The organism is Sphingomonas sp. GM_Shp_2 (assembly GCF_026540875.1).
In the GTDB taxonomy this organism is placed as follows: domain Bacteria; phylum Pseudomonadota; class Alphaproteobacteria; order Sphingomonadales; family Sphingomonadaceae; genus Sphingomonas; species Sphingomonas carotinifaciens.
In genome coordinates this window covers 1-55228 of sequence record NZ_JALNUQ010000019.1, presented here as the reverse complement: position 1 = coordinate 55228, position 55228 = coordinate 1, and the positions used below count along the sequence as shown (strand labels likewise).

Genomic DNA, 55228 nt, shown 5'->3' with positions numbered 1-55228 from the left:
GGCCTGCAATTCGGCGGACCCTATGTCGGGCTGTTCGGGTGCAAGGACAAATATGTCCGCCAGATGCCCGGGCGGCTGTGCGGCGAGACGGTGGATGCGGACGGCAAGCGCGGCTTCGTGCTGACGCTGTCCACGCGCGAGCAGCATATCCGCCGGGAAAAGGCGACGTCGAACATCTGCACCAACTCGGGGCTATGCGCGCTCGCCTTCTCGATCCACATGACGCTGCTGGGCGAGAAGGGGCTGCGCGATCTGGCCGGCCTCAACCATGCGCTGGCGGTGCAGGCGGCGGAGCGGCTGGCGCAGGTGCCGGGCGTGTCGCTCGTCAACGATGCGTTCTTCAACGAATTCACCGTGACGCTGCCGGTCGAGGCGCGCCCCGTGGTTCGCACGCTGGCGGAGCGCGGCGTGCTGGCCGGCGTGTCGCTCGGCCGGCTGTATCCGGGCGAAGACGCGCTTGCGAACGGCCTGGTGATCGCGGCCACCGAGACGACGACCGCAGAGGATATCGAAACCCTGGCCACCGCGCTGCAGGAGGTGCTGGCATGACGATCAACCAGAGCGGCTGGAAGCCCAGCGCACCCGAGGCCAAGGACGGCGGCGCGCCTGCCACCTTCACCGGCAACAAGGCACTGATGCTCGAAGAGGCGCTGATCTTCGAGATCGGGTCCACCGACACGACGGGCGTCGATATCGTGCCCGCGCCCAAGGCGGCGAGCCGCCTCGGCGGCCTGACGCGCGACGCCGCGATCGGCCTGCCCGGCCTGTCCGAGCCGGAGACGGTGCGCCATTATACGCGCCTGTCGCGCCAGAACTACGCGATCGATCTCGGCCTGTTCCCGCTGGGATCGTGCACGATGAAGCACAATCCGCGGCTGAACGAGAAGATGGCACGCCTGCCCGGCTTCTCCGACGTGCACCCGCTGGCACCGGTCGACACGGTGCAGGGCGCGCTGGAGGTGATCCATCAGCTCGCCCACTGGCTGGTGACGCTGACCGGCATGACCTCGGTCGCGATGAGCCCCAAGGCGGGCGCGCATGGCGAACTGTGCGGCATATTGGCGATCAAGGCGGCGCTGGAGAAGCGGGGCGAGGGGCATCGCAAGGTCATCCTGGTTCCCGAATCGGCGCACGGCACCAATCCGGCGACCGCGGCGTTCGCGGGCTTCAAGGTCGAGGACATCCCCGCCACCGCCGATGGCCGGGTCGACAGCGAGGCGCTCAAGGCTCGCCTGGGCCCCGACGTGGCGGGCGTGATGATCACCAACCCGAACACCTGCGGCCTGTTCGAGCGCGACCTGAAGGACATTTCCGACGCGGTCCATGCCGCGGGCGGCTATGTCTATTGCGACGGCGCGAACTTCAACGCGATCGTCGGGCGCGTGCGCCCGGGCGACCTCGGCGTCGATGCGATGCACATCAACCTGCACAAGACCTTTTCCACCCCGCATGGCGGCGGCGGTCCGGGTTCGGGGCCGGTGGTGTTCTCCGAAGCGCTGACCCCGTTCGCGCCGCTGCCCTTTGTCGAGAAGACCGGCGAAGGCTTCCGCCTGGTCGAGGAGGAGACGGCGGACGAGCATCATGCCGACAGCTTTGGCCGCATGGTCGCCTTCCACGGCCAGATGGGCATGTTCACCCGCGCGCTGACCTATATCCTCAGCCACGGCGCGGACGGTTTGCGCCAGGTCGCCGAGGACGCGGTGCTGAACGCCAATTACGTGCTGCGCAGCCTGGAGAACACGCTGGACGCGCCCTTCGCGAACAGCGGCCCGTGCATGCATGAGGCGATCTTCTCCGACGAAGGGCTGGCGGACGGCTTCTCGACGATCGACATCGCCAAGGCGCTGATCGACGAGGGTTTCCACCCGATGACCATGTACTTCCCGCTGGTGGTGCACGGCGCGATGCTGGTGGAGCCGACCGAAACCGAGTCGAAGGCCGCGCTCGACCAGTTCATCGGCGCGCTGCGCTCGGTGGCGGAACGGGCCAAGGCGGGCGATGCCTCGCTGAAGACCGCGCCGCACTTCGCGCCGCGTGCCCGGCTCGACGAGACGCAGGCCGCGCGCAAGCCGGTGCTGGTCTGGAAGGAAACGCTCGCCAAGGCCGCGGAATGAGCAGGGCGGCGGGGTAGGTCAGCCTATCTCGCCGCTTTCGGCTGCGAGAGTGGTGCGGCGCCGCCGCACCGCCTCCCGCCAGACGATCACCAGACCGCTGGCGATGATGATCGGTGCGCCGATCCAGGTCGTCTCGGCCGGCAGCGTGCCGAAGATGGCCCAACCGAACAGCGTGGCCCATAACAGGCTGGAATAATCCATCGGCACCACCAGCGACACGGCACCGCGCCGCAGGCTGGACGTCATCGCGATCTGCGCGGTTCCACCCGCGATCCCGATCAGCGCCAGCCAGCCCCAGGTTTCGGCCGGATGCGGCTTCGCCGACAGGGCATAGACCACGCCCAGCGGTATCAGCGACAGCGTGGAGAACCAGAAGACGGTGGTCAACGCGGCCTCCGTCCGGCCGATCTGGCGCAGCAGGATCATGATGATCCCGGTCAGGAACGCCGCCACCATGCCGCATGTCAGCCCCCAGACCGGCAGGTCGCCGCCCCCCGGCTGGGTCACGATGATGACGCCGACGAACCCGGCAAGTACCGCCCCCCAGCGCCATATGCCGGTCGGCTCGCGCAGGATCAGTGCGCCGAAGATCGTCGCCCAGATCGGCACGCTGAAGCCGATGATCGTCGCCTCCGCCAGCGGCAGCGCCAGGATCGCGGCAAAGGTGAACGCCATCGATATCACGCCGACCACGGCGCGGCTGACATGCGCGCCGAGCCGCTGCGTTGCGACACTGGCCAGCCCCGGCCCGCTCGCGACGACGATTGCGACCAGCATCGCGGCGCCCGCCTGACGGAAAAACAGGATCTCGCCCAGTCCGGCGCCGCTGCGCTCTGCCAGCTTGATGCCAGCGTTCATCACCGCAAAACACAGGACGGAGAGCAGGCGCAGGCCGATGGCCGATGCAAGCGTGTCGGAAGAAGGGGTTACGCGATCCGCGGATGCGCCGGGCTTGGAGGCAATCACGGCCACGGCCTTAGCTGCAACGCAACAATCATCCCACCCCGTATCGATCCCGATCGGGATGGCGCGCGATCGCCTATGGCCTAACCGCCCGGCTTCGCGCTATCGGCACCCCCATGAAACACGCGCTTTCCGTCACCCGCGAGCAGGATTTCGCCGCCTGGTATCAATCCGTCATCACCGAGGCCGACATGGCCGAGGATTCAGGCGTGCGCGGCTGCATGGTCATCCGGCCCTGGGGCTATGGCATCTGGGAGCGGATCCAGCGCCTGCTGGACGACCGGATCAAGGCGACGGGGCACGAGAATTGCTATTTCCCGCTCTTCATCCCGCTCTCCTATTTCGAAAAGGAGGCCGAGCATGTCGAGGGTTTCGCCAAGGAGATGGCGGTCGTCACGCACCACCGCCTGATCCCGGACGGCAAGGGCGGGTTGATGCCCGATCCGGAGGCGAAGCTGGAGGAGCCGCTGGTCGTGCGCCCCACCTCCGAAACGGTGATCGGCACCGCCTTTTCGCGCTGGGTGCAGTCGTGGCGCGACCTGCCCGTGCTCATCAACCAGTGGGCGAACGTCGTGCGCTGGGAAATGCGCACCCGCATGTTCCTGCGCACCGCCGAATTCCTGTGGCAGGAGGGGCATACCGCCCACGCCTCCGCCGAGGAGGCCAAGGGCGAGACGCTGAAGATGCTGGAGGTCTACCGCTCCTTCGCGGAAGATTGCCTGGGCGTCCATGTCATCGCCGGCGAGAAGCCGGAGAATGAACGCTTCCCCGGTGCGGTCGAGACCTGGTCGATCGAGGCGATGATGCAGGACGGCAAGGCGCTGCAGGCGGGCACCAGCCACTTCCTGGGCACCAACTTCGCGCACGCGCAGAACATCCGTTTCCAGAATGCCGAAGGGCAGCTGGAACTGGCGAACACGACGAGCTGGGGCGTGTCGACGCGGATGATCGGTGCGGTCATCATGGTGCACGGTGACGACGACGGATTGCGCGTGCCGCCGATGATCGCGCCGTGGCAGGTCGTGATCGTCCCGATGCTGCGCGACCAGCCCGAGGATGCCGCGATCGTCGATTATGCCCGTGAATTGCAGGCGCAACTGGTGAAGCAGTCCGCGCTGGGCGAGCCGATCCGCGCGATGGTCGATGCACGGCCTGCCAAGGCAGCGACCAAGCGCTGGGGCTGGGTAAAGAAGGGCGCGCCGATCGTCATCGAGATCGGTGGCCGCGACGTGGCCGGCGGCAACGTCTCGGTCATCCGCCGCGATCGCCTGTACCGCGAGGATGGCAAGCTCGACTCGCAGGTCGTCGCGCGCGACGCCTTTGTCGGCGATGCCGCGGCGATGCTGGAGGATATCCAGGCGACGCTGCATGCCCAGTCGGTCGAGAAGCTGCGCGCGAATATCGTCCCTGTCGACGACTGGGCCGGGGTCGAGGCGCATTTCGCCGAGGCGGCGAAGAACCCCGGCTGGGTCGACGTACGCTGGTCCAAGCCGACCGGCGCCGCGCTCGATAGCGTGGTGGAGCGGCTGAAAGCGCTGAAGCTGACGATCCGCAATGCGCCCGCCGGTCAGACGGGATGCGATGACGGCCCCTGCATCTTCACCGGCGCGCCTGCGGTGGAGCGCATCCTGATCGGCCGCGCTTACTGATCGGCAAACCGGTCCCGGCGAAAGTCGGGCCTGATTGCTCTCACCCTTCGCCGCCTTCGGCGTCTTTCCCTCTCCCGGTGGGAGCATCGGGTGAACAGTGCCCCGCACTGTTCAGGTCATGCCGGGGGCATAACCGACCCGATGCTGGAGGGAGCGGCACAGCCGCGGAAGGGTGAGGGCGACCGCGCTTGATTATCGGAAAACGCCTTGTCCTCGGGGCCTTCGCTGGCGCGGCTATTCCGCGATCGCGGACATCAGCAACACCGTCATGATCGTGCCGATCATGCCCGACAGGGCCGCCCACAGCGCGGCCCTTCGCCGCCGCAATGCGCCGCGAAAACCTTCCAGTCGCTGCGCGTCGAGATAATACAGGCCGGGTTTGGCCTCCACCACGGCGCCGAAACGCACCATGCGCCGCAGCATCCGCGCATCCGCCCCGCCATCCAGCGCGACCGCCCGCGCCGGCAGCGTCGCGCCGGCCCCGACCAGCGCCTGCACGATCCTGCGTCTCGAATGTTTCGCCTTGCTCATCACGCCCCCGATGCCCCGGCCTGCCGATAGCATCGCCGGGGCAAAGAGGCTATTAACGCCGGCGCCCGTTGTGCCGGATATTGCCGGGGCGTCCACGCCGCTTCAGCACGCGGGGATGGCCGCGCCCGCGCCTGCCGTCGCGTTCCGGTGGCGCGCCGCCCCCGCCGCCTTCGGGCAGTTCGAAGCGCAGCGCACCGGATACCGGATTGGCCTCCGCCAGTCGCAGCGACAGGCGCTGGCCCAGCGTATATTGGTCGCCGCTATCCTCTCCGGTCAGCGTCCGGGCCGACTCGTCATAGCGGAAATACTCGCCACCCAGGTCGCGGACCGCCAGCAGGCCATCGCCGCCAATGCCCTCGACCGTGGCGAACAGGCCGTAATTCTGCACGCCCGTTACCCGCACCTCGACGATGCTGCCGATATGCTCGGACAGATAGGCCGCGACATAGCGGTCGATCGTCTCGCGCTCGGCCTCCATCGCGCGGCGCTCCAGCCGGCTGATCCCCTCGCCGATGCGGTCCATCTCGGCCGGATCGGGCTTCACGCCGCCGGGACCGAGCGCATAGGCGGCGACCAGCGCGCGGTGGACGACCAGATCGGCATAGCGCCGGATCGGCGAGGTGAAATGCGCATAGCTGCCCAGCGACAGGCCGAAATGGCCGTGATTGGCCGGCGCATAATAGGCCTGGGTCTGGGTACGCAGCACCTGTTCCATCACCTGCGGGCGGAAATCGGCATCGCCGACACGCTCCAGCACCCGGTTGAACGTCGCCGGGCGGATCACCTGGCCAAGGGTGAAGGCGACGTCGAAGGTTTCCAGATAATCCTTCAGCGCCGCCAGCTTCTCGCGCGAGGGCGGTTCGTGGACCCGGTACATGACGGGCGCCTTGCGCGCTTCCAGTGCCTTGGCGGCCGCGACATTGGCGGCGATCATGTAATCCTCGATCAGGCGATGCGCATCCAGCCGCTCGCGCGGCGCGACCGACAGGATGCGGCCCTTCTCGTCCAGCACCACGCGGCGTTCCGGCAGATCGAGGTCCAGCGGCTCGCGTGCATCGCGCGCCTTGGCGAGTGCTGCCCAGCAATCCCATAGCGGGCGCAGCGCCGTCTCGGTCAATGCATGCGGCACCGTGCCGTCGATCGCCGCCTGCGCATCCTCATAGGCGATGTTGGCGGCGATGCGGACAACGGCACGGCTGAAGCGCCAGCCCTTCAACGTGCCGTCCCGGCCGACCTGAAGGTGGCAGGCGAGCGCGGCCCGATCTTCGCCTTCCTTCAGCGAACACACCTCGGCGGACAGGATTTCGGGCAGCATCGGCACGACGCGATCGGGGAAATAGACCGAGTTGCCGCGGCGCCGGGCGTCCTGATCCAGCGCGGAGCCGGGGCGTACATAGAAGCTGACATCCGCAATCGCGACCACCGCCTTCCACCCGCCGGGATTGGCGGGATCGTCATCGGGGGCGGCCCATACCGCATCGTCATGGTCGCGCGCATCCGCCGGGTCGATCGCGACGATGGGCAGCGCACGCAGATCCTCGCGGTCGTCGCCCAGCGGCTGTGCGGCGACACGTGTCGCTTCCTCCAGCGTCTCGGGCTTGAACTGGTCGGGGATCTCGTGGCGGTGGATCGCGATCAGCGAGAAGCTGCGCGGGGCGAAGGGATCGCCCAGCCGCTCGGTCACGCGCACCGTGACGCGCGGCGGCCGCCCGGCCTTTTCGGCCAGCACCAGGTCGCCGGGACCCGCATCGCCCGCGTCGGCGACGAGGAACTCGCGCCGCTCCTTCTTCTCGACGCCGGTCAGCCACAGCCGCCCGCCTTCCTCGCGCAGCACGCCCAGCACCTGCTCCGACGCACGCGGCAGCGTCTTCATCGGATGCGCGGTCCATCCCCGCTCGTCCTGCTCGGTCCGCGCCAGCACCCGATCGCCGATCCCCAGGCTGCCACGCTTGCGCTCGCGCACCCTCAGGCGCGGCGGCGCTGCGTCCTCGGCCTCCCAACGCTCCGGAACGGCCCAGATAGTGCCGGCATCGTCGACATCGGCGACGCGCAGCACCGTAACGCGGGGCAGTCCGCCCATGCGGTGGAAGGCGCGGCCGGGGGCGCTGTCGATCAGCCCCTCGTCCCCCATGTCCTTGAGCAGCGCCTTCAGCGCGATCTTGTCCTGCGCGACGAGGCCAAAGGCGCGCGCGATCTCCCGCTTGCCGGCGGGCTGGTCCGATGTCTCGATAAAGGCGAGGATCTGTTCGCGGGTGGGCAGGCCCTGTTTCGGCTTCTTCATCGTAACGAGATAGGGGGGCGGGGGGCTTACGTCACCCCATGCCCAGATCGGCCGGGCCGAAAGCGTCGGGCAGCAGCTCGGACAGGCGGTAGCTGCGGATCGCATCGCCCTCGGCCGATCCGCAATGGACGGGCAGGTCGACGCCGCCCAGTTGCGCGGCTTCGTTCAGGACCTGGCGGCAGCGGCCACAGGGGCTGACCGGGGTGGTGCCGGTCGCGCGGCCCGTCCCGTCCATCGCCCCCCCGATCACCCCGACGGCGACCACCTCCCGGATACGGCCCGCCGCACTGGCGGTAGCGACGGCCACCGTCTCGGCGCAGAGCGACAGGCCGTAGCTGGCATTCTCGACATTGGCACCGGTGACGATGCTGCCGTCCTTCATCAGCAAGGCGGCACCCACCGCGAAGCGCGAATAGGGTGCATGCGCGTGGACAGCGGCGGCGCGGGCGGCGGCGATCAGCGTTTTGGCTTGGGTCATGGGGCGACGACGTTCCAGTTCACGGGGCCTTCCACGCCGTCGATGCGGCGGAAGTCGGTGGCACGCCACATCCGCCAGGGGCGGGCGGCATAGTCGGGTTCCAGCATGTTGCCCATCGCCCAGATCGGACGCGGCAGCGCACCGGACAGTTGGTAATCCGCGTCCACGGCCTTCGACACGCGCAGCAGCACCGGCTTGGCGAGATGCGTCTCGACCCGCTGGATGAAGTGCTGCAGATCCTCCACCAGTTCGGCGCGTTCGGGCCGTGCGGTGCAATCGTCATGATAGCTGATGTCGATCGCGGCGGGCAGCGCATCCCCGGCGCGGGGCACGAAGGTGTTGAAGGCGTTGGCCTGTGCCAGTGCATCCTGGCATAGCGAGAAGAGGTGCACCGCCCCGCGCCGCATGCCGGCATCGGGCAGTGCGGCCCAGTTCGCCTCGAACGCCGCATCACGGCGATCCGCGCCCGAGGTCGCGACCAGATAGGCGAAGTCCGCGCCGTTCGCGCGCAGCGTCTTCCACTCCACCGGCGGCGGGTTTTCGGGCAAATCAATGCCTTGCAGTGGATATCGTTCGGTCGGGGGATGCCAGCCGGTAGCATAGCTCCAGCCGCCGACCCCGAGCCCGCCGAGTGCCGCCAGCGCAGCCCCGAATCGCAGGAGAAGACGCATCAGCCGCGGATATGCAGGACGCAGAGCAGAGTAAACAGGCGACGCGCGGTATCGAAATCGACCTCGATCTTGCCGGCCAGCCGTTCCTTCAGCATCTCCGCCGCATCGTTGTGCAAGCCGCGCCTCGCCATGTCGATCGTCTCGATCTGCTGCGCACTCGCCTGCCGGATCGCCTGGAAATAGCTGTCGCAGATCGCGAAATAGTCGCGGATCGGGCGGCGGAAGCGGCCAAGGGCGAGGACGAGGGTTTCGATATGCGTGCCGTCCTCGCGGTGCATATGGATGCCCAAGCGGCCTTCCTCGGATTCCAGTTTGATCCGGTAGGGGCCGGCATAGCCGTCCGCCTGTGGCCGCTGCGGCGCGAAGTAATTGGTCTCGATCAGGTCGAAGATCGCGATCCGCCGCTCCTGCTCGATGTCGGCCGAGCGCCAGCCCAGGCTGTGCTCGTCCAGATCGACGCTGATGATCCGCGGGTCCGCCATCATGGATTGTTGCGATAGACACGATCCAGACCGCCTGCAATCGCGGCCATTCGCCGCAATCTCGCTTGAGTGGCGCGGGCTGCCGGGTCTAACGGGCGGATATGGCCACCCTTGCATTCCCGACCCCTGCCGCCGCTGCCGAACCGCAGCAGCTCCCCCGCAACGTCGAGGCCGAGGCCGCGATGCTCGGCGCGATGATGATCGACAACCGGCTGGCGGACGACCTGGTCGACCGGCTGGAGCCCATCCACTTCTTCGAGCCGGTCCACGGCCGCATCTTTGCGGCGATCAAGACGCTGCGCAGCAACGACATGCTGGCGACCCCCGTCACGCTGCGCCCGATGTTCGACGCCGATGAGGGCATGAAGGAACTGGGCGGCCCGGCCTATCTGGCCAGCCTCACCGGATCGGGCGCCGGCCTGATCGGGGCGCGGCAGTTCGCTACACAGATCTATGATCTGGCGATGCTGCGTTCGCTGGTGCAGGTGGGCCGCACGCTGGTCGACCGGGCGATGGACACGTCGGAGGAGGTGAACCCGCGCGCGCAGATCGAGTTGGCGGAGAACGAGCTGTACAAGGTGGCGGCCGACGGGGGGGCCGAGGGAGCGACCAAGACGTTCGCGCAGGCGACGACGATCGCGGTGAAGATGGCGGAACGTGCGCTGAATTCCGGCGGGCACGTCTCGGGCATCACCACGGGCCTCGACTCGGTCAACGCCAAGATCGGCGGCATGCATCATTCGGATCTGATGATCCTTGCCGGCCGCCCGGGCATGGGCAAGACCTCGCTGGCGACCAACATCGCGTTCAACGCCGCGCGCCGCTGGATGCGCGACATGCAGGACGGCATCCCGCCGGCCGAATCGGTGGGCGCCAAGGTCGCCTTCTTCAGCCTGGAAATGTCGGCCGACCAGCTGGCGACGCGTATCCTGGCCGAACAGTCCGGGATCAGTTCCGAGTCGCTGCGCATGGGCAAGATCAGCCGCAGCGAGTTCGCGCAGCTGGCGGCCGCCGCGGCGGAACTGGAGCAGTTGCCGCTGTTCATCGACGATACCGGCGGCCTGTCGATCTCCGCCCTGCACACCCGCGTCCGCCGGTTGCAGCGGCGGCACAACAACCAGATCGGCCTGGTCGTGGTCGACTATCTCCAGTTGCTCAGCGGATCGGGCAAATCGTCCGAGAACAACCGCGTGCAGGAAATCTCCGAAATCTCACGCGGCCTGAAGACGCTGGCCAAGGACATGAACGTGCCGGTGCTGGCCCTGTCGCAGCTCAGCCGCGCGGTGGAGCAGCGCGAGGACAAGCGGCCGATGCTATCGGACCTGCGCGAATCGGGATCGATCGAGCAGGACGCGGACATGGTGTGGTTCGTGTTTCGCGAGGATTACTACATGATGCAGCGCGAGCCGAAGCGACCGATGGAGGGCGATGACGGCAAGGTGTTCGAGGACCATTCGCGCTGGGCGAGCGAGGTGGAGCGCGTGTACGGTCTGGCCGAGCTGATCGTCGCCAAGCAGCGCCACGGTGCGACCGGCAAGGTCGTGCTGAAGTTCGATCCGACGATCACCCGCTTTACCGACTACGCGGGGTATTGAGGGCGCAGGGAGACAGAGGCAGCCGCCCTTAAAGAGCGGATGCCTCTTCGTCGGTCGGCCCCATGCGGAAGACGACCTTGTCCACGCAACCGACGCGCCCGGCCTGCGACGGCGCCTTGCGTGCCGATCGCAGGACCTGAAGCGCCTGTTGACCGAAATCCTCGCTGGGCTGGCTGGCCAGTACGCGCAGATTGCCGAGTTCGCCCCAGGGCGCGACATCGAAAGCGACGATCGCCCACCCCTCGATCGATCGCTTGCTATAGGCTTCGGGATAGATCAGCCGTGGCTGTGTCGCGTACGTGTCGTCGCTTGCGTTGCAGTTGCTCGTTGTCGGGCGAAGCGACAGGGTGTCGGGTGAGGGGGGCGCCGCCAGCCGCATCGGCGCGCGCCAATAGGGATACACGCAGCCTGCACGCGCGCCGCCGCTATGACGGGATGCGCGCATCGCTTTGACGCTTGCCGCATCCAGGGCGGCGTTGCCGGTGCTGTAGAGCGTGCGGACGTTTCGCGTCCGGCCGCGTGCGTCCTGGTCATAGGTCACCATCGACCAGTCGCGCGATCCCGGTGTCGCCGGAATCTTCTGAAAATCGGGATAGACCTGCACCAGAGGTGGCGGGAGCGGCCTGTCTGCGCAGTTGCCGTTCATGGTGAAGATGCGGTTCCAGCCAGACCAGGGCAGCGCGCCATCGGGACGGTACAGCGAGTAGGAGACCAGGTCTTCCACCGGCGTTTCCGTCATCGCGGTCATTCGGTGCGTATAGGTGATCCGGCATCCTGCACGGGCGTCGCCCGCCGGAAAGCGGCTGGCGGCGAGTGAGGGCAAGACATCTTCTGACAACGGGCGAAATTCCGGGGAGACCCGGCGGATCGACAGCGGACGGCCTGCCGGGTCGATGTCGAACGAGACGGCGAGGCTGGCGATCTGCGGCATCGATCCGCTCCAGCCAAGACGGGTCAAGGGGCGTCGCATCGTCACGGGGCTGACCACGGCGCCATCGCACTGCACCGTTCCGGGCATCCAGGCGACAAGCGGACGATCACCGTCTGGCGCAGGTGGCACGTCGAAGGGCGCCGCCGCGCCGACGGGATGCGCCGCCAGTGCGGCGGCGAGCATGATCGATCCTCTCATACCGCCAGTCTGCATCCGTCCTGTGACGGCCACAAGTCAGCGTGGCGAGAGTTCGCTCACCGGCTGGTGGATGCCGCATTCCACCTTGCCCATGCCGCGCCAGCGGCCGGCACGCGCATCTTCGCCGGGTTTCACCGGGCTGGTGCAGGGCGCGCAACCGATCGACAGATAGCCCTGCGCTTCGAGCGGATGGCGGGGCAGCGCATGGGTCGCGAAATAGGCGTCGAGATCGGCCTTCGCCCAGTCGGCGAGCGGGTTGATCTTCAGGCGCCCGCCATCCGCTTCGAAGCGGGGCAGGGCGGTGCGGGTGCCGGCCTGAAAACCCTTGCGGCCCGAAATCCAGGCGTCGAAAGGGGCGAGGGCGCGGGCCAGCGGCTCGACCTTGCGCAGGTCGCAGCAGCCGTCGGGGTCATAGCCGTGGCGAATGCCCTCGCGGTCCTTGATGGCGAGGAGATGCGGATCGGGGCGAAACACGCGCAGCGCGGTCAGCCCCAGATGCTCGACCAGCATGTCGCGATAGGCAAGCGTCTCCCCGAACATCTTTTGCGTGTTGGTGAAGAGTACGGGAATGCCCGGATCGACCGCGGCGACCATGTGGAGCAGCACCGCCGACTCCGCACCGAAGGACGATACCGCCGCGACCCGCCCGGCCAGTTCGCCGGTCAGCAGCTCGGCCAGCATCGCTGGCGCGGGCACGCCGGCAAAGCGCGCCTGCATCCGGGCGGCGTCGGCGGGCGTGAAGGCCGGTGCGGTATCGATCGCGTCGATCGTGCGGGCGGCTTCAGCCATGGCGCAGCTTCCACACGGGCACGCGCGCATCGGCGGCGGCCTGATAGGGCGTGGGATAACGCGACAGGCTGCGTTCCAGCACCGCGGCATCGATTGGCGTCTCGGGCGCGAAGCTGTCGAACCCGCAGCGGCGCATGTGCGGCAGTTGATCGACCAGCACGTCGCCGGCGGCGCGCAATTCGCCCGCATAGCCCGCTTCGCGCAGGATCCGTGCGGCGGAATAGCCGCGACCGTCGCGATAGGTGGGGAAGCTGACCTCCACCAGCGCGATCTGGCCGAGATGCGGGATCAGGACGCGCGCATCGTCGCCCGCTTCCAGCCGGACCGCGGTGGCATTGGTCTGGCTGGCGAACGCGTCGAGCGTGACGGCGGGTTCGTCATGCGGCTCGTCGTCGCGGAAGCGCAGCAGCGCGTCGGTGTTGCCGGCCAGATCAGCCATAGATCGCTTCCTTGAAGGGCTGCATGCCGACGCGGCGATAGGTGTCGAGGAAACGCTCGCCCTCTTCGCGCACCGCGATGTAGCGGTCGGTGACGCGCTCGATCGCATCGACCACGCCGTCCTCGTCGAAACCGGGACCGGTGATCTTGCCGAGCGACACGTCCTCCGCGCCCGAGCCGCCGAGCAGCAGCTGATAATTCTCGGTGCCCTTCTTGTCGACGCCGAGAATGCCGATGTGACCGGCATGATGGTGGCCGCACGCATTGATGCAGCCCGAGATCTTGAGCTTCAACTCGCCCAGTTCGCGTTCGCGGCCGGAGAAGCGCACGCCGATCTTCTGCGCCAGGGGAATCGAGCGGGCGTTGGCCAGGCTGCAATAATCAAGCCCGGGGCAGGCGATGATGTCGGAGATGAGGTCGAGATTGGCCTCGGCCAGCCCGGCATCGCGAAGCTGCTGCCAGATGGCGTACAGGTCGGCCTTGCGGACATGCGGCAGCACGATGTTCTGCGCATGGGTGACGCGCAGTTCGTCGAAGCTGTAGCGTTCGGCCAGGTCGGCCATCAGGTCGATCTGGTCGGCGGACGCATCGCCGGGAATGCCGCCGATCGGCTTCAGGCTGATCGTGACGACGGCGTGGCCGGGCTGCTTGTGCGCGGACACATTCTGGTCGAGCCAAACGGCGAAATCGGGATCGCTGCGATCGAGCGTTTCGGGCGCGTCCGCGGCAAAGGCGGGCGCGGCGAACATCGCCGAGATACGTTCCAGTTCGGCGACCGGCGGGTCGATGCCGAGGTCGCGGATCTGGGCGAACTCTTCCTCGACCTGACGGCGATACTCGTCCGGGCCGATCTCGTGCAGCAGGATCTTGATCCGCGCCTTGTAGATGTTGTCGCGCCGGCCATAGCGATTATAGACCCGCAGGCAGGCCTCCAGATAGCTCATCAGATGGTCGGCGGTGATGAAGTCCTTCACCTCGTGCGCGATCATCGGGGTGCGGCCCATGCCGCCGCCGACGAAGATCTTCGCGCCCAGCTGGTCATCCCGCTCCAGCAACTGGATGCCGATATCGTGCAGGCGCATCGCCGCACGATCCTCGTCCGCCGCGATCACCGCGATCTTGAACTTGCGCGGCAGGTAGGTGAATTCGGGATGGAAGGTCGACCATTGGCGGATCAGCTCTGCCCAGGGACGCGGATCGGTCACCTCGTCGGCCGCGGCGCCGGCGAACTGGTCGGACGAGATGTTGCGGATGCAGTTGCCGCTCGTCTGGATGGCATGCATCTGCACCGTCGCCAGTTCGGCCAGGATATCGGGTGCGTCGGCCAGCTTGATCCAGTTGAACTGGATGTTCTGGCGCGTGGTGAAGTGGCCATAGCCACGGTCATATTTGCGCGCGATGTGGCCGAGCATGCGCATCTGGCGCGCGTCCAGCGTGCCATAGGGTACCGCGATGCGCAGCATATAGGCGTGGAGTTGCAGATAGAGGCCGTTCATCAGCCGCAACGGCTTGAACTGATCCTCGGTCATCGCGCCGGACAGACGACGCTCTACCTGGTCGCGAAACTCCTCGACGCGCGCGTCGACGATGGACTGGTCGTATTCGTCATACTGGTACATCAGATCACCCAGCTTCCCGCCTGCGGATCGGCGGGTTTCAGCGTCAGGTCGGGGCGCACGGTGGGGCCGAGCGCGCGGATACGGTCCTTGATATGCGCGGGGCGGGGGCCGTCGGGCCCGGCCTCGGCATCGATCAGATAGGGGACGTTGACGCGGCGCGCGCCTTCCTCCGCCTGCAGGATCGCCTCGCCGCCGGTGCCGACGTCCACCGCATCCTCGACATGGCGCGACCAGCTTTCGCCGGTCCACCACACCACATCGCCCGAGGCGAGATCGTTTCCGGTCAACAGCTTCATGCCGACAGCCCTTCGGCCACCCGCGCCCATCCGGCAAGCCGGTCCTGTGCATCGGAGAGTTCCACGACCTCGCCGACGACGATGATCGCGGGGCTTTGCACATTCTCGCGGCCGACCATGGCGCCCAGATCGGCGAGCAGCGTCTTCAGCGCGCGGTGACCCTCCAGCGTGCCCTTTTCGAGCACCGCGACGGGCATGTCGGGCGCGACGCCATCGGCGATCAGCTTGTCGGCGATCGCGTCCGCGGTCGCCACGCCCATATAGATGACGAGCGTGCGGCCCTGGCCGGCAAGGCCCGACCAGTCCTGATCGGTCAGCCCCTTGCACTGGCCGGCGACAAAGGTCACCGCCGAGCTGTGATCGCGGTGGGTGAGCGGCAGCATCGCCTCCGCCGCGCAGCCGAGCGCGGCCGATACGCCGGGAATAACCTCGACGGTCAGGCCGGCGGCGCGCACCGCCTCCACCTCTTCGCCGCCGCGGCCGAAGATGAACGGGTCGCCGCCCTTCAGCCGGACGACGATCGCGCCGGTCTTCACATGCGCGACGATCAGCGCGTTGATCGCCTCCTGCGGCAGGGTGTGGCGGGCGCGGCGCTTGGCGACCGAGATGCGGCTGGCCCCGGTCGGTGCGATGTCGAGCACGCGGGGATCGATCAGCCCGTCATGGACGACGACATCCGCGGATTTCAGCGCCTCCACCGCGCGCACGGTGAGCAGGCCGGGATCGCCGGGTCCGGCGCCTACCAGGATCACGCGTCCCCGCGCGGTCGGATCGAGAAGCGTAGCCATGATCGTCCATGTGGCGCGACATGGGCGGCGCGGCAATGCACCGATGCTTTGGCAGGCCTTAGCGCAACTTGTTGGAGTGTGTTTGAAAACGTGCCGAGGCACGTTTTGCGGTGCCGGCCCGCTCCCCCACCCGGCCACCCACACAGTATCCTTGATGGGTGGCCGGGTGGGGGAGCGGGCCGGCACCGCTTCAAAACTCGCTCTTTCGCGCGTTTTCAAACATTCTCAGGAATCGCGCAGGCCGACGCCAAGGCTCGCGCGGGCCGAGTCGGCTTCGCTGCTGACCACCGGATAGGCGCAATAGTCCGCGGCGTAATAGGCGCTGGGGCGGTGATTGCCCGACCAGCCGACGCCCCCGAACGGCGCGTTGGAGGCCGCGCCGTTGGTGGGTTTGTTCCAGTTGACGATGCCGGCGCGGATATTGGCCCAGAAGCGGTCGTAGAGGCCGGGGGTCTGGCTGACCAGGGAGGCGGAGAGGCCGTAGCGGGTGGCGTTCGCCTCCGCGATCGCCGCGTCGAAATCGTCGACCCGGCTGACCTGCAGGATGGGGCCGAACAGTTCGATGTCGGGCCGCTCCGCCATGCCGGTCACGTCGATGATCGCGGGCGACAGGAAGGGGCGGGCCGGATCGGGGCGTTCGAGGTGGCGGATCGGGCGGGCGCCGCGCATCAGCAGCGCAAGAAAGCTTTCGCCCAGCTGGTCGGCCACGTCATTGTCGATGACCGGACCCATGAAGGGCGCAGGCTGGTCATGCGGCGCGCCGACGATCAGGCGCCGGACAAGGCCGCACAGCGTCTCGATCAGCGGATCGTACAGGCGGCTTTCCACGATCAGGCGGCGCGCGGCGGTGCAGCGCTGGCCGGCGGTGGTGAAGGCGGACTGGATGACCAGCACCGCCGCGCTGTGCAGGTCCGGCGTGTCCCACACCACGATCGGGTTGTTGCCGCCCATTTCCAGCGCGAGGATCTTTTCGGGGCGGTCGGCGAACAGGCGGTTGAGGGCGAGGCCGGTGCGCGCCGAGCCGGTGAAGAGCAGCCCGTCGATCCCGGCATGCTCGGCCAGCGCCTTGCCCTCCGCCGGGCCGCCGATCAGCAGGCGGATGCAGCCTTCGGGCACACCGGCCTCGCGGTAGCAGTCGACCATGAAGGCGCCGACCGCCGGCGTCTTCTCCGACGGCTTGAACACCACCGCATTGCCCGCGATCAGCGCGGGGACGATGTGGCCGTTGGGCAGGTGGGCGGGAAAGTTATAGGGGCCCAGCACCGCCAGCACGCCGTGCGGCTTGTGGCGGACCGCGATGCGCGCGCCCATCGGCTGTTCCATCCGGCGCTGCGACGTGCGATCCGCATAGGCGGACACCGAGATATCGACCTTGGCGACGACCGAATCCACCTCGGTGCGCGCTTCCCACAGCGGCTTGCCGGTTTCGCGGGCGATCAGGTCGGTAAAGGCGTCCGATTTGGCGCGCACGACATTGGCGAAGCGGCGCATCGTCTCGATCCGGAAGGCGAGCGGGCGGGCGGCCCAGCCGGCCCAGGCCTCCCGCGCGGCGGCAACCTCCACGTCCGCGGCGCCGACCGCGAACCGCGCCAGTTCCGTCCCCGTTGCGGGTTCGAAGGAGATCAACTCTTCGGCCATTCCTGCCCCTCTTGTTGCGCGTATCGGTAGGGGATCGGGGGATGGGGGGCAAGATTGCGTGGCACGGCGCCGGGCGGCTCAGGCGAGCGCCTCCCCCATCACGCGGATCGCCGCGATCTTCGCATTCAGCGCGCTCCAGTCGTCCGCCGCGTCGATCGGCGCCCAGATCGCCTCCACCTCGTCGATCAGCATCGAACAGGGTGCTTCACGGTGCCAATAGGGGTGGGTGCGGGGTTTGCGGGGGGTGTAGCCCCGGAGGGCGGCGCGCAGGTCGTTCCATGCGTCGTCGTAGGCGTCGGGAAGCGGGCCGCCGAACGCGTCGAAGAAGACGCGGTCGATGCCCGCATCGGTGGCGCGCAGGGTGCGCTCCAGGGTCTGGACCAGCGTGCGGTCCTCGGTCTCGCCGCGGGAGCGGACGCCGAGGCGCCAGAGCAAGGCCTCGCGGATGGCGACCTGATAGCGCTCGGCAAAGCCCTGCAACGCGGCGATCAGCGGATCGCTTTCGGCAATCAGGCGGAGCGAGGCGGCCAGTTGCATCACGTCCCAGTGGATCGCCTCGGGCTGGCGGGCAAAGGCGTAGAGGCCGGCATGGTCGAAATAGGCGGCGGTGAACTGCGGGTCCCAGGTGGGCGCGAAGCGCCACGGGCCGTAATCGAAACTCTCGCCGGTGACGTTGATATTGTCCGAATTGAGCACGCCGTGGACGAAACCCGCCGCCATGTAGCGCGACGCCAGCGTGGCGGTACGCTCCACCACCAGCGTGAGCAGGCGGACGGGATCGTCGCCATCCTCGCCGTAGAGGTTGGTCAGCACATAGCGGACGAGGCGGCGCATCGCGTCCTCGTCGCGTTCATAGGCAAGGCGCTGGAAGGTGCCGATGCGGACATGGCTGTGGCTTTGCCGGACAAGGACGGCGCCGCGGGTGGGCGAAGGCTCGTCGCCACGTTCCAGCGCCTCGCCCGTCTCGATCAGCGACAGGGTGCGCGAGGTGGGCACGTTCAACGCTTCCAGCATTTCGGTCGCGAGGATTTCCCGGACGCCGCCCTTCAGCGTCAGGCGACCGTCGCCGAAGCGGCTATAGGGCGTCTGGCCCGAACCCTTGGTGCCGAGATCGATCAGGCGGCCCCGGTCGTCGCGCATCTGCGCAAAGGTGAAGCCGCGACCATCGCCGATATCGGGATTGTAGGAGCGGAACTGATGACCGTGGTAGCGCAGCGCCAGCGGTTGCGGCAGTGTGCCGGTCAGGGGCGCGAAGCGGCCGAAATGGGCGATCCATTCGGCATCGTCCAGCCCGTCCAGTCCGACCTCAGCGGCGGCACGGTCGTTGCGGAAGCGCAGGATCGTTTGAGGAAAGTTCGCAGCCTCCACGGGATCGTAAAAGGCAGGACCGAGCGTCAGGATTGCGGTTTCGGGGCGATATGCTTGCGGGGAAACGGGCATGCCGCGATATGGTGACGCCTAAGCGCGGGGTGCAAGCATGACGGCGTATGAGAATTTATACTGGTGGTCGAACGATGGCCTGCGCCTGCATGCGCGCGACTATCCGGGCGATCCGGCGCTGCCGCCGCTGATCTGCCTGCCCGGCCTGACCCGCAACGCGCGCGATTTCGAGGGAGTGGCGCAGCGTTTCGCCGGACGTCGCCGGGTCATCGCGGTCGACATGCGCGGGCGCGGCGAAAGTGCCTATGCCAAGGATCCGATGTCCTATGTGCCGCTGACCTATGTGCAGGATATCGAGGCGTTGTTGGCCGAGGCGGGGATCGGGCGGTTCGTGGCGATCGGGACTTCGCTCGGCGGTATCGTGACGATGCTGATGGCAGGGCCGGAGCGGGGGCGGATCGCCGGCGCGGTGCTGAACGATATCGGGCCGGAAATCGAGGCGGCGGGGCTGGCGCGCATCCGCGGCTATGTCGGCCGCGCATCGAGCTTCCCGACCTGGATGCACGCCGCGCGGTGCGTGGCGGAGAATCACGGCGACAGCTATCCCGGCTGGGACATCTCCGACTGGCTGGGCATGGCCAAGCGGCTGTACCGGCTGACCGGATCGGGGCGGATCGTGCTGGACTATGACCTGAAGATCGCCGAGCCGTTTCGGGTGCCGGGGGCGGAGGCGGGGCCGGACATGTGGCAAGCGCTGGCGGCGCTGGCGGGGGTGCCGGTGCTGGTGGTACGCGGCGGCCGGTCGGACATATTGTCGGCCGGGGTGGCGGAGCGGATGGCGGCCGCGCTGCCCGATGCGGAACTGGTGACCGTGCCGGAGGTGGGGCATGCGCCGACGCTGACCGAGCCGCCCGCGGTCGCCGCGATCGAACGCCTGCTTGCGCGGGTGGCGGCATGACGAACCCCGTTCGCATCCTGCACCTGCATTCCGCCTTCTCGCTGGGCGGCAAAGAGGCGCGCGCGGTGCGCCTGATGAACGCGTTCGGCGATGCCGCGCGGCATGTGATCGTGTCGGGTGTGCCCGGCGAACTGGACGCGCGCGACGCCATCGCCAAGGGCATCCGGTACGAGATCGCGCAGGACGCGCCGCCGCTGACCGGCAAGCCTTCGGTCCGGCGATACGAGGCGATCGCCGCCTATATGCGCCGGTTTGACCTGGTGCTGAGTTACAATTGGGGCGCGATCGACGGGCCGATGGCGGCCCGCGTCTTTGCCAAGGGCATGCCGCCGATCATCCATCACGAGGACGGGTTTAACGCCGACGAGGCGGGCGGGCTGAAGGTGGAGCGCAACCTGTACCGCCGCATGGCGCTGGGCGCGGTACGGGCGCTGGTGGTGCCGTCGCAGGCGCTGGAGGCAATTGCGCTCCAGACCTGGAAACAGCCGCGCGAGCGGGTGCGGCGTATCCATAACGGCATCGCCACCATGGCCTATGCCCGCGAGCCCGAAGCCGATGCCATTCCGGGGTTCGTGCGCGATCCCAGGGAGGTCGTCGTCGGTGCGCTGGCGGGCTTGCGCGACGTGAAGGACCTGACCGCGCTGGTGCGCGCGATGGGCGGGGTATCGGGCCGGTTCCGGCTGGTGATCGTCGGCGAAGGGCCGGAGCGGGCGCGGATCGCGCAGGCGGCGCTGGCGATGGGGATCGGCGACCGGTTGCTGATGCCCGGGTTCATCGACCGGCCATGGCGCTTCATCCGGCACTTCGACCTGTTGGCGCTGTCGTCGCGCAGCGAGCAGTTCCCGATTTCGGTGGTGGAGGCGATGGCGGCGGGCCTGCCGATCGCGAGCCCGCCGGTGGGCGACGTGCCGCTGATGGTGGCGGAGGAGAACCGGCCGTTCATCACCGAACATGGCGGTGAGGTGCGGCTGCGCGATGCCATTCAGGCGTTGATGCGCGATGCGGACCTGCGCCGCACGGTCGGCGCGGCCAATCAGGCCAAGGCGCGGGCGGAGTTCGACGAAAGCGTGATGATCGCGCGCTATGCCGCCCTGTACGAAGAAGCATTGGGGCGGCCCGGCGCACTGATGCCGCGGAGATGAGGCGCGGCAAAAAAGGATTATTGCTGCGGTTTTGGAGCAATTTGAACCCTTTCGCCGCGTCGATGCATATCATTTTTAATCAATCCTAATCTTTTCGCTATAGTCCGGCGTGACATGCAGTCCGGCTCGTACCTTCCGTCTCTTGGGACCCGAGTTTCCCTGACCTGCATCGGTTTGCTGCTGTTGTTCTTCGGCATCCTGGGAATGGGACTGTCGACCGAGCTTCAGGTGTTGCGGGCCGATCAGCGGATCGATTCGCTTGCCCAGCTGGTTCGCGAGCAGGACGCCGCGGATGCCGAGTTGCGCCGTCTGCGTCTGGCGATCGGCGATGCGACCCGTGCGGTGGAGCGCGGCGAGGCGGTGGACCCGGAGCGTTTGCAGGCACTGCGCGACGATGCCGGGCGTTTTGCGTCGGGCGACGCCCTGTCCGCGGTGGCGGCGATGCCGGAAAGCCCGGCGGCCGTGCGCGACGGCATCGCCCGGACCCGTGCCGGTGCGCGCGCCTTCGGCATGCAGGCGACGGCATTGCTGGATGCCGCCGAACGCGACGGTGCATCGGTCAAGGCGGGGATGCCGGCCTTTCTGGATGCCCTGAAGACGCTGGAGAGCAGTCGCACCGCCACCCGACAGAGCCTGGTCGAAGCGTTGCAGCAGGCGACTGCGCAGTCGCTGTGGCTGGGGCGGCGCGGCGTGATCAGCACGGCGTTCGCCGCGTTGGTCGCGCTGTTGTTCACCATCGGCCTGGCGGTCTGGCTGCGGCGGCGGGTGATGGTGCCGATCGTGCACTTCGCCGGCAGTCTTCGCCGGCTGAGCGCGGGGCAGCAGATCGACCAGGTGGCCGGCGTCGATCGTCAGGACGAGCTGGGCATGCTGGCGCGTGGCCTCGTCACCATGGGACGCGCCATGGAGGAACGGCGGCGGATCGAAGCGCAGGTGGAGTTCCTGGCGCATCACGACCCGCTGACCGGGCTGGCGAACCGGCTGTTATTCGAGGAGCGGCTGGCGCGGACGCTGGCGGGCGGCGCGCCGTGCGCCTTGCTGGCGATCGATCTGGACGGGTTCAAGGGCGTGAACGACACGCTGGGCCATGCCGCGGGCGATGCCGTGCTGCGGCGGATGGCGGCGGTGCTGATCGCGGCGTCGAGCTCGGCCGACACGGTGGCGCGCATGGGGGGCGACGAGTTCGCGATCATCCACCCGCTGCCGGGCGGCGCGATCGATGCCGCCGCGCTGGTCGATCGCATCTTCGCGCTGGCGGCCGGCGAAACCGCCGAGCCGAGCGCACGGTTCAGCATCGGCGTCGCGCTGGCGCCGCTGCATGCTACGCAGGGCGACGAACTATACAGTTGCGCCGATATCGCGCTGTACCGGGCCAAGGCGGACGGGCGGAACCGTGCAAGGCTTTACGATGGCGGCATGGACGAGGAACGGCGGCAGCGGCGCTGGATGGCGCATGAACTGCGCGATGCGCTGAACCGCGGCCAGATGCATGTCGTGTTCCAGCCGATCGCCAATTGCGCCACGGGGGCGATCGTCGGATACGAGGCGCTGGCGCGGTGGACGCATCCGGCGCTGGGCGCGGTGTCACCCGCGGTGTTCGTGCCGGTCGCCGAGGAAAACGGCCTGATGGGCGAGATCGGCGACTGGATCCTGGAAGAAGCGCTGGCGGTCGCATCCGGATGGCCGGCGACGCAGGGGATCGCGGTGAACCTGTCGCCCGAACAGTTGCGCGACCCGGCGCTGGCGGCGCGGCTGCTCGGTCTCGCACGCGCCTACCGGATCGCGGCGCACCGGATCGAGGTGGAAGTGACCGAGGGCGTGGTGATCGACGAGCGCGAGGTGGTGGTCGCCAACCTGCGGGCGTTGCAATCCGCCGGGGTGGGCGTCGTCATGGACGATTTCGGCACCGGCTGCTCGTCGCTCAGCAGCCTGCAACAGTTCGGCTTCAACAAGATCAAGATCGACCGCAGTTTCGTCGCCAATATGCGCGACGACCGGGCCTCGCGCTCCATCGTGCGCGCCACCATCGGGCTGGGGCGCAGCCTGGACATGCTGGTGGTGGCCGAGGGCGTGGAAACCGAAGAACAGATGCGGATGCTGCGCGCCGAAGGGTGCGCGCAGGTTCAGGGGTATCTGGTCGGCGCACCTGCCAAGCTGACGGGGGCGGTGGCGGTGACGGCGGCCGGCTGAGAGCCGGTGCAGTCATGAACGGGGCCGGCCGCCTGCGCCGGGGCGCGGGGCGGCGGCGAGGCCAGCGCGTCGATGAGCTGGCGCACCGTATAGGGCTTCGGCAGGAACCGGACGCCCGGCGGAATAGTGCTGAGCGGGGGTGAAACCGCGCCGGAGGTGACCAGCACCGAAATGTCGGGCCAGCGCGCCTGGATCAGCGCCGCGAGATCGAGGCCGTTGAGCGATCCCGGCATCGCGATGTCGGTGAACACCGTGCGAATTCCGGGATGACGTGACAGCGCCTCCAGCGCGGTATCCGCGTCGTCCGCCTGGATGACGTCATACCCTGCATCCTCGAACGCCAGGCGACAGTGCAGGAGCAGGAGAGGCTGGTCCTCGACGACCAGGATCATGGGACGTGTAGTCATGCGGGAACGAACGGAGCCCGGCCGCTGCCGTTCCGGCGTTAACCCTCATTGTGGGTATAGTCCGAACCGGTAACGCGGCCAGCCGAGCAAAGGTCCGGTATCGTACAAACAGCATACCGATCCGATGCTGATCTGGATCAAAACATTGGATTGGAACGGCAAAATCTGCGGCCGTTGCAGCGTGCGACGAAGCGTGGCCGAACCGGACATAGGTGCTTGCATCGCCGTCACGAAAGTGACACTCTCGCGTCATAAAAGTGAAACATAGGAGGTTGCGATGCGTGCAGTGGCGCGGGTGGCGATGATCGTGGCGGGGATGACGATGGCAGTGCCGGTATTGGCCGGTGAGCGGACGGGCTATGTGCAGATCGCGGCGGGCGACCTTTCGGGCGCCGAGCGGACGTTGCAGGCCGAACGCCGCATCTTTCCCGATCGTCCCGAACTGATGTTGAACCTGGCGGCGATCTATGCCGCGACGAACCGGGCCAGTGAGGCGCGGTCGCTGTACAGCGACGTGCTGCGCCGCGACGTGGTGCCGATGGACATGCCCTCGGGCGCGGTGGTGTCGTCGCATGCCGTGGCGCAGGCCGGTTTGAACCGGCTCGCGCCGACGATGGCCTCGCGCTGACACGCCGCCGGGCGTTCCGGGGGCGGGCGTCCGTCCGGTGACAGGGGGGCCGTTTCTCCGCCTTGTCCGCGGGAAGCGGCGCCCTTCATGCGTCATGATCCCGCGGGATCGGGGAAGGCCCCTGTGATGCGGGTCCTTACAGTTTGGGCAGGGTCACGCCGCGCTGGCCCATATATTTACCCATGCGGTCGGCATAGCTGACCTCGCAGGGCTCGTTCCCCTTCAGGAAGAGGAACTGGCACGCGCCTTCGTTCGCATAGATCTTGGCGGGAAGCGGCGTGGTGTTGGAAAATTCCAGCGTCACATGTCCCTCCCAGCCGGGCTCAAGCGGGGTGACGTTCACGATGATGCCGCAGCGCGCATAGGTCGACTTGCCGAGGCAGATGACCAGCACGTCGCGCGGCACCCGGAAATATTCCACGGTGCGCGCCAGCGCGAAGCTGTTGGGCGGGATGATGCACACGTCCGTCTTGCGATCGACGAAGCTGTTCGAGGCAAAGTCCTTGGGATCGACCAGGGCATTGTCGACATTGGTGAAGATCTTGAATTCGTCGGCGACGCGCGCGTCATAGCCGTAGGAGGACAGGCCGTAGCTGATGCAGCCGTCGCGGCGCTGCCCCTCCACAAAGGGTTCGATCATGCGATCGGCGAGCGCCGTTTCGCGAATCCAGCGGTCGGACAGGATGGACATGGCGATTCCCTTTTTTCGGGTGGCTCCATCGCCGGTTCGGGCGGGCGGGGCAAGGGGCGCCCGGGCGATCGCTCAGGCGGCTTCGTGGAACTGGAGGCTGGCGAGGCGGGCGTAAAGGCCGCCCTCGGTGATGAGCTGGGCATGGCGGCCCTCCTCGACGATGCGGCCACCGTCCATCACGATGATGCGCTGGGCCTGGCGGATCGTGGCGAGGCGGTGCGCGATGACGAGGGTGGTGCGCCCCTCCATCAGCCGTTCGAGCGCCTGTTGCACCAGGCGTTCGCTTTCCGCGTCGAGCGCGCTGGTCGCCTCGTCCAGCAGCAGGATGGGCGCATCGCGCAGCAGCGCGCGGGCGATGGTGAGGCGCTGGCGCTGGCCACCCGACAGGCGGGCGCCGCCTTCGCCCAGAAAGGTGTCGAGCCCTTCCGGCAGGGCGCGCAGGAAATCCGCGGCGTTGGCGACCTCGGCCGCGGCCCACAATTCCTCGTCGGTGGCGGCCCAGTGACCGTAGCGCAGATTGTCGCGGGCGGAGGCGCCGAAGATCACCGTTTCCTGCGGGACCATCGCGATGCGGTTGCGGATCGCATTCGGGTCCGCTTCGCGCAGGTCGACGCCGTCGATCAGCACGCGCCCGGCATCGGGATCGTAGAAGCGCTCGGCCAGTTGGAACAGCGTCGACTTGCCGGCGCCCGAGGGGCCGACCACCGCCACGGTTTCCCCGGGATGGATGTCGAGCGAGAAGCCGTTCAGCGCCGCGATCTCGGGGCGGGTGGGGTAATGGAAGCGGACGTCCTCGAAGCGAAGCGCGCCCATCGTGGTGATCGGCAGGACGACGGGGGCGGGGGGCGCGGCGATCTCGGGCTGTTCGGCAAGAAGTTCGGCCAGGCGCTGCGCGGCGCCGGCGGCGCGCAGCAGGTCGCCCCAGACCTCGGTCAGCGCCTGGAAGGAGCCGGTGACGATGATCCCGGTGATGACGAACGCGGTCAGCGCGCCGCCCGACAGATCGCCGGTGGCGACGTCGGCGACGGCATCCCACAGGATCAGGGTGATGCCGGTGAAGATCAGTCCGATGACCAGCGCGGTCATCACCGCACGCAGCGCAAAGCGACGGCGCGAGGCCGCGAAGCCGCGCGACACCGCACCCTCGAACCGGTCGGCCTCGCGGGCTTCCTGGCCGAACGCCTGCACCACCTTCATCGCGCCCAGCGTTTCCACCGCGATCGCACCGATATCGGCAAGCCGGTCCTGGCTGTCGCGCGAATAATTGCGCACGCGCTTGCCGAGCAGGACGATGGGCAGGATGATGACCGGCAGGCTGAGCAGCAGCGCCGCCGCCAGCTTGGGGGCAAGCGCGAACAGGTAGATCAGGCCGCCCGCACCGATCACCATGTTGCGCAGTGCCACCGACACGGTGGAGCCGACCACCTGTTCGATGATCGCGGTATCGGCGGTCAGCCGGCTGGCGATTTCCGACGGACGGTTTTCCTCGAAATAGCGGGGTGCGAGGCGCAGGAGGTTGCGGTGCACGGCGGCGCGGATGTCGGCAACGGTACGCTCACCCAGCCACGACACGAAGTAGAAGCGCACCGCGGTCGCCACCGCCAGCACCAGCACGACGAGCAGCAGCCCCTGAAAATAAGGTGCGACATCGCTCTTGTCGGCACCGCCCGCGAAACCGTTATCGACCACCTTCTGAAAGGTGCGCGGGATGAACAGCGTCGCTGCCGCCGCGGTGAGCAGCGACAGCGCGGCGATCGCGATCTGCAGCGGGTAGCGCGAGGCGAAGGTCCAGACCATCGACAGGCTGCCGAGACGGCGGGGCGGAGTAGCGGCGGAACGAGCCATGCGACAAGCGCCTAGCAGTGTGGGGCAGGCCGCTCAACGGGGGGCGGGTCGATCGGCACAGTGCAGGCGGCGCATCGAACGGGCGGGTTCGTGCGTTGAGGGATCAATCCGATGGCGGAACGAAACGCCCCGACATGACGAAGACGCCATATATTGGTCATCATTCGGCGACCACTTCGTGATAAACAGGGCCTAACCCCATTTGGGGAGTGAGGATCGCGAATGCTGTACGACGCCTATGAAATGCACCGTTCGATGATGGCGGGTGCAAGCGCGCTGGCCAATTTCGGGGCCGGCCTGTTGCAGAACCCCGCCAATCCCTTCGCTTATTTCGGCGGCGGTGCGATTATCGGATCGGCGCTGGAGGTGTTCGCCCATGCGTCCGCGACTCGCGGCAAGCCGGCCTTCGGGTTGACGCACACGACGATCGACGGTCGCGAGGTGGCGGTGACCGAGGAGATCGTGACGCGCCTGCCGTTCGGGCAGTTGAAGCGGTTCCGGCGCGAGGGCGTGGAGAACAGCCCCAAGCTGCTGATCGTGGCGCCGATGTCGGGGCATTATGCGACGCTGTTGCGCGGCACCGTCGAGCGGATGCTGCCGTCATGCGAGGTTTATATCACCGACTGGCGCGATGCGCGGCTGGTGCCGGTGTCCGCCGGGCGGTTCGATCTGGACGATTATATCGATTATCTGATCGCCTTCCTGGAGGCGATCGGGCCGGGCGCGCACATGCTGGCGGTGTGCCAGCCCTCCGTTCCCAGCTATGCCGCGGCGGCGCTGATGAGCGCGGATGGGCATCCATGCCGGCCGAAGTCGCTGACGATGATGGGTGGCCCGGTCGATACGCGCGAGGCGCCGACCGCCGTCAACACGCTGGCGACCGAGCGGCCGCACGCCTGGTTCGAACAGAACGCCATCGCCACGGTGCCGATGACCTATCCGGGCGCCGGCCGCCGCGTCTATCCGGGCTTTCTGCAACTCGCCGGGTTCATGTCGATGAACCTGGGCAACCACATGATCAGCCATTGGGAGATGTTCAAGCATCTGGTCCAGGGCGATGGTCAGGGCGCGGAGCAGACCAAGGACTTCTACGACGAATATCGCGCGGTGTGCGACATGACCGCCGAATTCTACCTGCAGACGGTGAAGCTGGTTTTCCAGACGCATGCGTTGCCCAAGGGCGAGATGACGCATCGCGGTCGTCTGGTCGATCCGGCGGCGATCACCGACATCGCGTTGCTGGCGATCGAGGGGGAACGCGACGACATTTCCGGGCTGGGCCAGACCAAGGCGGCGTTGACGCTGGCGACGGCGCTGCCCGACAACAAGAAGAAGTATCTGATGGCCGAGAATGTCGGCCATTACGGCATCTTCAACGGGTCGAAGTGGCGCAACCGCATTGCGCCGGTGGTCGAGGAATGGATCGCCGCCAACGGGTGATCAAAAGGCTGCGGGCGGCGGATGACCGCCGCCCGCATTTCCAAGGTCAGGCGACCGAATTCACCTTGGCGTGGCTGGACGATTCCTCCGCGCTGATCGTGCCGCCGAACAGCATCTTCAGGCGACCGGAGACGGATACGTCGGTTTCCCAGAGTTCCGCCGAGTCGATATCGAAGCGCAGTAGCGCAAGGTTGGGATCTTCCTTGCCGCCCGGGAACCAGGCTTCGACCTGCTTGTCCCACAGCTTGTCAATCAGAGCACGGTCGTTATGCTGGCCGACCTTGCCCGACAGGCATGCGAAGAAGTCATGTCCCTTGCCGACGAACTGGGCCATGGCCTGACCGCCCTTGGCAATGCGGTTGTCCTTGCCGGCAAAGAAGAACAGCGTGTTGGGATGATCGTCATCCACCTGCGCGGTCATCGGTTCGCTGTGCTGGCCGTCGTTCAGGCCGATCATCACATACGGGCTGTCCTTCAGCTTGCCGATGAACTTGGCGGCAATTTCCTGCGGGCTGTCATGGTCTGCCATCGATCGTCTCCTTTTAGTGTTCGGCGGGAGAACGACGGGGGCGGCCGGATGGTTGCGGGCAAGCAGCGCGACAGCCATGATCTGCCGCGGCGGCAATCCTGCTGCCAGACGCAGAAAGGCATTGTATGACACTTGCCGATCTGTGCCTCATTCTGGGTACGCTCTTCGCCTTCGGAACTTTGGTTCTGAAGATTATCGAAGTCGCACGCAGATAGGCACACGGGCGGGGCTTGGGCTGCAACCCGAGCCCCAAACGCTTGAGCCCCGGCCGCTGCAACGACCGGGGCTCGCAGAAAGGCAGTATGACGTGCCAATGGCGCTATATATCGTAGCGGCGTTGGGCGTTCAAGATCACAACACTTCAAACAATCCCGCCGCCCCCATGCCGCCACCGACGCACATGGTGACGACGACATGCTTCACGCCGCGGCGCTTGCCCTCGATCAGCGCGTGGCCGGTCATGCGGGCGCCCGACATGCCATAAGGATGGCCGATCGCGATCGCGCCGCCGCTCACGTTCAGGCGATCATCGGGGATGCCGAGCCGGTCGCGGCAATACAGCACCTGGACCGCGAACGCCTCGTTCAACTCCCACAGGCCAATATCGTCCATCTTCAGGCCGAACCGGTCGAGCAGCTTGGGAACGGCGAAGACCGGGCCGATGCCCATCTCGTCCGGCTCGGTGCCGGCGACCGCCATGCCGACATAGCGGCCGAGCGGGGTAAGGCCGCGACGCTCCGCCTCCTTTTCCTCCATCAGCACGCTGGCCGAGGCGCCGTCCGACAGTTGCGAGGCGTTGCCGGCGGTGACCGTGCCGTCGGGCAGCACGACCTTGAGCGCGGCAAGACCCTCCGCCGTCGTCTCCGGGCGATTGCCCTCATCTTTGGCGAGGGTCACCTCGCGGTGGCTGATCGCCTTGGTCTCCTTGTCGATGATCGCCATCGTCGCGGTGACGGGAACGATCTCGGCATCGAAGCGGCCGGCCGCCTGTGCCTCGGCGGTGCGCTGTTGCGAGCGCAGGCCATATTCGTCCATCTGCTCGCGCGTGATGCCATAGCGTTTGGCGACCACCTCGGCGGTTTGCAGCATCGGCATGTAGATGTCGTGATGCATCGCCTTCAGTTCCGGGTCGGGCGCGACGTTCATCTTGGGCGTCTGCACCAGGCTGACGCTTTCCACGCCGCCGCCGATCACCACGTCCATCCGGTCATGGACGATCTGCTTGGCGGCGGTGGCGATCGCCATCAGGCCGCTGGCGCATTGCCGGTCGACCGACATGCCCGCGACGCTGGTCGGCAAACCGGCGCGGAGCAGCGACTGGCGCGCGATGTTGGTCGCCTGATGACCTTGCTGGAGCGCAGCACCCAGGATCACGTCGTCGACCTCGGCGCCGTCGACGCGGGCGCGATCGAGCGCGGCCTTGATCGCATGGGCGGCCAGGGTCGGCGAGGGCAGGTCGTTGAACGCGCCGCGATAGGCGCGGCCGATCGGGGTGCGGGCGGTGGAAACGAGGACGGCAGAGCGCATCGGGGAACAATCCTTTGCCAATTGGTCAGAGATAGATCAGCGTGATCCACTGCGCGACGAGTGCGGGCGTATCGGCACCCTCGATTTCGACGGTAAAATCGGTGACCTGCTGATATTGTCCCGGTCGCTTCTCATCGAAGGCGGCGAGGTGGAAGCGGCCGCGTACCCGCGCGCCGGAGCGCACCGGCGTGACGAAGCGGACGGAGTTGCCGCCATAGTTCACCGCCATGCGCATGCCCTGTACGACGGGGGCGTCCGCGATCTTTTCGGCAAGCTGCGGCATCAGCGACAGGGTCAGGAAACCATGCGCGATGGTGCCGCCGAACGGCGTCTGCGCGGCGCGGGCCGGGTCGACATGGATGAATTGCCGATCGCCGGTCGCCTCGGCGAAACCATCGATCATCGCTTGCGTGACGGTGATCCAGTCGGACACGGTTTCCGTGCCGATGCGATCCCGCATGGCTGCAACGGTAATCGTCGTCACAGGCGAGTACCCCTCCATCGAATTTGGCGCTAAGCGCGCTGTATCGCTTTTCTAGGGGCTGGCCGGGTCGTTCGGCAAGCCTTGCCTGACCGGATATTTGAACATGACGACTGCCATCGCGTCCAACCCCCGCAAAGACATGGCCAAGCTGTACCGCGCTGCCGAACCCGATGTTCTAAAACCGTTGCTGGACCGCGCGGCGACCAGTCCGGAATCACGGGAGCGGATCATGGGGCATGCCTCGGGCCTGCTCGCCGACCTGCGCGCGGCGCAGAGCCGGGGCTGGGTGAACCAGTTCCTGCAGGAATATCGGCTGAACTCGTCCGAGGGCGTCGCGCTGCTCAGCCTGGCCGAGGCATTCCTGCGCGTGCCGGACCCGGAAACGGCGGACCTGCTGATCGCGGACAAGCTGGGTGATGCGGACTGGCGTGCGCATACCGGCAAGTCGGCGTCGCGCCTCGTCAACTCCGCCACCTGGGGGCTGGTCGTCGGCCGTGCGCTGGTCGGCGAGGGCGAGACGGGACCACTCAAGCGCCTGATCGCGCGGGCGGGGGAGCCGTTCGTGCGCCAGGGCGTGGGCGCCGCGATGCGGATGATGGGCGAGATCTTCGTGATGGGCCGCACCATCGACGAGGCGACGCGCCGGATGAAGAAGCCGGAGAACAAGGGTTTCACCGCCAGCTTCGACATGCTGGGCGAGGCGGCGCGGACGCACGAGGACGCCCGGCGCTACTTCCAGGCTTATGTGCAGGCGATCGACGCGGTGGGCCGCGATCCGGCGGCGGGGCATTCGGTGTCGGTGAAGCTGTCGGCATTGCATCCGCGGTATGAGGTCGCGCGGCGGGCGGAGTGCGTGCCGGCGCTGACGGAGATGCTGGAGGCGCTGGCGGTGCAGGCGGCGGGGCATGGAATCGCGCTGACGGTGGATGCCGAGGAGTCCGAGCGGCTGGAGATGAGTCTCGACATCATCGGCGCGGTCGCAGGGCTGCCCAGCCTGAACGGCTGGGAGGGCTTCGGCATGGCGGTGCAGGCGTATGGCAAGCGGGCGCGGCCGGTGGTCGAATGGGCGAACAGCCTCGGCCGGATCATGAACGTGCGGCTGGTCAAGGGCGCGTACTGGGATTCGGAGATCAAGCGCACCCAGGTCGAGGGACTGGCGGACTATCCGCTGTTCACGCGCAAGGCGGCGACCGATGTGTCCTATCTGGCGGTCGCCAAGGACATGCTGGCGGCCGAGAATATCCGCCCGGCCTTTGCCAGCCACAATGCGCTGACTGTCGCCACCATCCTGGAATGGGCGGGCAACCACCGCGATTTCGAGTTTCAGCGGCTGCATGGGATGGGCGATGGGCTGTACGAGCGGCTGGTGCGGGAGCAGGGGTATCATTGCCGTATCTATGCGCCGGTGGGAGGGCACCGCGACCTGCTGGCGTATCTGGTCCGGCGGCTGCTGGAGAACGGGGCGAACTCCAGTTTCGTGCACCAGCTGGCCGATGCGCGGCTGACCGAGGCGGAGATACTGGCGGACCCGGTGGCGAAGATCGCGGCGGTGGGCGGGGCGCGGCATCCGTCGATCCCGCTGCCGGTGGACCTGTTCAGGCCGGGGCATCGCAATTCGGGCGGCATCGACCTGAGCGACATTCCGACGCTGGAGCGGACTCGATCCGCCGTCAATGTGCCGGTGGCGCGCGAGACCGGCGACACGCAGACCGCCGACGTCAAGGCCGCCATATCGCGTGCTCAGGCGGCGTTCGGAGAGTGGTCGAAGCGGCCGGTGGCGGAGCGGGCGGCGATCCTGGAGCGGCTGGCCGATCTGCTGGAGGAGGAGCGCGACCGGCTGATGGGGATCCTGGTGCAGGAGGCGTTCAAGACGATTACGGACGCGATCGGGGAAGTGCGCGAAGCCGCCGATTTCTGCCGCTATTACGCCGGCGAAGCCCGGGCGCGGCTGCAGCCGGTGGAGCTGCCCGGACCGACGGGCGAGCGCAACACGCTGCACATGGACGGGCGCGGCGTATGGGCGACGGTGGCACCGTGGAATTTCCCGCTGGCGATCTTCCTGGGGCAGACCGTCGCGGCCCTGGTGACGGGCAATACCGTCGTCGCCAAGCCCGCGCCGCAGACGCCGGAGATCGCGCGGGCCGCGGTCGCGCTTGCCCACCGGGCCGGCGTACCGGCCGACGCACTGGTGCTGGTGACGGGCGGACCGGAGGTCGGACAGGCGCTGACCGAGGATGCGCGGGTGATGGGCGTCGCCTTTACCGGATCGACCGCTACCGCCAAGCGGATCGCCCGCACGCTGGTGGCCGATGACGACCGCCCGATCGTGCCGCTGATCGCGGAAACCGGCGGGATCAACGCGATGATCGTCGATTCGACCGCTCTGCCCGAACAGGTGGTCGCCGATGTCGTCACCTCGTCCTTCCGGTCGGCGGGGCAGCGGTGTTCGGCGCTGCGCCTGCTGCTGGTGCAGGAGGAAGTGGCGGACGGCGTGATCGCGATGCTGACGGGTGCGATGGAGACGCTGAAGCTGGGGCCGACGGGCGACCCGGCGACCGATGTCGGGCCGGTGATCGACCGCGCCGCCTATGACAAGCTGATGGCCTATCGGCAGCAGGCGGGCGGGCGCGTCATCAAGACGCTGGACGCGCCGGCGGACGGCCTGTTCGTGCCGCCGACGCTGGTCCGGCTGGACCGGATCGAGGATCTGGACCGCGAATGGTTCGGCCCGATCCTGCACGTCGCGACCTGGGCGGCGGGGACGCTGAGCGAGACGATCGCGCGGGTCAATGCCAAGGGCTATGGCCTGACCATGGGCCTGCACAGCCGTATCGCGCGCGCCGTGGAAGTCGCCGAGGCGGAAGCGGAAGTGGGCAATCTGTACGTCAACCGGTCGATGATCGGCGCGGTGGTCGGGTCGCAGCCCTTTGGCGGCGAGGGGCTGTCCGGCACCGGGCCGAAGGCGGGCGGGCCGCATTACCTGTATCGCTTCTGCGCGGAGCGGGCGGTGTCGGTGGACACCACCTCGGCCGGCGGCAACGCGACGCTGTTGTCGCTGGACGAAGGAGGGATCTGAGCCCGCCAGCTATCAGGTCGGGAGCGATGATCCGAATCCGTTCGTCTGGAGTAGCCGGCGAGCTTGTCGAGACGGCGTATCGAGAGACCTTCGAGGGGGGGTACCTCTCGATACGGGCTCTCGACAAGCTCGATCCCTATTCGAGGCGAACGGCATGGGAGGCAGATCGAAATCGCCTTCGGACGTGAGGGTAGGGACGGTCGATCCTGCCTTCCCGGCCCTTACGCCCCCTTGGTGAGCGAAGGGGCGTAGGGCATGACCAGCGTGCCGTCGGGTGCGGCGGTGTAGGTGGTCTGGGTCGGATAGGCGATGCCGATCTTCTCTGCGGCGAAGCGGCGGATGATCGCCACCATGATCCGGTCGCGCTTGGCATGCGCGGTCGGCCAGTCATTGCCGGCGATGTCGAACTGGAGCGCATAGTCGAGGCTGCTGGCACCGAACGTCTCGAACCCGGCGCGGGCGACGGTCACCTCTTCGGCCTCGGCGATCTCGCGCAGCAGGGCGGGCACGCGCTCCAGCGTTTCGGGCGCGGTTTCGTAGGTGACGCCGATGGTAAAGCCGATGCGGATGTGGTTGCGCACCGTGGTGTTCTGAATTTCCTTGTCGAGAAGCTGGCGGTTCGAGATGACGCGCAGCTCGCCGGTAAAGGCGCGGATGCGGGTCGATTTCAGCCCGATCGATTCGATCACGCCGCTGGTCGTGCCGTAGCTGATCGTGTCGCCGCGGCGGAACGGCCGGTCGAAGATGATGGCGAGCGCGGCGAACAGGTCGGCAAAGATGCCCTGCGCGGCCAGACCGATCGCGATGCCGCCGACGCCGAGACCGGCGACCAGGCCGGTGACGTTGACCCCGAGATTGTCGAGCACGACGACGAGCGCGATCGCGAACAGCGCAAAGGTGACGAGCAGGCGGATCAAGCCCATCGCGGAGAGCAGCGCCTCGCCCGAATAATGCTCGGACTGGGTGCGGTGTTCAATCGCGCCCAGGATCAGCTCGCGCGCCCAGATCGCGGCCTGGAACACGGCGGCGACGGTGAACAGGAAGCCGACGGTGCTGGCGACCTCGCGCGGCGCACCGGCATAGCCGACGACCAGTTGCGCCGCGAGCATGATGATGAAGAAGTTGTTGGTCCGCACCACGGCACGGCCGATGATGATGCCCCAGCCCGCAGCAAGGCCGGGGCGCGCGCACAGGCGATTGCCCAGGCGGCGGGCGGCGTGGAGCGCGATGACGATGACCGCGCCGATGCCAAAGGCGATCAGCACCTGCAGCCAGTGCGTCTGCACCCAAAGCGTGCTGGCGTCGATCAGGCGATCGATCTGGCGGGGGACGTTGGTGGTATCGAAAATGGGCTCTTTGGCAGCGGCGGAATTATTCGACATCAATCTTCCCGGTCAGGCGGCCGCTAAGGCCGGCGTGCCCTGTTCGAGGAAGGCGATCAGGCCGCATTCCTCTCGGCTGAGGTGGCGCTTTGCGCGCGGAAGGCGCAGCGCCTGGCGAAAGCTGGACTGACCCTTCTTGACCAGGGCGATCAGCGAAGGGTGGACATAGCTTTTGCGTGCGATGGCGGGGGTGTTGCCGAGCCGTGCGACGACGGGTTCGAGCAGCGCCTTCAAACTGAGGTCGCTTTCGGCACGGGCCAGCGCCTCGAACGCGGTGACGCTGGCGGCCCAGGTGCGGAAATGCTTGGCGGTGAAATCGCCGCCCGTCGCCTGCTTGATATAGGCGTTCACGTCGGAGGAGGTGACCGGATGCGCCTCGCCCGCATCGTCGAGCCAGGCGAACAGATGCTGTTCGTCCAGATCCTGGCAGCTCTTGACGAAACGCGCGAGCGATCGATCGGTGATGCGGCAGTCGCGCACCTTGCCCGACTTGCCCTGATAGCGCAGCTTGAGCGTCTGGCCCTTTACCTGACCATGGCGCTTGCGCAGCGTGGTCGCGCCGAAACTCTTGTTGGCGGCGGCATAGGCCTCGTTCCCGACGCGGATATGCGCGATGTCGAGCAGCCGGACGACGGCGGCCACGGCGCGCTCCTTGCAAAGCCCGCGCAAGGCCAGATCCGCCTCCACCCGTTTGCGCAAACGCGGCAGCGCATGGCCGAATTCGGCGCAGCGTTCGTATTTCGCCGCTTCCTGCGCTTCGCGGAAGTCGGTGTGGTAGCGATATTGCTTGCGGCCCTTCTCGTCCCAGCCGACCGCCTGGACGTGGCCGTTCGCCCGGGGGCAATACCAGGCATTCACATAGGCCGGGGGCAGGCCGATCCGGTTCAGCCGGTCGATCTCGTCCCGGTCGGTGATGCGCTCGCCCTTCGCGTTCCAATAGCCCCAGCCGCCACGCACCTTTTTGCGCGTGATGCCGGGCTTGGTGTCATCGCAATAGACGAGTCTGGTGGGCATCGTTGCTCCCTCGGATGGTCTTGGGAAATGCGCCGGCGGTCGCTTCGTTCCGGAACGGGGGCAGGGGGCGGCGGGTTGAGGCGGCGTTCCCCTTCACCGATACCCCTTCCTCCCATGGAGAATTGTCATGGCCGATCTATCCCAAGCCCGCGTCCTGATGCTGGCGGCAGACGGGTTCGAGACCGTCGAACTGTTCGAACCGCGCAAGGCGCTGGAGGCGGCGGGCGCCAAGGTGAGCCTCGCTTCGCTGAAGCGCGACCCGATCCAGGGCATGGAGCAGGATCTGAACAAGGCGGAGACCGCGACGCCGGACCTGACCGTCGACGAGGTCGACACCGACGATTATGACGCGTTGGTGCTGCCGGGCGGCACCTGCAACCCGGACAAGCTGCGCCTGAACGAGCGTGCGGTGGAGATCGTCACCGAGTTCATGGAGGACGACAAGATCGTCGCCGCGATCTGCCACGGCCCCTGGCTGCTGGCGGAGGCGGACGTGGTGGATGGCCGGCGGCTGACCAGCTTCCCTTCGATCCGCACCGACCTGGAAAATGCCGGCGCCGATGTGGTGGACGAGGAAGTCGTGGTCGACGGCAACCTGATCACCAGCCGCAAGCCGGATGACATTCCCGCCTTCAACCAGGCGATCATTGATGCGCTGGTCGAGGAACTGGCCGACGAGCCGGCCTGACCCGGAACGGGACGCGGATGAGCGGGGCCGCCGTCGCGTCGGCGGCCCCGCTATGGCATCGCGGGCACATTCCCCCGGTCGGAGAGTCCGCGATGCGATTCATGCTTCCCCTTGCCCTGATCCTGATCGCCGGCCCGGCGGTGGCACAGGGGAGTGGCGCGCCGTTTACCGTCGGCAACCGCGGCTTTGCGACGTTGCAGGAGGCGGTGGGCGCGATCGGCGATGGCGAGGGGACCATCCGCATCGCGCCGGGCACCTACCGCGAATGCGCGGTGCAGGATGCGGGCCGCATAGCCTATGTCGCGGCGGTGCCGGGCCGGGTGGTGTTCACGCGCGTCACCTGCGAGGACAAGGCGGCGCTGGTGCTGCGCGGGCGCGGTGCGCGTGTCGAGGGTATCGTGTTCTCCCATCTGGAGGTGGCGGACGGCAATGGCGCGGGCATCCGTCTGGAAAAAGGCCCGCTGACGGTCGAGAACGCGATGTTCCTGGACAGCCAGTCGGGCATCCTGTCCGCCGACGATCCCGCCGGCACGGTCACCATCGATCATTCGACCTTTGCCGGGCTGGGCAAGGACCCGACCGGTAACGGTGCGCATGGCATCTATATCGGCGGTTATGGCGCGCTGACCGTCAACGCCAGCCGGTTCGAGCGGGGCACGGGCGGTCATTATCTGAAAAGCCGCGCCAAGCGGATCACGGTGACCGACAGCAGCTTCGACGATACGCGCGGGCAGGCGACCAACTACATGATCGACCTGTCCAACGGCGCACAGGGGCGGATTGCGGGCAACACCTTCGTGGTGGGGCGCAACAAGGACAATCATTCCACGCTGATCACCGTCGCGCCCGAGGGGGCGAAGAACGATTCGACCGGGCTGGTGGTCGAGAACAACATCGCCACGCTGGCGCCGGGGGTGACGTACAAGCCGGTGCTGGTCGGCAACTGGTCCGGCGAGGCGCTGGTGCTGCGCGGCAACCGGCTGGGTGCGGGGATCAGCCTGACCGCAAGGCGCTGGTGACGCCGAGATAAGGGCTGGGGGATAAAGGCTGGAGGTCGGCGGCTTCGTCCTGTCATCGATTGCACGGGAGACATGACGCATGACGAAGACTTTGAGCCTGATCGCACTGACCGCGGTGCTGGCCGGCTGCACGACGATGACGGATAGCGCGGCGGACGGGGCCGCGGCTGCAACGGGTGAGACGATCCGCTACAGCGTGTCGCCCTGCTACGGGACGTGCCCGGTCTATGCGGTGACGGTGTTGCCGAACGGGCAGGTGACGTTCGACGGGCAGGAGCATGTCGCCGCCAAGGGGCCGCAGGAACGACAGGCGGGCGTCGCCGCCTATCGCCGCCTTGCCGCCGCTTTGGCCCCCTATCGTCCGATGACCGGGGTCACCGCGCAGACCCGATGCGAGCAGCAGGTGAGCGACCAGCAGGGCTATCGCATCGCCTGGATCGGGGACGATGGGCGCGAGACGGTGCTGACGCACGATCGCGGCTGCATATCGCCGACGAACCGGGCGTTGAACAAGGTCATGGACGGCGTGCCGGCGATGCTGGGCCTTGGCGGGTGGATCGGCCGCTGATCCGGCTTACTCGGCCAGTCGGCTGCCAAGCCACTGGCCGAGATATTCCAGGCACGCCAGCCGGCGCCACAGTCCGCTGTCGGCGACGCGGTCCATTTCGAACCAGCGGCGCATGACGGGGAAATCGGGATCGATCACCCGGTGCATATATTCGGGGGCGAGCAGGCCGCCATGCTCGTCACCCTGCGCGGCGAGGCGGCGGCGCAGCGCATAGCTTTGCCGGCGCAGCCAGGGTGGGCGGATGCGCGACTGCCATTCGGAAAAGCGGTGCCGGGTCGAGGGCGGGCCGGAAAAGTCATGGCCATAGGCCGAGGGATGCGCGGCAAGGCCGGGGTCGATCGCGGCGATCAGTTGCGCCTCGAACCGGCCGGCACGCTTCAGGGCCAGGGGCAGCGTCATCGCATCGGCGACGACGCCGTGGTCCAGAAACGGCATCAGATAGGCACCGAACCGCGCCTCGGTGCTGATCTCGCGGCCGAACAGGGCGCGGCAGCGGACGGCGGGGTAGATGTGTTCGATGCGGTCGCGGGGAATGCGGGCGTGGCGGGGCATGGCGATCGCGGAGGCGATCTTGGCGGCGATGCGGTCGAGAAAGGCGTGCGGGTCGAAGCGCGGGCTCGCGTCGGAGGCGAGGAAGCGGGCGAAGAAGGTGGCGGCCACCGAATCGGCGGTCATCGCGCGGTCGGGCAGATAGAAGAAATCGCGAAAGATTTCTCCGCAGCCGCCCGAGGCGGCCAGCGCGCCGTCCGCGTGGCGGGCATGGGCCGCGGCGGTGTTGCCGCCGCCGTCGAAGATGTTGCCGTAATTGGGCAGGCCGTCCCAGACATGGAACTCGCGCGCGACATGGTCGGCAAAGGCGTCGGGCGCGATATGGGTGTCGGCCTTGTTGATCCAGGCGACGGGCACGCCCTCTGCACGGCCGATCGCCTGCGCGACGGCGACGTCCTCGCTGCCCGGCGGGCCATAGACGTAGAGGTCGGGCCGGGCGCCGGCCTCGCGCAGGGCGGCAAGGAGCAGGCGCGAATCGAGGCCGCCGGACAGCGGGCTGTTGATGCGGTCGAACGCCGCGACATGCGGCGCGACAACGGCATGGAGCCGCGCCCTAGCCGAGGCGATCCGGTCGGGCAGCGCGCGGGCCGGATCGATGCCGGGCAGCGTGCGTGTGACCGGGTGGTAGCGGATGCCGTCGGGCAGCAGCTCGACGATGCGGTCGGGCCCCAGCGTGCGCAGCCCCTCGAACACGGTGTCGTCGCCGATGGGCGTGACGTTGAAGGCGTATTCGTAAAGCCCTTGGGAGGAGAAGCGCACGCGCTGCTGCACGTCCAGCGCGGCGAGAAGCGAGGTCGAGAAGACCTGGCCGCCCTCGTCATGGAAAAGCTGAAAGGCGCCGAACCAGTCGGTGAACAGGAAGCTGCGCCCGCGCTTGCGGATCAGTACCGCGAACTGCCCGGCAAGCCGCGACCAGTCGAGCCGCGGAGGCTCGAACGCGGCGAGCAGGGCGCGCAGGGCGTCGCGCCCGAGCTGTCCGTCGAAGGCGAGGGTGCCTGCGACCGCGACCATGTCGGGGCCGTCGACCAGCAGGGTGTCGGGGCCGCCGAGGATGTAGGGAACGTGGAGGCCGTGCCAGCCGGGAAAGGCGAAGTGGTGGGGATGCGTAAAGCCGAGCGCGGTGAACTGCGCGGTGGCGGCGGCGTGCGGGTCGGCGACGAGGCCGTGGGCGCCCTGGGCGTGGAGGAACAGTCCGGCCATGGGGATCAGGCAGCCGCTGCTGCGGCGTGGCGCGCGAAGTTGCGTTTGGTGGCGGCGCTGCGTCTGGCGGTGAGATAGGTGTCCAGGCCGATCTGTGCGCCGATCAACTGGTAGATGAAGGGGTTGAAGGCGATGCCGACAAAGGCGGCGCCGAGCAGATAGATGAGGTGGGCGTGCTGGAGCGCGCCGGCGAGCGCGCCGCCCCAGCGCAGGGGATCGTCCTCCGAGCGGTGGCGGCGGCGTAGGATTTCCATGCGGATCAGTCCCCCGATATTGATCGACAGCCACAGGATGACGCCGGGCCAGCCCTGTTCGCCCAGCACCTCGAAATAGCTGCTGTGATAGGCGCGGGCCTTGTCCTGCGCGCGGCGGCGGTCGGTTTGCGTGTTGGCCGCGGTGCCCGAGGTCTCGACCAGTTCGTAGCTCACCCGGTTCTGCAGATAGGCGTTGAAGCCGCCGCCCAGGGGGTGCGACTTGGCGTAATCCCAGGTCCATGCCCAGACGGCGAGCCGGGTGGAGGCGGATTCGTCGCCCTGATAGGTTTTGATCGTACCCATCCGCTCCGTATAGGAAGAGGGCAGCAGCGGGGTGGCGATCAGCCCTGCGACACCGAGCGCGGCCAGATAGAGCAGGCGCCGCTTCACGTCGCGCAGCATCAGGACCGCGAGCAGGCCGATGCAGAGCAGGCCCGTGCGCGCCGAGGTGCCGACCGGGATCAACAGGCAGGCAAAGACCAGCGCCCAGGCAAAGCCGCGCACCCGCCAGTCGGGCCGGAAGATGGTGCCGTATTTCGCCAGCCACAGGATGATCGGGATCATCGTGACCGCCACCGCCGAGATGATGCTGCCCTCGTACAGCCCGGTATTGTTGGTCACCATCAGGTTCAGCTCGCCATAGCCGCCGCCCGACGCCAGCGTCTTGATCCCGCCGACGATGATGATCGACCCGGCCGACAGCGTCATGAACAGCAACAGCGCCTCGATCCTGAGCCGGGTGCGCAGCGTGAACGGCAGAAACGCGCCGAATGCCAGCGCCTTCCACACCCAGTCCCATTTGTCGGCCGCCTCGATGGGGAAATCGGCGAAGCGCGTGGTGATGCCGCAATAGACGAGCAGCAGCCCGATCAGGATCTGGCGGGGCGCGATGCGCAGGCCCCGCTTGTCGTCGGTCAGGGCCCAGCCGCCGACCGCGGCGAGCACCGCGATCAGCGAGATCGGCACCGCGTTGAGCAGATAATAGGTCAGCCGCTGCGGCGAGACGATGTCGATATAGATATAGACGAGGACGAGCAGGAACGGCCGTTTCAGCCCGAAGCCGAACAGCGCCGCCAGAAATGCGATAAAGACGAGATCACGCACGCGGGCGTCGTCGCTTGAACCGGGCAGGCGGACCGCCCGCATCATCCTCGCGGTCGAGATCGGGGCGCTTGAGGAGCATCCACGCCGCCAGCAGCATCAGGCCGTGGGTGAGACCAAGCGCGAAATTGTCGATCATCGCCTACCCCCCGTCATGCCTGTTGCTCCGCCCTCATGACCCGCCCCATACGGTCCTTGTTGCGACATCCCGTAGGCCCGGCGGGATTGACGCGGCGTTAAGGCAGGGACGTTCACAAGGCCATCATGCGTATCCTGCACATACTGGACCATGGCCTGCCGCTGCAAAGCGGATACACCTTCCGCACCCGCGCGATCCTGAAGGCCCAGGAAGCGCGCGGGTGGCAGGTCGCGGCGGTGACCGGCCCGCGCCAGGGCACGAGCGCGCAGGCGGTGGAAGCGGTGGACGGCCTGACCTTTCACCGCACCGCAGGGCCGGTGCCGGCGGGATGGCGCGGCGAGATCGGCGGCGTGGCGCGCTATGCCGGCCGGATCGAGGCGGCGGTGGATGCGTTTCGGCCCGACATCCTGCACGCCCATTCGCCAGTGCTGGATGCCCTGGCCGCGCTGATCGTCGCACGGCGGCGCAAATTGCCGCTGGTGTACGAGATTCGCGCCTTCTGGGAGGATGCGGCGGTCGGCAACGGCACGGGGCGCGAAGGATCGGCGCGCTACCGCGCCACGCGTGCGATGGAAACATGGGCCTGTCGCCGGGCCAATGCGGTGGCGGTGATCTGCGAAGGGCTGAAGACCGACCTGATCGGACGGGGGATCGACCCGGCCAAGCTGACCGTCTCGCCCAATGGCGTCGACCTCGGCCTGTTCGGCACGCCGGTGCCGCGGGACGCGGCGCTGGCGGCGGAACTGGGTCTGGAGGGCGGCGAGGTGATCGGCTTCATCGGCAGCTTCTATGATTATGAAGGGCTGGACGACCTGATCGCGGCGATGCCGCGGCTGGTGGCGGCGCGGCCGCTGGCCCGGTTGCTGATGGTCGGCGGCGGGCCGATGGAGGCGGCGCTTCGCGCGCAGGCGGTGGCGTCGCCGGTGGCCGCGGCGATCCGCTTCGTCGGCCGTGTGCCGCATGACCAGGTGGAGCGATATTACAGCCTGGTCGACATATTGGCCTATCCGCGCAAGCGGATGCGGCTGACCGATCTGGTCACCCCGTTGAAGCCGCTGGAGGCGATGGCGCAGCGGCGGCTGGTCGCGGCATCGGACGTGGGGGGACATCGCGAGTTGATTCGCGATGGCGAGACGGGCACGCTGTTCCCGCCCGACGATCCGGCGGCGCTGGCGGATGCGCTGGCGACGCTGCTGGACGATCGCGGGCAATGGGACGAACGACGGAACAAGGGGCGCAAGTTCGTGGAAGACGAGCGTAACTGGTCGTCAAATATTGCGCGCTATGCCCCTGTCTATCAGCGGCTGATCGATGCCGCGCCGATGGATCACTGATGGCTGCCACCGCCCCCACCCGATATCTGCCGATCGCCGGTGGCCTGGCCGCCGGGCTGGCGGTGCTGGCGCTGGTCTTCACCTCGCCGGCCGAGGCGCTGGAAAGCTGGGTGCGCCAGACCGGGATCGCGGCACTGGTGCCCGCGGCGAACCCGCCGCTGGGATCGACCGCACGGCTGTTGCTGGCGCTGGTCGGCGGCGGGTGTGCGGCGGCGATCGTCTGGTCCGCCCTGTTTCTGTTATGGGGCACGGGCGGGCTGCTGGCGCCGCGCGCGCGCCGCAGCGACGAGGACCTGCCCGAAATCCGCCGGGCCGACGCGCATCCGGATGCGCCGCCGCGCCGGCCGCTGAATGCGGCCGAACTGGAGGTGCCGGTCGTGCCTGCGCCGCCGCCCGAGGAACGGACACTGCCCGAGGATCTGGATCAGCCGCTTGCCGCGTTCGATCCATCCGCGATCCTGGCGGTGCCGCGCGAACCGGTCCGGCCGCTGTCGCCGGCCGGTTCGGTGGGATCGACCATCCGGATCGATCCGCCGGGCGAGGTCGCGACCTTCCCCTCGGCCGAGGAGATCGAGCGCATCGAGACCTTTGCGGTGACCCCCATCCGCCGGGTGGAGGAGGATGCTTCGCCGATGCCGATCGCGGCCGAACCGCGGATCGACGACGAGGCCGAGCCGCCGAGCATCGATTCGCTGCTCGACCGGCTGGAGCGCGGCACGCTGCGCCGGGGGCGATCGATCAATTAAAGGGTGATGCCATCATCTTGATCCGTGCGCGTCGGGTAGCGGCAACTACTCGACACGCAGGGGAGGGGATGGATCGATCCGATGTCATCCCGCTCCCGCGCAGCTTGCCGCGGATCAGGCGGGCTGGAACACGCCGCAGGCGATGCGGCCGCCGCTGTTGCCCGATGGGTCGGTCTTCAGGTCGTCGGCGGCCGCGTGGACGACCATCGCGGCGCCATCAGCATCGAGCAGCGAGGCGAGCGTCGCACCCGGAACGGTGAGGGCGATGGTGCCGCGGCCGTCGGTGCCGACGATCATGTTGGGCAGGTCGCCCTGATGCGGCCCCTGCGGGTTCATCGTGCCGTGCTTGCGCTCGGTGGGGTTCCAGTGACCGCCGGCGGTGGTGAAGTCGGGCGCGTCGCAGCGGCCGGTGGTGTGGACATGGGTGCCGTGCGTGCCGGCGGGTATGTTGCTGGCGTCCACCGTGATGCGGATGCCGTCGGCAACCTCGGTCGCGGTGGCGCGGCCGGCATCGGCCCCGGCGGCGGTGCGCAGCATGGCGGTCGCCGAGCGGCCCTCCGGCACGGGGGCGCCCGTCTTCAGATCGTCGTTGCAGGCGGCAAGCGTCAGCAGCAGCGTGGTGGTGGCGATGGAAAGCGTCTTCATCCTGTCACTCCCTGATATCGTTTGTCGGTGATCCATCGTGCGAACCGCTTGAATCCTCGCCCGGTTCCAGCGGCCAGCGGGCGACGGGTTCGTAGTGGGCGGCGTGGGCGGTCAGGTGGCTCTGGTAGAGGATGAGGTGGGGGAGGGGGAAGGGGGCGCTGGACAAGGCGAGGTGGCGGGCCTGCCAGCCGGCGATCTCGGGCGCGGTGCCGGCGGAGCGGGACAGGCGCGCCACCGTGATGTGCGGGCGATAGGCGCGCCGTTCGGGGGGCAACCCGGCCCGCACACAGGCCTGATCGACCTTGCGATGGAGATGGGCGAGCGCATCCACCGGGTGCAGCCCCGCCCAGAGCGTGTCGACGCGGCCGCGATGGTCGAACGCACCGACGCCGGCCAGCGATACCACCGGCACGGGCGCATGGACCTGCGCCAGCGCGGCGGCGATGTCCTCCGCCACCGGCCGCTCGACCTCGCCGATGAAGCGCAGGGTGCAGTGAAGCTGCTCGTCCTCCTGCCACCGGGCATGGGGCACGCCGTCCATCACGTCGATCAGCCGGTCGCGAATGGCGGGGGGCGGGCGCAGGGCGACGAAGAGGCGGGGCATGGCGCAACTGTAGGCGCGATCCGCATGGTCGTCGATCCGAACCGGCGATCCGGGGCATCAATCGGGCGGGCTGTTACAAAACATGTCTGGGACGCGGGGCGGAACCGGGTGGCTTGAAAAGAGTCGTCGTCAGAGCGATATTTCGAACACCCGGCATATGGCCGGGCAAAGGAGCGAATTTCACCATGGCTAACTGGTCTGATCCACGGCCGAGCGCCGCGCCGTTCGGAACCACCGCCAACAAGACGGGCTCTACCGCGGTCGACGCGGGTCTGCGCTCGTACATGCTGTCCGTTTACAACTACATGTCCTCCGGCGTGCTGCTGACGGGTATCGTCGCGCTGCTGTTCGCGTGGGGCGGTGCATCGAGCCCGGCCGCGCAGGTGTTCATGGGCGGCGGGCTGCTGAAATACGTCATCATGTTCGCGCCGCTGGGCTTCGTGTTCGCGTTGAGCTTCGGCCAGATGCGGATGAAGACCTCGACGATGCAGATGCTGTTCTGGGCCTTCGCGATCGTGATGGGCCTGTCGCTGTCCACGATCTTCCTGGTCTACAGCCCGCTGGCGATCGCGCAGGCGTTCTTCGCCACCGCGGCCGGTTTCGCGGCGTTGAGCCTGTATGGCTACACCACCAAGCGTGACCTGTCGGTGTTCGGCACCTTCCTGATCATCGGTGTCGTCGGCCTGCTCGTCGCCAGCATCATCAACATGTTCCTGCAGTCGGGCCCGATGGGCATGGTGATCAGCGCGGTCGGCGTCCTGCTGTTCGCAGGGCTGACCGCCTATGACACGCAGCGGACCAAGGAGATGTATTATCAGGTCCGCGGCACGGACATGCAGGGCCGGGTGGTCATCATGTCGGCGCTGAGCCTGTATCTGGACTTCATCAACATGTTCCTGTTCATCCTGCGCCTGTTCGGTGGCAATCGCGACTGACGCCAGGGAATAACGGAGCGATCAGGGCCCGTCGGGACGACCCCGGCGGGCCCTTTCTTTTTGGGGGTGGGCGATGCGGCTGTCGATCGAAGTGCGGCTCGACTACGGCTTTGCCGAGCCGGCGGATGTGCTGTTGCAGGTGGAGGCCGCCGCGATGGCCGATCAGCGTATCGAGCAGGAGTCGCTCATCCTCTGGTCCGATACCGCGATCGCCGCGGTGCCGGGCGAGGACGGGATCGGGCAGCGATGCTGGGCACGCGGCGAGGGGCGGCTGGTCGCCGAATATCGCGCGGTGGTGCAGGTGGAGCGGCCGGCGGTGGTGCTGGCAGACTACGGCGCGACCCCGGTCCGCTCACTGCCCGGTGCGGTGGTCGCCTATCTGATGCCGAGCCGATATTGTCCGTCCGACCGGTTCGAAGGCTTTGTCCGGGCCGAATTCGCCGGGCTGTCTGGCGGAGCGCTGGCGCAGGCGCTGGCCGATTGGGTGTGCGCGTCCCTGCGCTACCGGGCGGGGGCGAGCAGCGGGGTGACCACGGCACTGGACACCTTTGCGATGCGCGCCGGTGTGTGCCGGGACTATGCCCATCTGCTGGTGGCGCTGGCACGGGCGGCGGCGATTCCGGCGCGTTGCGTCTCGGCCTATGCGCCCGGCGTCGATCCGCCCGACTTCCATGCGGTGGCCGAGCTGTGGCTGGACGGTGCATGGCGCCTGGTCGACCCCACCGGCATGGCGTCGTGCCGGGATATTGCGCGCGTCGCGGTCGGGCGGGATGCGACGGATATCGCCTTCATGACGATCTGGGGCGAGGCGGTGATGTATGGCCAGTCGGTGAGCGTGCGCGAACTTTGCTGATCCGTATCAGGAGGAACGGCGGTTGGGCTTGATCGTTCTCCCTGCGACACGAGTATTCACATGGGGAGTGTGCCATGAGCAGCGACGACACCGAATCCAACAGCGGCAGCAACAACGAGGGTCGCAACGAACGGCAGGATGCCGGGCGCGATCGTTCGATCGGCAAGCGGCTGGCGCGCGACCCGGAAAGCCGGGATGCCCGGCTCGACGCCGGGCTGGACGAGTCGATGGATGCCAGCGATCCGCCCTCCTCGACCCAGCCGGTCCACAATCACGGTCCGGCACCCTCGTCGGGCTATGACGAAGAAGCGGAACGCCGCCTGAAGGACGGCTGACGCAACGGATTGTTGCCCTTTGGCATCATCACAGGCTTCGGGGATTGCGGCGGGCTTCGGTTCGTCGCAATCTTTGTTGCGACGCAGCGCGTTCCATGATCCTTTAATGACAAGGCCGGTGGTGGCCGTTCAGGATCATGTTAACCATCCTGGTGCATCATCATCCGGTCGATGAGCGAGCGGGCGGGGTGATGCACATGGGATCGAGAATGAGACCGGCGGAAGGCGCAATGACGCTGGCCGAGATGAAGGAATTCGCCGGCTTCGGCGCGGCGACCCAGCGCTATATCCGCCGCTCGCTGGACATCGGGCTGGACCGCGAGGACGCCATGCTACGCTGGTCGCGCGACGTGGTGGAGGCCGCGAGCATCCGGGCGCAGGCGCGGCTCTACAACGTATTGCCGGAGCTCCGCCGCGGCATTCCGGGCGACAGCGGACTGGAGGCGGCCGAGCCGTTTCTGGCGCCGCTCATCACGCTGGCGGCGTTCGATCTGGGGCAGGGGCGGCTGACCAGCTTTGCGGCATTCCGCTTCCTGTACGAGCGGCTGATCGGGGCCGAGGTACGGCCATGGCTGCCCGCGGCCTTTTGCGCGGCGGCGGCGTTGCCGCATCTCAACCCCGAACTGCGGCGCAAGCTGCTCCAGTCGATCAGCGAGGCGGCGGCGACCGCATCGGGCTGGTCGAACCGCCAGCCGGCCTTTTTCCCGCATTGGGTGGAAAAGGTGGATTCGGGGACGTCGCTGGCGAATTGAGGTGGCGGGCCCGGTCATGGCTCGACCGCGCCCTCCACGCCTTACGTCTCGGAGTCGAACCGCAGCATCAGCCTGCCATCGGCATCCTGGATTACCGACAGCGTCCGATAGTCCGTGATGGTGGCATGGGGGGTCGCCATCGGCGCGGCATGGGTGGCGGTGACCGCGATCACGTCGGCACCCGCAGCCTCGGCCGCGGTGATGCCGGCGATGGTATCCTCCCAGACCAGACAATCGGCCGGGTCGACCCCGAGGCGCCGGGCACCGAGAAGGAAGGCGTCCGGAGCGGGCTTGCCGCGCGAGACATCATCCGCCGTGACGCTGTGGGCGGGGAAGGGCAGGCCGGCGGCGGCAAGGCGGGCGCGCGCCAGTGCGCGCGGCGCGGAGGTGACCAGCGCCCACCGTTCCGGCGGCAGCGTCGCCAGCATCGCCGCAGCACCGGGGATCTCCACCACATCGCCGACATCGGCAATCTCGTCTTGGGTCAGCGCCTCGGCCTCCGCCACCGGATCGACGCCGGCCGGTGCCAGGCGCCGGATCGTTTCGATGGCGCGGACGCCGTGCATGATGGAGAGGACGTGTTCGACCGGCAGGTCGTGGCGCTGTGCGAAGCGGGTCCAGGCGCGGATGGCGGAGGGGATGCTGTTCAGAAGGGTGCCGTCCATGTCGAAGAGGAAGGCGGCGTAGCTGCGTGATTGGGGCATAAAAGAGCTTTCAGTCAGCGACATGCCCGCCAGCCGGCGGTGCCGCGATCGGCCTGGTCGAGGTGAAGATGATCGGCATGGGCCGCGTTATAGTCGGGTGACAGCGTCGTGGCGAACAGCCGGCAGGCGCCGTCGCGTACCTCGCGCAGAAACGCGGCATTGTCCGCCCCGCCGGTCCAGTCGCGTGCGACGGTGATGCGCCGCCCGTCTGCCAGGCGGAAGCCGGCGATATCGACCGCGTCGGCGGTGGCATGCTCGCTCCAGGTGCCGCTGTCGCGCCCGGAGATGCGGCGGCAGTTGTAGCTGCCGAAATGGTCGATGGCGGTGACGCGACTGCCAAAACGCTTCTGGGCGGCAGGCTGGACCACGGTCCATTCCCAGAGCGACAGGGCTGCGGCGACCGGACAGGCGATGCCGAGCCCGGCGGGACGATAGCCGATACGCTGCGCGCCCGTACCGGTCAGGCGGACGGCATCGTCATAGCCGCATTGCGCGCTGTCCCGTCGCGGGGGCAAAACCGTGTAGCGAACCCCGGCCTTGTCGAGCAGGCGCCGGCATTGCGGAAAATCGCTGCCCAATGCGGTCAGCTTGCGGCCGGTGAACAGCCCGACCGGCGCGCCGAGATCGAGCGGGGTCCAGGGCAGATCCTGCGGGCGGCCCCGCATTGTTCCCCAGGCAACGAACAGCAGCGCCGCGACGACGGCGCCGATGACCAGCGCGGCGATCGTTCGGCGCAGCGTCCGCATCAGCCGCGGGTCGCCGCGGCGAGGCGTTCCGCGGTGACCGGATAACCGCAATCCTCCGGGATGCAGAGCCAGTCGCCGTCGGCGCGGTGATCGACAAAGGGCGTGATCGTGCGGACGGGATGACGGGCCGCGTCGGCGGCAGCGTCCGCGAAATCGGCGAAGCGGGCAAGACGCTCCAGCGTGCGGCGGGTGGGGTAGATGAGCATGGCCCGACCGGCATCGGCGGCGTCGAGCACGGCCTGTGCCGTCGTCCAGAAAGCCCGCACGGTTTCCCCGCCATCCGGTTTCGGCGCGGGGGCATCGGCGGGCAGGCGGGCGAGATAGAAGCGCGTGTCGAAGATGCGCGGCACCGCATGATCCGGGCGCCAGCGGGCAAAGGGGATCAACGCGGCAAGATCGAGTGTCGCCGCTCTGAACGACCCGGCAAGTGCGGCCCGGTCGGACACGGCGCCGGGTGCTGCATCCAGGCCGACAGCGATGCCCACTTCCTCGATCGTCTCCCGAATGGCGGCGATGCGTGCGGCGGCGTCGTCGACGGGAAGGCCGTGACCATCGGCGCGCGCGTGGTCGGCGGGATCGATGCGGCCGCCGGGGAACACCAGGGCGCCGCCGGCAAAGGCGAGTGCCGCGGCCCGCTCTACCATCAGGATTTCGGGCGCCGCATCAGGGCGGTCGCGCATCAGGATCAGGGTAGCGGCCGGGATGGCATCAGGCATCGCAGAAGGAGGCATGACAGGGGAACGCGCGAGGTGGCGGATCGGGGGCGCGGGTCCCGTGCCGGGGCGGTTCGATGCGGACGATGTCGGAAAGGGCGGGGTGGTGGAGCCGAGGGGAATCGAACCCCTGACCTCTGCAGTGCGATTGCAGCGCTCTCCCATCTGAGCTACGGCCCCGCCCCGGTCCGGCCCCGAGGGCTGGAAGTGACGCCCTTAGCGAGGCCGATCGGGCGATGCAACAGCGGTTTCACCCACCCGGTATTTTCGGCTGCACCGCCGGCGGGCGGCATTGATCCAGATTTAGTCGCGGGAGGCGACCGGCTCGTCCGGGCCGGCGGGAACCATCATTCGCCTCGACCCTTGTTCAACCTGGAATATCCGACCGGGCCGTCACAGCACGGCGGATGCCGTAGGACCGAACATCAGGAGGATACCATGCCGTACGATCGCAATTCGCGGAGCGGTAACCGGGACGACCGCGATTTCGACTATGGTCGCGACTATGGATCGGGTCGTGATTACACCTATTCCAGCGCGCGTGATTATGATGCCGCCGGGTCGTTCGACGACGAGCGCCGCGGCTATGGCACGCGCGATTACGGGCATCAGCGTTATGCCCAGCGTGACCGCGGATACGGACAGGGCCAGGATTACCGCAGCCAGGACTATCGGGGCCAGGATTACCGGGGTCAGGACTATCAGGGCAGCCGATTCGGTGGCGGCGAGCGCGGCTATGGCCGCGGCGGCGAATATGGCGGCTATCGCAATCACGAACGCTACGGCGTGCGCGACGAGGGCTCGCGTGGTGACGGGCATCGTCGCTTCGCCGGCGAGGATTACGGTCCGGCGCGCAGCGACTATCGCGGCGGTGGATACGGCCAGGACTCGCGCTATCGCGAGCAGCAGGATCATCGTGGCGGCGGCCGTTCCTCGCAGGATTACGGGCGTCAGCCGCAGGGCTATGACTATGAGGAGCGCGGTTTCATGGCGCGTGCCGGGGACGAGGTCCGCTCGTGGTTCGGCGACGAGGAAGCCGAGCGTCGGCGCGAGGCCGATTCGCGCTATGACGAGCGTTATTATGCCGAGCGCGACAATGATTATCACAGCTGGCGCTCCGGCCAGATCGCGGCACTCGACCGCGACTATGACGAGTATCGCAGCGAGAACCGCTCCAAGTTCGAGAACGAGTTCGGCACGTGGCGCACCCAGCGCCAGGGGCAGCGCGACCTGCTGAACAACGTGACCGAGCATATGGACGTGGTCGGCTCCGACGGGACGCATGTCGGCACGGTCGACAAGGTTCGTGGCGACCGCATCCTGCTGACCAAGAACGACAGCGATGCGGGTGGTCGTCACCACTCCATCCCGTCGCGCTGGTTGCAGACCGTGGACACCAAGGTGACGCTGGCGAAGACCGCGGACGAGGCCAAGAAGCATTGGCGCGACGAGGAAGACGCACAGGCGCTGTTCGGTGATCGCCCGGACGGGCGGCGCGACCAGACCGGCCAGTCCAACCATAGGAGCCAGACGGGTCAGGCCGGGCAGTCGAACCAGACCGGTCAGGCGAATCAGGCCGGCCAGTCGGGCCAGGCCGGACAGGACGGTTCGCACGGGCTGAACAAGAGCTTTTCCGGGACCTATTGATCCGGTGAGGTGACCCGGCGGTGCGCCGCCGGAAGTTCAAGGAAAAGGCCCGGGCCGCATGCCCGGGCCTTTTTGATTTGGCCTTTTCGATTTGGCAGGGCGCGCGGCATGATCGCCGCGCAGAAACAAGCAGGAGAGACACCGCGATGGCACAGGCATGGACGCTGACGAACCGGCCCAAGGGATTGCCCAAGGCCAGCGATTTCGCGCTGGTCGAGCAGGAATCGGGTAGCCTGGAGGAAGGGCAGGTGCGCGTCGCCAATCGTTGGCTGTCGGTCGACCCCTATATGCGCGGCCGGATGAACGACGTGAAAAGCTATGTCCCGCCGTTCCAGCTGGGGCAGCCGATGCAGGGCCATGCACTGGGTGAAGTGGTGGAAAGCCGGGCCGATGCCGTGCCGGTCGGGACGATGGTCAGCCACATGGCCGGATGGCGGGACGAGGCGGTGTTGCCTGCCGATCAGGTACAGGCGCTGCCGCCGATCGATGTCGCGCCGCAGGCGTTCCTGGGGCAGCTCGGCATGCCGGGGATGACGGGCTATTTCGGCCTGCTGGCCGTGGCCGAGGCCAGGGCCGGCGACACGGTGTTCGTCTCCGCCGCGGCCGGGGCCGTCGGATCGACGGTGGTACAACTGGCCAAGGCCAAGGGCATGACCGTGATCGGATCGGCCGGCGGCGCGGAAAAATGCGCATGGGTGCGCGAGATCGGCGCGGACGCGGTGGTCGACTACAAGTCGGGGCGTCCGATCGCCGAGGCGCTGGGCGAGGCCGCGCCCAAGGGGATCGACGTGTATTTCGACAATGTCGGCGGCGACCATCTGGATGCGGCGCTGGCCCATGCCCGTCCGCGCGCGCGTTTCGCGATTTGCGGAATGATCGAGGTATATAACGAGGCAAAGCCGACCAGCCTCCGGCATCTGGCGCAGATGATCGGCAAGCGCGTGAGAATGCAGGGATTTATCGTCAGCGACTATTTGGATCGCGCCGGTGAATTCTATGCCGAGATGGGTGATCTGGTGAAGAACGGCGCCTTGCAGCGGCAGGAAACGGTTTTTGAAGGACTTGAGGTCACGCCGGAGGCATTTTTGGCCCTGTTTTCCGGGGGTAACACCGGAAAGATGCTTGTGAAGCTGTGACAGGATCTTGGCCGGATAAGTTTGAGATGGCAGGGAACCTTTTGATTAATTGTAAAACAACGCAGGTTCGCAGCTATCCAAATTGATATACCCGTCCGGAGTAATCGGGTGGGTGGGTTTGATCGTGATTGTCGAGATCGTCTTGGGCGGCACGCTGCTTGCGGGCAGTGGTGCCGCCGTTTCCAACTTCGTCCGCGGCCGGCGCGAAAGGCGCCGCGATGCATGGCGGCGTGAGAAGGCAGCGGAGCATCAGGCGCGTTGGGCCGCCGCGGTCGAGAAGGTGACGCCGTTGGAGGCACCGGTGCTCGCCATACCGGCGAATGACGTGGTGGAAAGTGCGCCGCTCCCCCGGACGATCCCGCAGGGCGCGCCGGGCACGCGCGTGACCGATCCTCCCGCGGTGATGCCGAGCCGGGTTTTCTGGTCGATCAACGGCTATCATGCGATGCCGTCAGGGTGGCAGACGCTGGAGGTGGGCCTTTGGCGCCCGAGCGGCACCGACCGGCAGCGGCATTATCCGTTCGATCGGTCGGACCGCCGGCGCCGATCGATCCATCCTTTCTGATCCGGCGGTTGGCTCCGCGGCGTCAGGGGCAGTGAAGTCACCGCCCCCGATGCCCTGTTCTGGCCGATCGGTTCTAGCCGATCGCGGCGTCGAAGGTATTGCATTGCGCCGGGTCGCCGGTTTCCAGGCCACGGCGCAGCCAGCGCATCCGCTGTTCGGAGGTGCCATGGGTGAAGCTGTCGGGGACCACGCGACCGCCGGCTTCGCGTTGCAGCGTGTCGTCGCCGATCGCGCGGGCGGCGGTCATGCCTTCTTCGATATCACCGGGTTCCAGGCGGTTGCGGTTGCGGGCGGCCCAGACGCCGGCATAGCAATCGGCCTGTAGCTCCAGGCGGACGGACAGGGCGTTGCCCTCCGCGCGGCCGGCACTGGCCTGCGCCCGGCTGACCTCGGTCGAGGTGCCGAGCAGATGCTGGATGTGATGGCCGAATTCGTGCGCGATCACATAATAGCGCGCGAAATCACCCTGGGCGCCGAAGCGGTTGGCGAGTTCGTCGAAGAAGCTGGCGTCGAGATAGATGCCGTTGTCCGATGGGCAGTAGAACGGCCCCATCGCGGACTGTGCCGCGCCGCAGCCGGACTGGCCGGAACCGGTGTAGAAGCGCAGCATCGGCGCCTCGAACCGCTGGCCCGATTGCGCGAAGATCTGTTCCCAGGTGTTCTGCGCATTGCTGTAGGCCTGGCACGTCTCCCGCCTGGCCGGGGTGGCGTCGCAGACCTGGCGGACGTCGGTACCGGTGGAAGGGCCGCGGCTGACCGGCGTGCCGACCTGACCGCCGCCGCCGCCAAGCAGGTTGAGCGGGTTCAGCCCGAGAACGGCGAGGATGATCAGCACGACGACGATGCCGCCGCAGCCGAAGCGGCTGCCGATCAGCGGCAACAGGCCGAACAGCAGACCGCCGCCACCGCCGCCGAATCCGCCGCCACCCTGCGCCTCACCGACATTGATGTCGTTGTCATAATCGTCGAGCCGCATGGGCGCCCCTCTTCCCTGGCGAAAGTTGCGTTGGCGTGATGAACCCCCGACCGGCCTCGACGGTTGCACGGGGCGACGGGTTCGCGTCATGCTGATGGCGAACACAAGGCAAGGGTGAGGGGGATGAGCATGTTCCTGCAGGGCAAGACGGCGATCGTGACCGGATCGACCTCGGGGATCGGCTTTGCGATTGCCGAGGTGCTGGCCAAGGCGGGCGCGTCGGTGGTCATCAACGGCTTTGGCGAGGCGGAGGCGATCGAGGAGAAGCGCGCCCGGCTGGCGGAGGCGAGCGGGGCAGCGGCGCTGTACGTGCCCGCCGACATGCGCCAGCCCGACGAGATCGCGGCGATGGTCGAGCAGGCGGTGGCCGAGACGGGATCGTGCGACATCATCGTCAACAATGCCGGCATCCAGCATGTCGCGCCGATCGGCACGTTTCCGGTCGACAAGTTCGACGCGATCATCGCGATCAACCTGTCGGCGGCGTGGCACATGATGCGTGCGGCGGTGCCGCACATGCGGGCCAAGGGCTGGGGGCGGATCATCTCCACCGCGTCGGCGCACAGCCAGGTCGCCAGCCCCAACAAGTCGGCCTATGTCGCGGCCAAGCACGGCGTGGTGGGGATCACCAAGACGGTGGCGCTGGAGGTGGCGACGGACGGGATCACCGTGAACTGCATCTCGCCGGGCTATGTCTGGACGCCGCTGGTCGAGCAGCAGATCCCCGACACGATGACCGCGCGCAAGCTGAGCCGCGATCAGGTGATCAACGACGTGCTGCTGGCCGCGCAGCCGACCAAGCAGTTCGTGACCTGTGAGGAGGTGGCGGCGATGGCGCTATTTCTGTGCCGGGACGAGGCGCGTT

Annotated in this window: 54 protein-coding genes and 1 tRNA gene (1 of these 55 cut by a window edge); 23 read left to right on the top strand and 32 right to left on the bottom strand. The window is 67.7% G+C overall.

The genetic code is table 11. The features are described from left to right. On the top strand, positions 1–549 hold the end of the coding sequence (gcvPA, locus tag OXR08_RS08945) for an aminomethyl-transferring glycine dehydrogenase subunit GcvPA (RefSeq protein ID WP_267349357.1). Its footprint begins 801 nt before the window's first position; only the last 549 of its 1350 coding nucleotides appear in the window; its start codon lies off the left edge, out of view; its stop codon occupies positions 547–549. Continuing rightward, entirely contained in the window at positions 546–2114 is a 1569-nt protein-coding gene (gene gcvPB, locus OXR08_RS08940) for an aminomethyl-transferring glycine dehydrogenase subunit GcvPB (protein WP_149682081.1), read from the top strand. The genes gcvPA and gcvPB overlap by 4 nt, the downstream gene beginning before the upstream one ends. Before the next feature lie 18 nt (positions 2115–2132). Here the strand turns inward: gcvPB and OXR08_RS08935 are convergent, their stop codons facing one another. Beyond that, on the bottom strand, positions 2133–3086 hold the full coding sequence (locus OXR08_RS08935; protein ID WP_240313438.1) for a DMT family transporter: 954 nt from the start codon (positions 3084–3086) through the stop codon (positions 2133–2135). Positions 3087–3193: 107 nt separating this feature from the next. Here OXR08_RS08935 and proS point away from each other — a divergent pair, with 107 nt between their 5' ends. Further along, the gene (proS, locus tag OXR08_RS08930; RefSeq protein WP_267349356.1) at positions 3194–4726 is read left to right on the top strand and encodes a proline--tRNA ligase; all 1533 of its coding nucleotides are present in this window, start codon (positions 3194–3196) and stop codon (positions 4724–4726) included. 234 nt (positions 4727–4960) lie between these two features. Here the strand turns inward: proS and OXR08_RS08925 are convergent, their stop codons facing one another. From OXR08_RS08925 to OXR08_RS08905, 5 genes are read right to left on the bottom strand one after another with little or no spacing between them, the layout of a single operon-like run. Continuing rightward, positions 4961–5257 carry a hypothetical protein gene (locus OXR08_RS08925; protein ID WP_149682078.1) on the bottom strand — a complete coding sequence of 99 codons (297 nt, stop codon included), beginning with the start codon at positions 5255–5257 and terminating at the stop codon, positions 4961–4963. 52 nt (positions 5258–5309) lie between these two features. Next, complete coding sequence (locus OXR08_RS08920) at positions 5310–7538, bottom strand: VacB/RNase II family 3'-5' exoribonuclease (protein WP_267349355.1); 2229 nt, start codon at positions 7536–7538, stop codon at positions 5310–5312. A 31-nt stretch (positions 7539–7569) separates the two neighbouring features. After that, complete coding sequence (locus OXR08_RS08915; protein WP_267349354.1) at positions 7570–8016, bottom strand: cytidine deaminase; 447 nt, start codon at positions 8014–8016, stop codon at positions 7570–7572. Next, a complete protein-coding gene (locus OXR08_RS08910; protein ID WP_149682075.1) occupies positions 8013–8687 on the bottom strand; it encodes a GH25 family lysozyme in 675 nt (224 codons plus the stop codon). The genes OXR08_RS08915 and OXR08_RS08910 overlap by 4 nt, the downstream gene beginning before the upstream one ends. Further along, the gene (locus OXR08_RS08905) at positions 8687–9169 is read right to left on the bottom strand and encodes a UPF0262 family protein (protein WP_267349361.1); all 483 of its coding nucleotides are present in this window, start codon (positions 9167–9169) and stop codon (positions 8687–8689) included. Before OXR08_RS08905 ends, OXR08_RS08910 begins: the two co-directional genes overlap by 1 nt. A 101-nt stretch (positions 9170–9270) precedes the next feature. On the opposite strand from OXR08_RS08905, the gene OXR08_RS08900 reads away from it, so the two are divergent. After that, positions 9271–10764 (top strand): replicative DNA helicase, encoded by a 1494-nt coding sequence (locus OXR08_RS08900; RefSeq protein ID WP_112382166.1) that lies wholly within the window; start codon positions 9271–9273, stop codon positions 10762–10764. 28 nt (positions 10765–10792) lie between these two features. On the opposite strand, the gene OXR08_RS08895 is transcribed toward OXR08_RS08900, so the two are convergent. The 8 genes from OXR08_RS08895 to OXR08_RS08860 all read right to left on the bottom strand — a co-directional run bounded on the left by OXR08_RS08895 (position 10793) and on the right by OXR08_RS08860 (position 18901). Further along, positions 10793–11878 (bottom strand): TonB family protein, encoded by a 1086-nt coding sequence (locus tag OXR08_RS08895; RefSeq protein ID WP_267349353.1) that lies wholly within the window; start codon positions 11876–11878, stop codon positions 10793–10795. A gap of 51 nt (positions 11879–11929) precedes the next feature. Then, positions 11930–12682: a phosphoadenylyl-sulfate reductase gene (locus OXR08_RS08890; protein WP_267349352.1), complete on the bottom strand. Its 753-nt coding sequence runs from the start codon at positions 12680–12682 to the stop codon at positions 11930–11932. Beyond that, positions 12675–13121, bottom strand: a complete 447-nt coding sequence (locus tag OXR08_RS08885) for a DUF934 domain-containing protein (protein WP_267349351.1) — start codon at positions 13119–13121, stop codon at positions 12675–12677. The genes OXR08_RS08890 and OXR08_RS08885 overlap by 8 nt, the downstream gene beginning before the upstream one ends. Beyond that, the gene (locus tag OXR08_RS08880) at positions 13114–14739 is read right to left on the bottom strand and encodes a nitrite/sulfite reductase (protein WP_267349350.1); all 1626 of its coding nucleotides are present in this window, start codon (positions 14737–14739) and stop codon (positions 13114–13116) included. The genes OXR08_RS08885 and OXR08_RS08880 overlap by 8 nt, the downstream gene beginning before the upstream one ends. Further along, entirely contained in the window at positions 14739–15035 is a 297-nt protein-coding gene (locus OXR08_RS08875; RefSeq protein ID WP_112382171.1) for a DUF2849 domain-containing protein, read from the bottom strand. The genes OXR08_RS08880 and OXR08_RS08875 overlap by 1 nt, the downstream gene beginning before the upstream one ends. Beyond that, positions 15032–15823 carry a uroporphyrinogen-III C-methyltransferase gene (cobA, locus tag OXR08_RS08870; protein ID WP_267349349.1) on the bottom strand — a complete coding sequence of 264 codons (792 nt, stop codon included), beginning with the start codon at positions 15821–15823 and terminating at the stop codon, positions 15032–15034. The genes OXR08_RS08875 and cobA overlap by 4 nt, the downstream gene beginning before the upstream one ends. Before the next feature lie 225 nt (positions 15824–16048). Further along, positions 16049–17461 carry a succinylglutamate-semialdehyde dehydrogenase gene (gene astD / locus OXR08_RS08865; RefSeq protein WP_267349348.1) on the bottom strand — a complete coding sequence of 471 codons (1413 nt, stop codon included), beginning with the start codon at positions 17459–17461 and terminating at the stop codon, positions 16049–16051. A 78-nt stretch (positions 17462–17539) separates the two neighbouring features. Then, a complete protein-coding gene (locus OXR08_RS08860) occupies positions 17540–18901 on the bottom strand; it encodes a protein adenylyltransferase SelO family protein (protein WP_267349347.1) in 1362 nt (453 codons plus the stop codon). A gap of 37 nt (positions 18902–18938) precedes the next feature. On the opposite strand from OXR08_RS08860, the gene OXR08_RS08855 reads away from it, so the two are divergent. The 3 genes from OXR08_RS08855 to OXR08_RS08845 all read left to right on the top strand — a co-directional run bounded on the left by OXR08_RS08855 (position 18939) and on the right by OXR08_RS08845 (position 23131). Further along, on the top strand, positions 18939–19799 hold the full coding sequence (locus OXR08_RS08855) for an alpha/beta hydrolase (RefSeq protein ID WP_149682068.1): 861 nt from the start codon (positions 18939–18941) through the stop codon (positions 19797–19799). Continuing rightward, positions 19796–20941 carry a glycosyltransferase gene (locus OXR08_RS08850; protein ID WP_267349346.1) on the top strand — a complete coding sequence of 382 codons (1146 nt, stop codon included), beginning with the start codon at positions 19796–19798 and terminating at the stop codon, positions 20939–20941. Before OXR08_RS08855 ends, OXR08_RS08850 begins: the two co-directional genes overlap by 4 nt. A gap of 174 nt (positions 20942–21115) precedes the next feature. After that, a complete protein-coding gene (locus OXR08_RS08845) occupies positions 21116–23131 on the top strand; it encodes an EAL domain-containing protein (protein WP_267349345.1) in 2016 nt (671 codons plus the stop codon). Here the strand turns inward: OXR08_RS08845 and OXR08_RS08840 are convergent. Then, positions 23065–23538 carry a response regulator gene (locus OXR08_RS08840; protein ID WP_112382178.1) on the bottom strand — a complete coding sequence of 158 codons (474 nt, stop codon included), beginning with the start codon at positions 23536–23538 and terminating at the stop codon, positions 23065–23067. The two genes, OXR08_RS08845 and OXR08_RS08840, sit on opposite strands and share 67 nt — an antisense overlap. A gap of 277 nt (positions 23539–23815) precedes the next feature. On the opposite strand from OXR08_RS08840, the gene OXR08_RS08835 reads away from it, so the two are divergent. Further along, on the top strand, positions 23816–24166 hold the full coding sequence (locus OXR08_RS08835) for a tetratricopeptide repeat protein (RefSeq protein WP_267349344.1): 351 nt from the start codon (positions 23816–23818) through the stop codon (positions 24164–24166). A gap of 136 nt (positions 24167–24302) precedes the next feature. On the opposite strand, the gene dcd is transcribed toward OXR08_RS08835, so the two are convergent. Beyond that, positions 24303–24857 carry a dCTP deaminase gene (gene dcd, locus OXR08_RS08830; RefSeq protein ID WP_112382179.1) on the bottom strand — a complete coding sequence of 185 codons (555 nt, stop codon included), beginning with the start codon at positions 24855–24857 and terminating at the stop codon, positions 24303–24305. Positions 24858–24929: 72 nt separating this feature from the next. Continuing rightward, positions 24930–26702, bottom strand: coding sequence for an ABC transporter transmembrane domain-containing protein (locus tag OXR08_RS08825; protein WP_267349343.1), 1773 nt, complete (start codon positions 26700–26702; stop codon positions 24930–24932). Positions 26703–26924: 222 nt separating this feature from the next. Between OXR08_RS08825 and phaZ the strand changes: the two genes are divergently transcribed. Next, a complete protein-coding gene (gene phaZ, locus OXR08_RS08820; protein WP_267349342.1) occupies positions 26925–28142 on the top strand; it encodes a polyhydroxyalkanoate depolymerase in 1218 nt (405 codons plus the stop codon). A 46-nt stretch (positions 28143–28188) separates the two neighbouring features. On the opposite strand, the gene OXR08_RS08815 is transcribed toward phaZ, so the two are convergent. The 3 genes from OXR08_RS08815 to OXR08_RS08805 all read right to left on the bottom strand — a co-directional run bounded on the left by OXR08_RS08815 (position 28189) and on the right by OXR08_RS08805 (position 30658). Next, positions 28189–28671 (bottom strand): pyridoxamine 5'-phosphate oxidase family protein, encoded by a 483-nt coding sequence (locus OXR08_RS08815; RefSeq protein ID WP_112382182.1) that lies wholly within the window; start codon positions 28669–28671, stop codon positions 28189–28191. A gap of 351 nt (positions 28672–29022) precedes the next feature. Beyond that, entirely contained in the window at positions 29023–30198 is a 1176-nt protein-coding gene (locus OXR08_RS08810) for an acetyl-CoA C-acyltransferase (RefSeq protein WP_267349341.1), read from the bottom strand. A 25-nt stretch (positions 30199–30223) separates the two neighbouring features. Then, entirely contained in the window at positions 30224–30658 is a 435-nt protein-coding gene (locus tag OXR08_RS08805) for a MaoC family dehydratase (RefSeq protein WP_267349340.1), read from the bottom strand. A 163-nt stretch (positions 30659–30821) separates the two neighbouring features. Between OXR08_RS08805 and putA the strand changes: the two genes are divergently transcribed. After that, positions 30822–33758 carry a bifunctional proline dehydrogenase/L-glutamate gamma-semialdehyde dehydrogenase PutA gene (putA, locus tag OXR08_RS08800; protein ID WP_267349360.1) on the top strand — a complete coding sequence of 979 codons (2937 nt, stop codon included), beginning with the start codon at positions 30822–30824 and terminating at the stop codon, positions 33756–33758. A gap of 221 nt (positions 33759–33979) precedes the next feature. Here the strand turns inward: putA and OXR08_RS08795 are convergent, their stop codons facing one another. Next, complete coding sequence (locus OXR08_RS08795; protein WP_112382186.1) at positions 33980–35140, bottom strand: mechanosensitive ion channel family protein; 1161 nt, start codon at positions 35138–35140, stop codon at positions 33980–33982. A gap of 12 nt (positions 35141–35152) precedes the next feature. Further along, the gene (locus OXR08_RS08790) at positions 35153–36154 is read right to left on the bottom strand and encodes a DNA topoisomerase IB (RefSeq protein ID WP_267349339.1); all 1002 of its coding nucleotides are present in this window, start codon (positions 36152–36154) and stop codon (positions 35153–35155) included. 127 nt (positions 36155–36281) lie between these two features. Between OXR08_RS08790 and OXR08_RS08785 the strand changes: the two genes are divergently transcribed. The 3 genes from OXR08_RS08785 (at position 36282) to OXR08_RS08775 (ending at position 38429) form a co-directional block, all read left to right on the top strand. Then, a complete protein-coding gene (locus tag OXR08_RS08785) occupies positions 36282–36842 on the top strand; it encodes a type 1 glutamine amidotransferase domain-containing protein (protein ID WP_112382188.1) in 561 nt (186 codons plus the stop codon). Positions 36843–36934: 92 nt separating this feature from the next. Further along, on the top strand, positions 36935–37861 hold the full coding sequence (locus tag OXR08_RS08780; protein WP_267349338.1) for a right-handed parallel beta-helix repeat-containing protein: 927 nt from the start codon (positions 36935–36937) through the stop codon (positions 37859–37861). A 79-nt stretch (positions 37862–37940) separates the two neighbouring features. Next, complete coding sequence (locus OXR08_RS08775; protein WP_267349337.1) at positions 37941–38429, top strand: DUF6438 domain-containing protein; 489 nt, start codon at positions 37941–37943, stop codon at positions 38427–38429. 6 nt (positions 38430–38435) lie between these two features. On the opposite strand, the gene OXR08_RS08770 is transcribed toward OXR08_RS08775, so the two are convergent. From OXR08_RS08770 to OXR08_RS08760, 3 genes are read right to left on the bottom strand one after another with little or no spacing between them, the layout of a single operon-like run. Then, positions 38436–40178, bottom strand: a complete 1743-nt coding sequence (locus OXR08_RS08770; protein ID WP_267349336.1) for a hypothetical protein — start codon at positions 40176–40178, stop codon at positions 38436–38438. A gap of 5 nt (positions 40179–40183) precedes the next feature. Beyond that, positions 40184–41536 carry a putative O-glycosylation ligase, exosortase A system-associated gene (locus OXR08_RS08765; RefSeq protein ID WP_267349335.1) on the bottom strand — a complete coding sequence of 451 codons (1353 nt, stop codon included), beginning with the start codon at positions 41534–41536 and terminating at the stop codon, positions 40184–40186. Further along, positions 41529–41672, bottom strand: a complete 144-nt coding sequence (locus OXR08_RS08760; protein WP_267349334.1) for a hypothetical protein — start codon at positions 41670–41672, stop codon at positions 41529–41531. The genes OXR08_RS08765 and OXR08_RS08760 overlap by 8 nt, the downstream gene beginning before the upstream one ends. Before the next feature lie 125 nt (positions 41673–41797). Between OXR08_RS08760 and OXR08_RS08755 the strand changes: the two genes are divergently transcribed. Both OXR08_RS08755 and OXR08_RS08750 read left to right on the top strand, forming a co-directional pair. Beyond that, positions 41798–43006, top strand: a complete 1209-nt coding sequence (locus OXR08_RS08755) for a TIGR04063 family PEP-CTERM/XrtA system glycosyltransferase (protein WP_267349333.1) — start codon at positions 41798–41800, stop codon at positions 43004–43006. Beyond that, entirely contained in the window at positions 43006–43752 is a 747-nt protein-coding gene (locus tag OXR08_RS08750; protein ID WP_149682055.1) for a hypothetical protein, read from the top strand. The genes OXR08_RS08755 and OXR08_RS08750 overlap by 1 nt, the downstream gene beginning before the upstream one ends. A gap of 114 nt (positions 43753–43866) precedes the next feature. Here OXR08_RS08750 and OXR08_RS08745 read toward each other — a convergent pair whose 3' ends face one another. Then, positions 43867–44397 (bottom strand): superoxide dismutase family protein, encoded by a 531-nt coding sequence (locus OXR08_RS08745; RefSeq protein ID WP_112382195.1) that lies wholly within the window; start codon positions 44395–44397, stop codon positions 43867–43869. Positions 44398–44401: 4 nt separating this feature from the next. Then, positions 44402–45001 (bottom strand): RNA 2',3'-cyclic phosphodiesterase, encoded by a 600-nt coding sequence (thpR, locus tag OXR08_RS08740; RefSeq protein WP_267349332.1) that lies wholly within the window; start codon positions 44999–45001, stop codon positions 44402–44404. Between the two features lie 185 nt (positions 45002–45186). On the opposite strand from thpR, the gene OXR08_RS08735 reads away from it, so the two are divergent. The 4 genes from OXR08_RS08735 (at position 45187) to OXR08_RS08720 (ending at position 47876) form a co-directional block, all read left to right on the top strand. Further along, the gene (locus tag OXR08_RS08735; RefSeq protein WP_112382197.1) at positions 45187–45936 is read left to right on the top strand and encodes a Bax inhibitor-1/YccA family protein; all 750 of its coding nucleotides are present in this window, start codon (positions 45187–45189) and stop codon (positions 45934–45936) included. 73 nt (positions 45937–46009) lie between these two features. Then, positions 46010–46789 (top strand): transglutaminase family protein, encoded by a 780-nt coding sequence (locus tag OXR08_RS08730; protein ID WP_267349331.1) that lies wholly within the window; start codon positions 46010–46012, stop codon positions 46787–46789. 74 nt (positions 46790–46863) lie between these two features. Beyond that, complete coding sequence (locus tag OXR08_RS08725) at positions 46864–47124, top strand: hypothetical protein (protein WP_240313443.1); 261 nt, start codon at positions 46864–46866, stop codon at positions 47122–47124. Positions 47125–47321: 197 nt separating this feature from the next. Continuing rightward, positions 47322–47876, top strand: a complete 555-nt coding sequence (locus OXR08_RS08720) for a hypothetical protein (protein ID WP_267349359.1) — start codon at positions 47322–47324, stop codon at positions 47874–47876. Positions 47877–47917: 41 nt separating this feature from the next. On the opposite strand, the gene OXR08_RS08715 is transcribed toward OXR08_RS08720, so the two are convergent. The 4 genes from OXR08_RS08715 to OXR08_RS08700 form a co-directional block, all read right to left on the bottom strand. Continuing rightward, a complete protein-coding gene (locus tag OXR08_RS08715) occupies positions 47918–48580 on the bottom strand; it encodes an HAD-IA family hydrolase (RefSeq protein WP_267349330.1) in 663 nt (220 codons plus the stop codon). A gap of 14 nt (positions 48581–48594) precedes the next feature. Further along, positions 48595–49326: an extensin family protein gene (locus OXR08_RS08710; protein WP_267349329.1), complete on the bottom strand. Its 732-nt coding sequence runs from the start codon at positions 49324–49326 to the stop codon at positions 48595–48597. Beyond that, positions 49326–50042 carry an NUDIX domain-containing protein gene (locus tag OXR08_RS08705; RefSeq protein ID WP_267349328.1) on the bottom strand — a complete coding sequence of 239 codons (717 nt, stop codon included), beginning with the start codon at positions 50040–50042 and terminating at the stop codon, positions 49326–49328. The genes OXR08_RS08710 and OXR08_RS08705 overlap by 1 nt, the downstream gene beginning before the upstream one ends. Before the next feature lie 101 nt (positions 50043–50143). Further along, positions 50144–50219 (bottom strand) — tRNA-Ala (locus OXR08_RS08700). A gap of 258 nt (positions 50220–50477) precedes the next feature. Here OXR08_RS08700 and OXR08_RS08695 point away from each other — a divergent pair. The 3 genes from OXR08_RS08695 (at position 50478) to OXR08_RS08685 (ending at position 53387) form a co-directional block, all read left to right on the top strand. Beyond that, positions 50478–51686 (top strand): DUF2171 domain-containing protein, encoded by a 1209-nt coding sequence (locus tag OXR08_RS08695; protein ID WP_267349327.1) that lies wholly within the window; start codon positions 50478–50480, stop codon positions 51684–51686. 146 nt (positions 51687–51832) lie between these two features. Next, entirely contained in the window at positions 51833–52822 is a 990-nt protein-coding gene (locus OXR08_RS08690) for an NADP-dependent oxidoreductase (RefSeq protein WP_267349326.1), read from the top strand. A gap of 112 nt (positions 52823–52934) precedes the next feature. After that, positions 52935–53387 (top strand): hypothetical protein, encoded by a 453-nt coding sequence (locus tag OXR08_RS08685; protein WP_267349325.1) that lies wholly within the window; start codon positions 52935–52937, stop codon positions 53385–53387. Between the two features lie 73 nt (positions 53388–53460). Here the strand turns inward: OXR08_RS08685 and OXR08_RS08680 are convergent, their stop codons facing one another. Then, positions 53461–54363 (bottom strand): neutral zinc metallopeptidase, encoded by a 903-nt coding sequence (locus OXR08_RS08680; RefSeq protein ID WP_267349324.1) that lies wholly within the window; start codon positions 54361–54363, stop codon positions 53461–53463. 129 nt (positions 54364–54492) lie between these two features. On the opposite strand from OXR08_RS08680, the gene OXR08_RS08675 reads away from it, so the two are divergent. Next, positions 54493–55228: 3-hydroxybutyrate dehydrogenase (locus tag OXR08_RS08675; protein WP_267349358.1), on the top strand; the 736-nt coding region annotated here is incomplete at its 3' end.

What these genes read in the sequence shown, in the direction of transcription:
- OXR08_RS08840 (WP_112382178.1), bottom strand. Translation starts at nt 23,538, where the DNA reads ATGACTACACGTCCCATGATCCTGGTCGTCGAGGACCAGCCTCTCCTG.
- OXR08_RS08875 (WP_112382171.1), bottom strand. Translation starts at nt 15,035, where the DNA reads ATGAAGCTGTTGACCGGAAACGATCTCGCCTCGGGCGATGTGGTGTGG.
- OXR08_RS08880 (WP_267349350.1), bottom strand. Translation starts at nt 14,739, where the DNA reads ATGTACCAGTATGACGAATACGACCAGTCCATCGTCGACGCGCGCGTC.
- OXR08_RS08695 (WP_267349327.1), top strand. Translation starts at nt 50,478, where the DNA reads ATGCCGTACGATCGCAATTCGCGGAGCGGTAACCGGGACGACCGCGAT.
- OXR08_RS08755 (WP_267349333.1), top strand. Translation starts at nt 41,798, where the DNA reads ATGCGTATCCTGCACATACTGGACCATGGCCTGCCGCTGCAAAGCGGA.
- OXR08_RS08775 (WP_267349337.1), top strand. Translation starts at nt 37,941, where the DNA reads ATGACGAAGACTTTGAGCCTGATCGCACTGACCGCGGTGCTGGCCGGC.
- OXR08_RS08705 (WP_267349328.1), bottom strand. Translation starts at nt 50,042, where the DNA reads ATGCCTGATGCCATCCCGGCCGCTACCCTGATCCTGATGCGCGACCGC.
- OXR08_RS08895 (WP_267349353.1), bottom strand. Translation starts at nt 11,878, where the DNA reads ATGCTCGCCGCCGCACTGGCGGCGCATCCCGTCGGCGCGGCGGCGCCC.
- OXR08_RS08920 (WP_267349355.1), bottom strand. Translation starts at nt 7,538, where the DNA reads ATGAAGAAGCCGAAACAGGGCCTGCCCACCCGCGAACAGATCCTCGCC.
- OXR08_RS08715 (WP_267349330.1), bottom strand. Translation starts at nt 48,580, where the DNA reads ATGCCCCAATCACGCAGCTACGCCGCCTTCCTCTTCGACATGGACGGC.
- OXR08_RS08810 (WP_267349341.1), bottom strand. Translation starts at nt 30,198, where the DNA reads ATGCGCTCTGCCGTCCTCGTTTCCACCGCCCGCACCCCGATCGGCCGC.
- OXR08_RS08910 (WP_149682075.1), bottom strand. Translation starts at nt 8,687, where the DNA reads ATGCGTCTTCTCCTGCGATTCGGGGCTGCGCTGGCGGCACTCGGCGGG.
- OXR08_RS08915 (WP_267349354.1), bottom strand. Translation starts at nt 8,016, where the DNA reads ATGACCCAAGCCAAAACGCTGATCGCCGCCGCCCGCGCCGCCGCTGTC.
- astD (WP_267349348.1), bottom strand. Translation starts at nt 17,461, where the DNA reads ATGGCCGAAGAGTTGATCTCCTTCGAACCCGCAACGGGGACGGAACTG.
- OXR08_RS08815 (WP_112382182.1), bottom strand. Translation starts at nt 28,671, where the DNA reads ATGGCAGACCATGACAGCCCGCAGGAAATTGCCGCCAAGTTCATCGGC.
- OXR08_RS08835 (WP_267349344.1), top strand. Translation starts at nt 23,816, where the DNA reads ATGCGTGCAGTGGCGCGGGTGGCGATGATCGTGGCGGGGATGACGATG.
- cobA (WP_267349349.1), bottom strand. Translation starts at nt 15,823, where the DNA reads ATGGCTACGCTTCTCGATCCGACCGCGCGGGGACGCGTGATCCTGGTA.
- OXR08_RS08725 (WP_240313443.1), top strand. Translation starts at nt 46,864, where the DNA reads ATGAGCAGCGACGACACCGAATCCAACAGCGGCAGCAACAACGAGGGT.
- OXR08_RS08855 (WP_149682068.1), top strand. Translation starts at nt 18,939, where the DNA reads ATGACGGCGTATGAGAATTTATACTGGTGGTCGAACGATGGCCTGCGC.
- OXR08_RS08735 (WP_112382197.1), top strand. Translation starts at nt 45,187, where the DNA reads ATGGCTAACTGGTCTGATCCACGGCCGAGCGCCGCGCCGTTCGGAACC.
- OXR08_RS08730 (WP_267349331.1), top strand. Translation starts at nt 46,010, where the DNA reads ATGCGGCTGTCGATCGAAGTGCGGCTCGACTACGGCTTTGCCGAGCCG.
- OXR08_RS08690 (WP_267349326.1), top strand. Translation starts at nt 51,833, where the DNA reads ATGGCACAGGCATGGACGCTGACGAACCGGCCCAAGGGATTGCCCAAG.
- phaZ (WP_267349342.1), top strand. Translation starts at nt 26,925, where the DNA reads ATGCTGTACGACGCCTATGAAATGCACCGTTCGATGATGGCGGGTGCA.
- OXR08_RS08890 (WP_267349352.1), bottom strand. Translation starts at nt 12,682, where the DNA reads ATGGCTGAAGCCGCCCGCACGATCGACGCGATCGATACCGCACCGGCC.
- OXR08_RS08805 (WP_267349340.1), bottom strand. Translation starts at nt 30,658, where the DNA reads ATGCGGGATCGCATCGGCACGGAAACCGTGTCCGACTGGATCACCGTC.
- OXR08_RS08785 (WP_112382188.1), top strand. Translation starts at nt 36,282, where the DNA reads ATGGCCGATCTATCCCAAGCCCGCGTCCTGATGCTGGCGGCAGACGGG.
- OXR08_RS08795 (WP_112382186.1), bottom strand. Translation starts at nt 35,140, where the DNA reads ATGTCGAATAATTCCGCCGCTGCCAAAGAGCCCATTTTCGATACCACC.
- putA (WP_267349360.1), top strand. Translation starts at nt 30,822, where the DNA reads ATGGCCAAGCTGTACCGCGCTGCCGAACCCGATGTTCTAAAACCGTTG.
- OXR08_RS08925 (WP_149682078.1), bottom strand. Translation starts at nt 5,257, where the DNA reads ATGAGCAAGGCGAAACATTCGAGACGCAGGATCGTGCAGGCGCTGGTC.
- OXR08_RS08760 (WP_267349334.1), bottom strand. Translation starts at nt 41,672, where the DNA reads ATGATCGACAATTTCGCGCTTGGTCTCACCCACGGCCTGATGCTGCTG.
- OXR08_RS08825 (WP_267349343.1), bottom strand. Translation starts at nt 26,702, where the DNA reads ATGGCTCGTTCCGCCGCTACTCCGCCCCGCCGTCTCGGCAGCCTGTCG.
- OXR08_RS08850 (WP_267349346.1), top strand. Translation starts at nt 19,796, where the DNA reads ATGACGAACCCCGTTCGCATCCTGCACCTGCATTCCGCCTTCTCGCTG.
- OXR08_RS08745 (WP_112382195.1), bottom strand. Translation starts at nt 44,397, where the DNA reads ATGAAGACGCTTTCCATCGCCACCACCACGCTGCTGCTGACGCTTGCC.
- OXR08_RS08885 (WP_267349351.1), bottom strand. Translation starts at nt 13,121, where the DNA reads ATGGCTGATCTGGCCGGCAACACCGACGCGCTGCTGCGCTTCCGCGAC.
- proS (WP_267349356.1), top strand. Translation starts at nt 3,194, where the DNA reads ATGAAACACGCGCTTTCCGTCACCCGCGAGCAGGATTTCGCCGCCTGG.
- OXR08_RS08900 (WP_112382166.1), top strand. Translation starts at nt 9,271, where the DNA reads ATGGCCACCCTTGCATTCCCGACCCCTGCCGCCGCTGCCGAACCGCAG.
- OXR08_RS08720 (WP_267349359.1), top strand. Translation starts at nt 47,322, where the DNA reads ATGGGATCGAGAATGAGACCGGCGGAAGGCGCAATGACGCTGGCCGAG.
- OXR08_RS08680 (WP_267349324.1), bottom strand. Translation starts at nt 54,363, where the DNA reads ATGCGGCTCGACGATTATGACAACGACATCAATGTCGGTGAGGCGCAG.
- OXR08_RS08860 (WP_267349347.1), bottom strand. Translation starts at nt 18,901, where the DNA reads ATGCCCGTTTCCCCGCAAGCATATCGCCCCGAAACCGCAATCCTGACG.
- OXR08_RS08790 (WP_267349339.1), bottom strand. Translation starts at nt 36,154, where the DNA reads ATGCCCACCAGACTCGTCTATTGCGATGACACCAAGCCCGGCATCACG.
- dcd (WP_112382179.1), bottom strand. Translation starts at nt 24,857, where the DNA reads ATGTCCATCCTGTCCGACCGCTGGATTCGCGAAACGGCGCTCGCCGAT.
- OXR08_RS08750 (WP_149682055.1), top strand. Translation starts at nt 43,006, where the DNA reads ATGGCTGCCACCGCCCCCACCCGATATCTGCCGATCGCCGGTGGCCTG.
- gcvPB (WP_149682081.1), top strand. Translation starts at nt 546, where the DNA reads ATGACGATCAACCAGAGCGGCTGGAAGCCCAGCGCACCCGAGGCCAAG.
- thpR (WP_267349332.1), bottom strand. Translation starts at nt 45,001, where the DNA reads ATGCCCCGCCTCTTCGTCGCCCTGCGCCCGCCCCCCGCCATTCGCGAC.
- OXR08_RS08770 (WP_267349336.1), bottom strand. Translation starts at nt 40,178, where the DNA reads ATGGCCGGACTGTTCCTCCACGCCCAGGGCGCCCACGGCCTCGTCGCC.
- OXR08_RS08780 (WP_267349338.1), top strand. Translation starts at nt 36,935, where the DNA reads ATGCGATTCATGCTTCCCCTTGCCCTGATCCTGATCGCCGGCCCGGCG.
- OXR08_RS08710 (WP_267349329.1), bottom strand. Translation starts at nt 49,326, where the DNA reads ATGCGGACGCTGCGCCGAACGATCGCCGCGCTGGTCATCGGCGCCGTC.
- OXR08_RS08905 (WP_267349361.1), bottom strand. Translation starts at nt 9,169, where the DNA reads ATGGCGGACCCGCGGATCATCAGCGTCGATCTGGACGAGCACAGCCTG.